Here is a 56,547-nt window from a genome sequence, read left to right as displayed (position 1 = left end):
CTGCGCGCAGCGGACGGGGAGACCGTGGAGGTGCGCATCCCGAAGGGCATCCGCGACGGCCAGAAGGTGCGGGCCCGCGGCAAGGGCTCGCCCGGCACCGCCGGGCGGGGCGACCTGATGGTCACCGTGCAGGTGCGCGAGCACCCGTTCTTCCAGCGCGACGGCGACGACTTGCGGGTGCAGGTGCCGGTCACCTTCGACGAGGCGGCGCTGGGCGCCACCGTGGAGGTCCCCACCCTGGCGGGCCCGGTCAAGGTGAAGGTGCCGGCCGGGTCGCAGTCCGGGCGCGTCCTGCGCCTCAAGGGCCGGGGCGTGGCCTCCGCCAAGCACACCGGCGACCTGCTGGTGGAGCTGCAGGTGGCCGTGCCCGCCGAGCTCTCGGACGAGGCGCGTGCCGCCGTCGAGGCCTACGCGGCCGCCACCGCCGACCTCGACGTGCGGAAGGACCTGGCCCGGAGGGCGCAGTGGTGAGCCCGGCGACCCCGCGCGAGGAGCAGGGGGCGCCCCGCGCCCCCCGCCCGGGCGGCACGGGACGCCACGACCCGGTGTTCGTGATCTCCGTGGCGGCGGAGATGTCCGGCATGCACCCGCAGACCCTGCGCCAGTACGACCGGCTCGGCCTCGTGGTGCCCCAGCGTCAGGGGGGCCGACACCGGCGCTACTCCCGCGCCGACGTCGAGCTGCTCGGCACCGTGCAGGCGCTGAGCCGGGAGGGCGTCTCGCTCGAGGGCATCCGGCGGATCGTGGCGCTGCAGCAGGAGGTCGAACGCCTCCAGGAGACGGTCGTGGAGCTCGCCTCCCAGGTGGACCGGCTGCACCACACCTCCCGGCTGGCCCGCGTGTTCTCCGTGGGCGTGGCCGGGGAGGTCTCCGCACGGTACGACTCCCCGGCCGGTGCCCGCGACCCGGGCGACGACCGCGCGGCGGGGGCCGACTCCTCGGATCGCACCGGAGGCGCAGGCTCCGCCGTCCGCCGCCCCGCCGACCCCGCGCGGCGGGTGCTGCGCGCGCTGCCCCCGGCTCCGGCACGCCACGGCCACGCCTCCGCCTGGCGGGCCCTCACGCGGGGCTGACGCTGTGGGCGGCCCGGCGTCCTGGGGACCCGATCCCCGCGCGGAGCTGCAGGAGCGGCTCCGCACCGACGTCGCCCGCCGTTCCGCGCTCACCCGGCGCCAGGCCCGCGCCCTGGACGGGATCGTGCACGCCCTGCGCCCCGACTCGATGCACGCGGACATCCCGCCGCGCACGCTCGTGGACTACGACCTCGACGCGCCGGACGGCCCCGTGGCCGCGATCGCCGTCGGCGAGCTCGACGCCCCGACCCACATGACCTGGCAGGTGTCCGGCATGGGCATCACCGCCCACACGGCCGCGTGGGGCAGCGCCCGGGAGGCGGGGGACCTGCTGCTCGCCCAGCGCCGCGCCGGCGCCCCCCGGCCGTGCGTCGTCGCCTGGTTGGGATACCTGGCCCCGCCGTGGTGGCGTGTGCTGGGAGACGGCCCCGCCCGGCGCGGCGCCGTACGGCTGCACGCCCAGCTGCAGACGTGGGCCCGCCGTCCCCGGCCTCCGCACGCGGCCGTCGGCCCCGCCGTCCACACCGCGATGGAGGCGCACTCGTACGGGACCCTCGTGGCGGCCCACGCGCTCGCGGGGGAGGCGGCCGGCGCGGCCCCCCGGCCGCGGGTGGACGTGCTGGCCCTCTCCGGCGCGGTGGGCCTGCCGCGGCGGCTGGCACGGACGCTGACGGGGCCGGACCGGGCCGTGGGGACGGTCTTCGAGGCCCGCGCGCCCGGGGACCGGCTCGCGTGGGTCGGACGGGTACTGGCCGGCCGATCCCCGTGGGAGGGGGCCGCGGTGCTGCCGGTCCGCGCCGACGAGACCGCCGGGCTGACGGGCGTCCGAGGGCACAACAGCGCCCGCTGGCGCCCCGAGGTCGGCGGGACCGCGCCGCGCGGGTACCGCGACCCGGGCACGGTCACCCTCACCGCCCTGGGCCGGGTCACCGCCGGACGGGGTCTCGACCCCCGGCCGTGAACGGAGCGGGCGGCCGGGTCACCCGCGGGCGGTGCCGTCCGTAGCGGGAGCGCCGTCGTCCTGCGGGGTCCAGCCGTCCGCCCACGTGCCGGTCTCATAGTCGTAGTCGACGTCCTGGCCGTCCTCGTCCGTGCGGCGGTACCAGTCGGTGACCTGCGGGGCGGTCGAGTCGAACTCGGCCCCGGCACCCCGGCCCGCGGGGGCGCGCCGAACGGCGATCTCGAAGTCGTCGCCGTACTGCTCGATGCCGCGCCGGGCCGCGTTGGACAGCGCGGTGGCCGCGTAGTCCCCGCGGATGGAGGCCGGGTCCGTGGCGAGGTCCTGGAAGAACGCGGCGATCATCAGCAGCAGGACCACCGAGAACGGCAGGGCGATGAGGATGGTGAGGTTCTGCAGCGCCGAGAGGGTGTCCTCGCCGCCGGCCAGCAGCATGACCACCGCGATGCCCATCATCATCACGCCCCAGAAGGCGATCACTGCGCGCCGCGGGGACGGGTCGCCCCGGGAGGACAGGGTGCCCATGACCACCGCGGCCGAGTCCGCGGACGTCACGAAGAAGATCGCCAGGATCACCATGACGATCACCGGGGTGATCCCGGAGAGCGGCATCAGGTCGAACAGGGCGAACAGCTGCGCCTGCGGGGAGAGCGTGCCGTCGAATCCCGGCGTGTCCTGACGGCTGAGCCAGATGGAGGTGCCGCCGAGCACGGTGAAGGCGAGCACGAGGATGGCGGTGGGCACGGCCATCACCACGAACACGAACTCACGCAGGGTCCGGCCGCGGGAGATCCGGGCCAGGAACACGCCCACGAACGGGGTCCAGGCGATCCACCACGCCCAGTAGAAGGCGGTCCACCAGGACTGGAACTCCACGGTGGACGCGCCCCAGGAGAGCGAGCGGCCCATCATGTCCAGGAAGCCGTCCGCGTACGCGAGGACGCCCGAGGGGATGAGGTTGAGCAGGAACAGCGTGGGGCCCGCCACGAACACGAAGAGGACCATGCCCAGGGTCAGCACGATGTTGGTGTTCGAGAGGTACCGAATGCCACGGGACACCCCGGAGACCGCCGAAACGACGAACGCCACCGTCAGCACGGCGATGATCCCGATCAGCAGGGCGTTGGTGACCTCGCCCGCGCCGGTCACGATCTGGATGCCCTGGCCGATCTGGATCGCCGCCAGGCCCAGGGTGGCGGCCGTGCCGAACACCGTGGCCACGATCGCGAACATGTCCACGATCCGCCCGGCCAGGCCGCCGGTGTGGCGCGCCCCGAACAGGGACCGGAACACCGAGGAGATCAGCGTGACCCGGCCGCGCCGGTAGGAGCTGTACGCGATCGCGCCGCCCACCAGCGCGTACATGGCCCACGCGCTCAGGCCCCAGTGGAAGTGGGACTGGGCCATCGCCTGGTGGAGCGCCTCGGGCGTGCCGGCCGGCACGGTGTGTGGCGGCGGGGAGAGGTAGTGGGACAGCGGCTCGGACGGCCCGTAGAAGAAGATGCCCACGCCGATCCCCGCGCCGAACATCATGGCCACCCAGGAGAAGCGGGAGAACTCCGGCCCCTCGTCGTCCCTGCCCAGGCGGATCCGGCCGAACCGGGACAGGCCGATCACCAGCATCGCGACGACGGACAGCCCGGCGACCGCGTTCAGCAGCCACCCGGTGGTGGTCATGGCCCACGAGAACGCGGCGGAGGACGCCGCGCCCACGGAGGCCGGCGAGCTGATGCCCCACACCACGAAGGCGAGGACCAGGACGGCGGTCACCCCGAACACCACGGGGTCCACCCCGAAGCGGTGCCGGTTCTCGTCCACGCCGATGCCGGGCACGAGACCCGGGTGGGTGCCGTGGGGGTAGGCGGGCTCGGGCCCGCCGGCGGGGTCCGCCGCAGGGTGCGGGGTGGCATGCGACACGTCGGTCTCCGTTCGTGGGGTCGTCGCGGTCATCGACGACGATAGGCCAGGTCGAACACCAGGCGACCCGCGCGCAGGGCCTTGCCCTCGAACTGCGTGAGGGGGCGGCCCTCGAAGCGGGGGGCCCAGCCGCCGTCGTGGTCCACGGGGTCCTCGGCGAGGGAGGCCGCCACGGCCTCCCCGAGCCCGGCCCGGTCCGGCAGGGACGAGGCCGGGTCGGTCTCGTCGAAGCCGCGGGGCAGGGGCTGTGCGCCGACCTCGAGCTCACGGCCCTCGCGGCGCACGCGTGTCAGCGGGGACTCCTCGCCCGCGGCGCGGCCGGGGTGCAGGTTCTCGAACTCGGCGTGCGCCGCCATGACCTCGCGCATCTGCACGGCGTAGCCGGACCAGTCCGTGGCCAGGCGGAGGACGCCGCCCGGGGCCAGGACGCGGGCCACCCGGTCCGCGAAGGCCGCGTTCACCAGGCGCCGCTTATGGTGGCGCTTCTTGTGCCACGGGTCCGGGAAGAAGACCCAGACCTCCTGGACGGAGCCCGGGGCGAGCAGGTGGTCCATCAGCTCCGGGGCGTTCGCCTCCACCGCGCGCACGTTCGACAGGCCCCGGTCCTCCACCTGCGCCATCAGCGCGGCCAGGCCGGGGATGTAGACCTCGACGGCGAGCACGTTCCAGTCCGGCCGGTCGGCCGCGCCCTGGGCCGTCGACTCGCCGAGGCCGGAGCCCACGTCCACGAGCAGGGGCGCCTCCCGCCCGAAGGCGGCCGTCCAGTCCAGCTCGGCATCCGGGGCCACCGAGGTGGCGGCCCGGTGCCGGGGCACGTCCACCAGCACGGTGTCCGCGAGCCGGTCCCACACCGCCTGCCGGCCCGCGTTCAGGCGGGCGCCGCGGCGGACGAAGGAGACGGGCTCGCGGCGGTGCAGCTCCGGATCCTTGTCCCGGTTGTGGTCGTGCGGGTGGGCGGGGGCGGGGTGGTGGTCCATCCCGTCGATCCTCCCACGCCCGACCGGGCCGGGATCACGGATGCACGCCGCCGCGCACGGTGGAGCCGGAGGGGACGCCGCCGGTGAGGGTGTCCACCGTCACGAAGGTGTAGCCCTCCGCGCGCAGGTGGCCGATCACGGCCGGCACGGCGTCCACCGAGCTCGAGTGGACGTCGTGCATCAGGACGATCCCGCCTGGGGCGGCCGCCGCCCGGACCGCCGCCAGCGTGCGCGCGGGGCTGCGGTGCTCCCAGTCCCGGGTGTCCACGGTCCACGTGACGGAACCGGAGCCGGGCACGGTGCCGAACGCTGCCAGCACGGCCTCGTTCAGGGCGCCGTAGGGGGCGCGAACGGTGCTCGGCTCCGCACCTGCCGCGCGGATGGCGGCGGCGGTGGAGCGCAGCTCCTCCGTCACCGCCTCCGGGGTGAGCGTGGTGAGGTTGGGGTGCGACCAGGTGTGCCCGCCCACCTGGTGGCCCTCGGCGGCCATGCGCGCGATCAGTGCCGGGTTCAGCTCGGCGCTCCGCCCGATCACGTAGAACGTGGCCGGCACCTCCTCCTCGGAGAGCAGGTCCAGCAGACGGCCGGTGTGGCGGCCGGGGCCGTCGTCGAACGTCAGGGCGATGCACCGCGTCACGCGGCAGTCCACGTCGGGCTCGGCCACGGGGTCGGCGTGCGCCGCCGGAGCCGTGGGGGATGCAGGGGCGGGCGCGGGGGACGTGGCCGCAGCGGAGGCCGACGGGCGGGCCGAGGGCGCCGCGGCGGGGGCGGACGGGGCCGGCTTCGGGGCGGCGGGCGCCTTCGGGGCCGCCTCCGCGGCGGACACCTTCTCGACCACCGGCGGGGCCGTCGAGGCGACCGCCACGGGGGTGTCGGCCGGGGCCACGCCCGCCTTCGAACCGCCGAGGTTTGCGGAGGCGGGGGCCTCCGCCGCGACGGGCGCCGGCCGGGTCGTGCGCGGCGGCGCAGCGGTGCGGGTCGGGGCGGCAGTGGAAGTGGAGGCGGCGCGGGTCGAAGGTGCCGGGGAGGAGGGGCGGCCGGTGTCCTCTGCCCCCTCCCCGGAGCCGCCCGTGGCGGTCCGCTGCGCGGCGCGGGACGAGGTCGGCGCGGGGCCGGAGGTCTCGGCCTCCCCTGCGGCCGTGGCCCGGACGGAGGCCGAGGCCGGGGCGTCGGTCGTGGCCGAGCTGCCGGCGGGCGTCTCACCGGCCCCCACCGCCTCGACCGAGGAGGCGGAGGCCGCGTCGCGTTCGGGGCTCGCGGGGGCCGATGTCGTGGTCCTGGCAGGGCTCGACGGCGTCCTCGGCGCGGGAGCGGTGGACGCCGCCGCCGTGGTCGCGGGGGCGGGCGACGTCGTGGGGGACTCCTCCGGCTCCGCTCCGCCGCAGGCGGTGAGGACGAGCGCCAGGGCGGCGAGGCCGAGCGGCACACGGAGACGGGAGGAGGGGGTCATACGGGCATGCTCCTGGGTGGGGCCGGACGAGGAGGGGGCGCCGCACCTGCGGGCCGCGCCCCATCCTTGCATCCCGGTACCGGCGGATCCGGCCAGGGGAGGTCACGATGCGGGCACGATCGCCGACACCGCCCCCTCCCCGGGACGGCCGGGCTCACCCGCTCGCGCTCGGTTCCAGCGTCGCGGTGGCCGTGGCGGGTGCCGTGGCGGGTGCCGTGGCGGTGGCCGTGGCTTCGGCCGTGGCGGAGGGGTCGGGCGCGGCTGTGGGAGCGGTGCCCGACGGCGGTGGAGCAGGAGTCGACGGGTCCTCGGGCACCGGCACGGGGTCCGGGGCGGGGGTCGTCGTCGGGCCGGGCGGTGAGGACGAGGCGGGTGTCGGAGCGGGCGCCGTCGTGGAGGACGTCGGCGCAGAGGTCGGGGAGTCGCCCGGGACGGTCGGCGTCGGGTCCCCCGTCGGGGCCGAGGGGCTGCTCGGCGCAGGCACCGGTGTGCCGCCGGTCGGGGTCGGGGCCGACGTGGTGGGTCCGCCCGGGGCGCTCGAGGCGCCGGCGGACGAGGGCGGCGCCGACGGGGCGGAGGAGCCGGTCCCGCTCGGGGCGGAGGACGGCGGGGCGGGCGGCGCCGACGGGGCGGAGGAGCCGGTCCCGCTCGGGGCGGAGGACGGCGGGGCGGGCGGCGCCGAGGTGGAGGATCCGACGTCTGTGCGGGAGCCCGAGGAGGACCCCGGAGCCGGGACGGGCTCCGGGTCCGTGGCTGACCCCGGCGTCCCGGAGCCGGGGAGTCCGCCGGGGATGCCGCCGGTCGTCCCGGGCGCGGGGACCGCGCCGCCGGGGACGCCCGTGGGGCTGCCCGGCGAGGTGGCGGGCGTGGAGGAGGCCGGCGCCCGTTCGGGCAGGCGCACGGTGCCGGGCGTGCGCGCGGCGTCCTGCGCCGCCAGGCCGACCTCGGAGAGCCACGGGCGCACGGTGTCCGCGGGGATGCGGGCGGTGAGGATGCCGGCGTCCGCCGGGGCCATGGCGGCCTGGTCCACCTCGAGCAGCGCACTGCCGTCCGGCAGGAACACGAGGGCGTCCCACACCCGGGAGTTCTCGACCCGGTCGGGCTGCTCCACGGCGGAGGTGAGACGGTCCTGCACGATCGCCGGGTCCGTGGCCATGCGTTCCCGCACCTCGTTGCGGAAGTCGTCCCAGCCGCCGTTGGTGAACAGGTCCGGGGTGGCGGCCACCCGGTCCTCGCGGGCTGAGTACCAGACGGTCTGCACGGCGGAGACGGAGCGGTCCCCGCGCTGCTCGGTGGCCAGGAGGCGGGCGGCAGCCGCATCGGGGCCAGCCACCGCCAAGCGTGGCTGGATGTCCAGGACGGGGTCCGCGGCGCGGTCCGTGTCCCGCTCGTAGGCGGCCAGCTGGTCCCGCACGGTGCGGTCCATCGCCGCGGTCCAGGCGGGGGCCCCGGGCACGCTCAGCCAGGCCGCGTGGTACTCGGGGTCCGCGCCCTCGAGCACCGCCAGTGAGGCTCCGGGGACCCTCTCCAGGCCCAGGGAGGGCACGTCCAGGGTGAAGGGTGTCATGTCCATCGAGGGCAGGGCCTCGGTCGCGGTGGCCATCGACGGCGCAGGCACCGGCTCGGCGTCGTCGCGGCCGCAGGCCGTCAGGGCCAGCAGTCCGGCCATGATCAGGCCGGCGCCGGCACGGGTGCGGGTGCTCCGGAGGGGGCGGAGGGTCGTCACGAGGATCACTTCCGGCGGTGGAGGGACTGGATCTCCGCCTCGACGCGGGCGGCGGCGGCGTCCGGGGACTCGTGCTCGCGGGTGGCGTCGTGGGCGCGGGTTCGGTTGCGGCGCAGGCGGAGCACGACCCACACGGCCAGGAATCCGAGGATCAGGACCATGACGAGGGTGGAGAACATGTCTGCGTAGTCGGAGATGAGGTGGAAGTTCTCGCCCAGGGCGTATCCGCCGTAGATGAAGAGCGCGTTCCAGATCAGGGAGCCCAGTGTGGTGAAGACGGTGAACTTCGTCAGGCTCATCCGCTCGATGCCTGCGGGGATGGAGATCAGGGAGCGGAACACGGGCACCATGCGCCCGAAGAACACCGTCCAGTAGCCGTACCGGGCGAACCACTTCTCCGTGTGCTCGACGTCCTCGACGTCGACGAGGGGCATGCGGTCCGCGATCCGGTACAGCCGCCGCCTGCCCAGGGCCGCGCCGATCCCGTACAGGGCCAGCGCGCCGACGACGGCGCCCACCGTGGCCCAGAGCAGGGCGGCATGAGGGCTGAACGCACCGCTGGCGGCCGTGAACCCGGCGAGCGGGAGGATCACCTCCGAGGGGATGGGCGGGAAGATGTTCTCCGCGAACACGGCCAGGCCCACCCCCACGGGGCCGACGGCCTCCATGATCGACACGACGACGTTGCCCAGCCAGCCGTAGTCGGCAGGCTGCGCGGTGGCGGCGGACAGGGCCCAGGGGGCGGAGCTCGACATCATGGCGTCCATTGTCCACCATCACCCCCGGCTGGACGGCGGTTGATAGAGTGGAGGAGCTGACCGCTCGACCGACCGTTCGCGCCACACTCACGCCGTGACGTGCCGCGGGCTCCACTGGAAGGAAGACTCCATGAGCATCATCCAGATTCCGCTGCGCCTGACCTCCGGCGCGTTCATCCTCAACTCCGGCCTCGGCAAGCGCTCGCTGGGCGAGGAGCAGGCCGCGTACCTGCAGGGCATGGCCGTCAAGGGCGTCCCCGCGCTGTCGAAGCTCACCCCGTCCCAGTTCAAGGCCTTCATCGTGGCCTCCGAGGTGGGCACCGGCGCCGCCCTGCTGGCCCCCTTCGTGCCGGGCTGGCTGGCCGGCTCGGCCCTGACCGCCTTCTCCGGCGGCCTGATGTCCATGTACCTCAACACCCCGGAGATGACCGAGAACGACGGCGTGCGCCCGTCCCAGGACGGCACCGCCGTGGCCAAGGACGTCTTCCTGCTCGGCTCCGGCCTGGCCATCGCCGCCGACTCCGTCACCAATCGTCCGGGCAAGCGCCGCAAGGCCGCCAAGAAGCGCGCGAACCGCATCGCCGAGGCCCGCGAGGCCAAGGTGCAGGCCATCCGCGAGGCCAAGGACGAGAAGGTCTCCGCCATCTTCGCTGCGCGCGACGAGCAGACCACGGCGCTGCGCGAGGCACGCGAGGAGCTCGCCAAGCTGCGCAAGAAGGCCTGATCCCCTCCCGCCGCCATGCGAAGGGGCCCCACACCGGTACACCGGTGCGGGGCCCCTTCGCATGTGGGATCCGCGGTCAGATGTCCACCTCGGTGGGGTTGAGGACGCGGCGCAGGAAGTCCTGCGTGCGGGGCTCCTGGGGGTCGGCGATCACGGCGGACGCAGGGCCGGACTCCACCACCACGCCGCCGTCCATGAACACCACGCGGTCCGCCACCTCGCGGGCGAAGCCCATCTCGTGGGTGACCACCAGCATGGTCATGCCCTCCTCGGCCAGGTGGCGCATGATCGAGAGCACGTCGCCCACGGTCTCCGGGTCGAGCGCCGAGGTCGGCTCGTCGAACAGCATCAGCTGCGGGTCCATCGCGAGGGCGCGGGCGATCGCCACGCGCTGCTGCTGGCCGCCGGAGAGCTGGTCCGGGTAGCGGTCCTCGAGCTCGGCGAGGCCCACGCGCGCGAGCTGGCGCGTGGCGACCGCACGGGCCTCGGCGGTGGAGCGCTTGAGGACCTTCGTCTGCGCCACGGTGCAGTTCTCCAGCACCGTCAGGTGCGGGAAGAGGTTGAACTGCTGGAAGACCATGCCCACGTGCTGGCGCAGGGCGTCCAGGTTCACGTCCTCGTCCGTCACGGTGAACTCGCCCACGCGCACGGTCCCCGACTCCGGGGTCTCGAGCAGGTTGACGCAGCGCAGCAGCGTGGACTTGCCGGAGCCCGAGGGCCCGATCAGACACACCACCTCACCGGGTGCGATCTCGAGGTCGATGCCCCGGAGGACGTGGTTCGTGCCGTAGGACTTGTTGAGCCCGGTGATCGTGACACCGGCGGCGTCGACGACGGACGCCGGGGCGGCGGGGGTCTGCTGGGTCGTCATCAGGAGACCTTCCGGGACGAGCGGGCCTCGAAGCGGCGCGCGAGGAGGGACAGGGGGACGGTGATCACCAGGTAGCACAGGCCGGCCACCAGGATCGGGGTCATGCCCGCGTCCAGGGCGGAGATGCCGTCGCGGCCGAACTTGGTGAGCTCGTACTCGTGGGCGGCCAGGCCCAGGACGTAGACCAGCGAGGAGTCCTTGGTGAGCAGGATGACCTCGTTGGTCAGCGGCGGCAGCACGATCCGGAACGCCTGGGGGATCGCGATGGTCACCATCGCGCGCCAGTGCGGCATGCCGAGGGAGCGGGCGGCCTCCATCTGGCCCCTGGGCACGGCCTGCAGGCCGGCGCGCAGCGTCTCCGCGATGTACGCCGCGGACACCATGCCCAGGGCCGTCATCACGACGACGGGGATCGGCCAGGTGACGCCGAACGCGAAGGGCACGCCGTAGCCGAAGGCCAGGAACACCAGCAGGGCGGGGACGCCGCGGAAGAACTCGACGTACGCCGTCGCCAGCCACCGGTAGGGGGCGAACGAGCTCATCCGCATGAGGGCCAGCAGGATGCCGCCCAGCAGGCCCACCACGAAGGAGGTGACCGTGTAGAACAGCGTGTTGCCGAGCCCCACCAGGACGATGTTCGGGAACATCGGGGCCACGGCCGCGAAGTTGAACACGTTCTCGGCGAGGGTCGTCCAGTCGACCACCAAGGCAAGCGCGGCGAGGGCGAGCACGAGGATCGCAGCCTGGACGGCCAGCGATACGGCGCGACGGCGGCGCGCGCGGCCGGGTCGGGGCGCGGCGGCGGTCGGGGTGGGGGTCTGGGTGCTCACCGGTAGTCCTCCTGCACGGTCCCGAACCACTTCTGCTGCAGCTCCGCGAGGGTGCCGTCGTTGCGGAGGCTCTGGAGGGAGCGGTTGATCGCGGATCCGAGCTGCGCCTTCTCCGGGGCCACGGCCATGCCGAGCTGCTCGCCGGTGGGCAGGGCCTCGACCACCTCGAAGCGCGGGTCGTCCTTCAGGGTGTAGAGGATGACCGACTGGTTGCCCAGCAGGGCGTCGACCGTGCCGGCCTGCAGAGCCTGGACCTGCATGCCGCCGTCCTCGAACTGCACGGTGTCCAGGCCGGCCTGCTGGGCGTACTCCTCACCGGTGGTGGCCGCCTGCACGCCCACGCGGGCGCCCCGGGCGGACTCCACGTCGGTGATACCCGACTCCCGGTTCGCCACCAGGACCAGGTCGTCGTCGAGGTAGGGGAGCGTGAAGGCCATGACGCGCTGGCGCGGCTCGGTGATGGAGATGGACGAGGCGTTCAGGTCGCAGCCGGTGAGCGAGGCGCCGGACTCGACGGCCTCGAACGAGGAGTCCACGATCTCCAGGCCGAGGCCGAGATCCTCGGCGAGGGCGCGGACCAGCTCGATGTCGTAGCCGGTGAGCTCCCCGTCCTGCTCGAACTCGAACGGCGGGTAGGGGATGTCCGAGCATACGGTGAGGGTGCCGGGGGCGACGAGACCGAAGGTCTCCGAGAGGTCGCCCTCGGCCGCGATCCCGGCCGACGCCGAGTCGCCGCCGATCACGGCGCAGCTGCTGAGCGTCAGGGCACTCGCGCCGACGGCCAGGGCGCCGAGGGCGCGGGTGGTGAAGCGGGACATGGGTGCCTTCCGAGGCGGCCGGGGTGGGCCGGGTCAGGGGACCGCCGAGGCGGGCCCATGGGGGACAGGGCGCCATCCTAGTGGCCCCGGCCACAGGCCGGGCACGCTGATCCCGTGGGCGTCCGAATGTGTCCTCGGCCGACCGGGGGCAGGTGCCGTGGCGGCGGCGGGCTCGCCGCTCCCGCACCGCCGGGCTCAGCCGCGCTCGGCGGCGAGCGAGGCGAGGGAATGCAGGTGCTGGGCCACGGCCCAGGCCCGCGGCCAGCGGGTGGCCCGGTCCGCCAGGGCGTCCCGGCGCCGCACGGTGCGGCGCACGCGGATCAGGCGCACACGGGTGCCCTCGCCGCTGAGGACCTCATGGCCCGGGTAGTCCACGCGGCGCTCCGGGGCGGGGCCCGAGTCCGGGGTGAGGACGAAGACGTAGGCGCCGGCCAGGGCTCCGGAGTAGTCGCGCGCATCCGGCGCGCGGATGCCGTCCTCGCCCAGCGGGCCCGTGCGGTGCTCGTCGAGCACCTCGACCCACCGGATGCGGTGGGCGCCGTCCGGGCCGGCGGACTCCGCGGGGAAGAGCTGCCGGATGGTGCGGCGGGACCCGCCGCGGCCCGCCTTCTCCCGCACGGAGGTGACCACGCCGAAGGCGTCGTCGACCTCGGCCTCGGCGGGCTGGGCAGTGACCGCGCGGACCTGCTCCGGGTCGCGCAGCAGGCGCACGACGTCCTCTCGGGGGGCGGAGACGAACCACTCGGCGCCGAGCGCGCCCACCCGGCCCGCCCGACCGGCCATGGCGCCGGAGGTGCGGATGCCGTCCGGCGGCGTGAGGGCGTCGGCGGGCGTCAGGCAGCCCTCGGGGGTGACGGCCAGCTCCGCGTCCGGCAGGTGGACGTCCGAGGCGTCCCCGGCGGCCCGCAGGGAGCGTCGCAGGGCGTCCACGTCCACGCCGACGGCGGCCACGAGCGCGGAGACGGTTCCCGCTGGCTCCTGCAGGAGGTCGAGAGCCCAGCCGGTCTCGGAGAGCGGCTGCCTGCGGCCGGGCAGCATCCCCTCGGAGGAGGTGGACAGCGGGATCGTGGATGCCCCGCCCCGGTCGAGCGCGGCCAGCGGGGCACGCGGGATGCGGCCCTCCCGGGCCACGTCCGTCCCGACGGCGCGCAGCTGACGGCCCGCGCGCACGGCAGCGCCGCGACGGGCGGCCTCGAGGGACAGGCCGTGCCGGGAGGCGACGCGAGCGGCAGGGCCGCCGGAGGTCAGGACGCCGAGGAACAGGTGCTCCGGGTCGACTCGTGGGGCCGAGACCCGCAGGGCTTCACGCCACGCGCCGCACAGGAGGACGGCCGCGCGGCGCCAGTCGGCGGTGTCCTGGGCCATGGTGCTCCTTTCACGGGGTGAGGCGGCCGGGGGAGGGGCAGCCCTCTCGGAGAGGGTATCCAGTCCGCGCCTCCGGCCGTGCCGACGAGGACCGGGCCCCGCCTCAGCGCGCGGGGGCCCGGTCCGGGCCTGGACCGCGGTCGTCGGGGCCGGCGTCGGGATCCACGCGGGTTCCCCCCACGCGGGCCTCCTCGCGCTCCGGTGCGGCGTGGAACGGCGTGCCCGAGGTGAGGTCCGCGGGGGAGCGGCGCGGGGCGTCCACGGAGAACAGGCCGCCCTCCTCGGCCAGCAGCGGGGTGCGGCGGGCGGTGAGCGACTCCCCCGAGCGGACGGCCTCCGTGACCAGGCGGCCCAGGCGCCGGTAGCGGTGCTGGGCCCGGTCCAGCTCCTCGAGCATCCGGGTGTGCCGCGTGGCCAGCTGCAGCTCGTCGGCGGCGTCGGCCCCGACCGCCAACTGCCGAGCGCGCAGCATCTCCGCGTCCAGGGCCGCCCCGGCCAGCACGACGATGCACGCCAGCCACACGAGCGCCAGGACGCCGATGGCCGAGTTGATCCGGCCCACGATCTCCAGCTCGCCGAAGCGGTCGGTGATCCAGCCGAGGGCGAGGGTGGCCGCGAACAGCAGCACCACCACGCTCACAGCGCCCAGGGACAGTGGGCGGTAGCGCGGCGGCCGGACGTTGGGGCCGCGGCGGTAGGCCAGGGTCACGGCGAGCATGATCAGCACGAGGATGACGGGCCACTTGGCCAGGTTCCACGTCCGCACGGTCTGCTCCGCCAGGCCTACGGCCTCCCCCAGCCGGGCGGAGAGGTCCCCGCCGAGCACCACCAGGACGACGACCAGGACCAGCCCCAGCATGAGCGCGAGGGTCTCCACGAAGAGCACCAGCCGGAAGCGCAGGAGCGGGCGCCCCTCGCGTGTGTCGTAGATGCGGTGCATCGCCCGGTGGAAGGCGCCCACCGCGCCGGAGGCGGAGAAGACGGCGCCCAGCACGCCCAGGGTGAGGGCGAGCGGTCCCGTGGTGGCCGCGCCGAGGCTGAGGATCCAGTCCCGGACGGCCTCGGAGGACAGGGCCGGCCACACCTCGGACGCCAGGCCCGCCGCCGCGTCCACGGTGGTCTGGCGCAGACCCAGGAGGGAGACCAGGGAGACCAGCGCGATCAGGGTGGGCAGCAGGGAGAGGGTGCCGAAGAACGTCATGGCGGCGGCCACGTCCCACACCTGGATGTCCATGAGCCGGTTCCATGTCCTGCCCAGCACGTACAGCAGAGACGGGCGCGGGCGTTCCCATGTGCGCAGGGGGCTGCGGCGGCCGGGCGGCGGGGGAGCAGCGGTGGACATGCGGCCACGGTAGCGCCCTCGGCCCCGCGGATCCGGACCGGGCCGCGGCCCGGGCCGTGCCCGCGGGGCGCGGCGGTGCCTAGGCTGGGAGGCCAGGGAGCGGCCCGGAGCCCGCGGACGGGCGTCGTCGTCCGACGTCGCCGGCGGCCGGGGCGCCCGACGTCGAGAGACCAGGAGGACCCGTGTCCGAGCCCGCGAAGAACAGCCCGTCCCAGGGGCAGCCGGACCGGACCCGAGGGCCGCAGGCCCCCGCGGGCGCGGACGCGGCGATCGAGGCGGAGGTCAAGTTCGAGCTCGCCGAGGGCGCGGAGACGCCCGACCTCACCGGTCTGCTCACCCCCGGGGAGACGCGCGAGCACCGGCTGCGGGCCGTCTACCTGGACACCCCGGACCTGTTCCTGCTGCGCACCAGGGTGACCCTGCGCCGCCGGGAGGGCGGGGACGACGCCGGCTGGCACCTCAAGCTCCCCACCGGCACCGATCGGCTCGAGGTGCACGCCGGGCTCACCGAGGATGACGGCCGCTGGCGGGTGCCGGCACCGCTGCGGGAGGCGCTCGACCGGCACCTGGGGGAGGCGTGGACCGGGCGCACGGGGGCGGACGCCGGCCTCGTCCCCGCCGCGGTGCTCACCACCCGCCGGGCCGAGACCGACCTGGCCGACGCGGACGGCGAGGTCGTGGCGGTGCTCTGCGATGACGTCGTGCACGCCCTGCCGGCGGACCGGCGCTGGCGCGAGCTCGAGGTGGAGCTGCGTCCCGGGGTGGACGGCGCCCTGCTGGAGCGGGTGGTGGAACACCTGGCGCGACAGGGTGTGGCGGTGGCCGAGAGCCCCTCGAAGCTCGCCCGCGCCCTCGAGGACGACGTCTCCCGGATCGAGCGGGGCAAGGGGCCGCGCCGCACGGGGCCGGCGGCGCGCGTCGTCCTGGCCTATGCCGCGGAGCAGGTGGCCGTGCTGCACGGGCGCGAGGAGGACCTGCGCACGGACGAGCCCGGGGCGGTCCACAAGGCCCGCGTGGCCACCCGGCGGCTGCGCAGCGCGCTGCGCACCTTCCGCGACCTGTTCGACCGGGACGTGACCGATCCCCTGCGCGACGAGCTGCGGTGGTACGCCGGCGTCCTGGGCGGCCCCCGGGACGCCGAGGTGGTCCGTGCGCGTGTGCTCGAGCAGATCGATGCCGTGCCGCGCCGGGACTACGAAGGTCCCGTCAAGCGCAGCGCCACCGCCGAGCTGGACCGCGTGCACGCCGAGGCCCACGCCGCGCTGGTGGAGGCCCTGGACTCGACCCGCTACGCCGCCCTCCTGGACCGGCTCGCCGAGTTCCTCGCCGCCCCGCCGTTGCGCGGGAGGGCGGGCCGCCGCGCCGTGGACGTGCTGCCCCGGCTGGTGGACCGCGCCGCACGGCGGGCGCAGCGGGCGCACGCCGCGGCCCGCGCCGCCGCGGGTGACGAGCGGATGCACCTGCTGCACGAGACCCGCAAGCGCGCGAAGGCCGTGCGCTACGCCCACGAGCTGCTCGCGCCGGCCTTCGGCGAGGGGGCTGCCCGCCAGGCCGGGCTGTGGGAGCAGGTCACCGAGGGTCTGGGCCAGGTGCAGGACATCGACGTGGCGCTCGAGGCGCTGCGCCGTCTGCGCCGGGCGGCCGAGGCCGCGGGGGAGCCCACGTACACGTACGGGTACCTGATTGGGTGGCAGACCGCCCTGCAGGGCCCCGCCGTGGCGGCGGGCGAGCAGGCCCTCGAGGCGGCCCTGGCCGAGGCGCTCGCGGAGGCCTGAGGGGCGGCGGAGGACCCGATCCCGATGGAATAACCCGCCCACCCGGCGAAGTTGAGCTGAACAGACTCAAGACCGACCCCGAAGGAGCACCCACCCATGAACGCCACCCCGCAGTTCACCACCAAGAGCCAGGAGGCGCTCTCGGCCGCGGCCATGAACGCCACCACCGCCTCCAACCCGAGCATCGAGCCCGCCCACCTGCTCAAGGCCCTCATGGACCAGCGGGACTCGGTGGCCGTGGCCGTGCTCAAGGCGGCCGGCGTGGACCCGGACGTGGTGTCCACGGCCGCCTCCACCGCCATCCACGGGCTGCCCAAGGCCTCCGGATCCACCGTGTCCGAGGCGCGGCTGGCCCCGGCCGCGGCCGCCGCGGTCAAGGCCGCCCAGCGCCAGGCGGACTCCCACGGGGACGCCTACGTCTCCACGGAGCACCTGCTGCTGGGCCTGGCCGCGGACGCGGGCGACGCCGGCCGCGCCCTCCGCGACGCCGGCGCCTCCCTCGAGGCGCTCCAGGCGGCCTTCACCCAGGTGCGCGGGGACGCCAGGGTGACCACCCCGGACCCCGAGGCGACCTTCCAGTCCCTCGAGAAGTACGGCACCGACCTCACCGAGGTGGCCCGCTCCGGCAAGCTGGACCCGGTGATCGGCCGCGACGCCGAGATCCGCCGCGTCGTCCAGGTGCTCTCCCGCCGCACCAAGAACAACCCCGTGCTCATCGGCGAGCCGGGCGTCGGCAAGACCGCCGTCGTCGAGGGCCTGGCCCAGCGCATGGTGGCCGGGGACGTCCCCGAGTCCCTGCGCGGCAAGCAGCTGATCAGCCTGGACCTGGGCGCCATGATCGCCGGCGCCAAGTACCGCGGCGAGTTCGAGGAGCGCCTGAAGTCCGTCCTCGAGGAGATCAAGGAGTCGGACGGGCAGATCGTCACGTTCATCGACGAGATCCACACCGTGGTCGGCGCCGGCGCGTCCGAGGGCGCCATGGACGCCGGCAACATGCTCAAGCCCATGCTGGCCCGCGGCGAGCTGCGCCTGATCGGCGCCACCACCCTGGACGAGTACCGCGAGAACATCGAGAAGGACCCGGCGCTGGAGCGCCGCTTCCAGCAGGTCTACGTGGGAGAGCCCTCCGTGGACGACACGATCGCGATCCTGCGTGGCCTGAAGGAGCGGTACGAGGCGCACCACAAGGTGGCGATCGCCGACTCCGCGCTGGTGGCCGCCGCCACCCTCTCCGACCGCTACATCTCCGGCCGCCAGCTGCCGGACAAGGCGATCGACCTGGTGGACGAGGCCGCCTCGCGGCTGCGCATGGAGATCGACTCCGCCCCGGAGGAGATCGACGCGCTGCGCCGCCAGGTGGACCGCCTCACCATGGAGGAGCTCGCGCTCGACGGCGAGACCGACCCGGGCTCCGTCGAGCGCCTGGCGGGCCTGCGCCAGGAGAAGGCGGACAAGGAGGAGGAGCTGCGCGCCCTCACCGCCCGCTGGGAGTCGGAGAAGGCCTCCCTCAACGAGGCCGGCGACCTGCGTGTGAAGGTGGACGAGCTGCGCTCGGCCGCCGAGAAGGCCCAGCGCGACGGCGACCTCGCCGAGGCCTCCCGCCTGCTCTACGGCGAGATCCCCGCGCTGGAGAAGCAGCTCGAGGACGCGGACCGACGGGCCCAGGAGCACGCGGGGGACGACGTCGAGACGATGGTCTCCGAGGACGTCACCGCGGACGACATCGCCGAGGTGATCTCCGCGTGGACCGGCATCCCCGCCGGGCGCATGCTCGCCTCCGAGTCGGAGAAGCTGCTGACGATGGAGGACCACCTGGGCGAGCGGCTGATCGGGCAGAAGGACGCCGTCACCGCCGTCTCGGACGCGGTGCGCCGCTCCCGCGCCGGCATCGCGGACCCGGACCGGCCCACCGGCTCGTTCCTCTTCCTGGGCCCCACGGGCGTGGGCAAGACCGAGCTGGCCAAGGCGCTCGCGGAGTTCCTCTTCGACGACGACCGCGCCATGGTCCGGATCGACATGTCCGAGTACTCCGAGAAGCACGCCGTCTCCCGTCTGGTGGGCGCGCCCCCCGGGTACGTGGGCTACGACGAGGGCGGCCAGCTCACCGAGGCCGTGCGGCGCCGCCCGTACTCGGTGGTGCTGCTGGACGAGGTGGAGAAGGCCCATCCGGAGGTCTTCGACATCCTCCTGCAGGTGCTCGACGACGGCCGCCTCACCGACGGCCAGGGCCGCACGGTGGACTTCCGCAACGTGATCCTGATCCTCACGTCCAATCTGGGCAGCCAGTTCCTGGTGGACCAGTCGATGGAGGAGCAGGCGCGCAAGGACGCCGTCATGAACGTGGTGCGCGGAGCCTTCAAGCCCGAGTTCCTCAACCGCCTCGACGAGGTCGTGATGTTCGACGCGCTCGGCGTGGCCGAGTTGGCCCGGATCGTGGACCTGCAGGTGGACTCGATGGCCGCGCGCCTCACGGGCCGGCGGCTGTCCCTCGAGGTCACCGAGGCCGCGCGGGAGTGGCTGGCCCTCACCGGCTACGACCCCGCCTACGGTGCCCGTCCGCTGCGCCGGCTGGTGCAGCGCGAGATCGGCGACCGCCTGGCCCGTTCCCTCCTGGCCGGTGACGTCCAGGACGGGGACACCGTGGTGGTGGACCGCGCCCAGGGCGAGGACGTCGACGGCCTGACCGTCGCCACGCGCCGGGCCTGACGCGGATCAGGGGGCCGTGGTCAGGACCGCGGCCCCCAGGCCGTGGGCCACGGCGGCGGTGAACCCCGTGGAGAGGACGATCGCCACGACCTGCCACGCCATGACCCGCTGCGGGGAGGCGCCGAAGGAGGCCATCGCGGGGGCGGCCACGTGCCCCGGGATGAAGAACCACGGGCCCAGCAGGCTCAGGCCCCCCCACGCCTCATGCCCCGAACCGGCGCCGCGCACCCCGGAGGCGGCCCAGCGGGCCTGGGAGGCCGGCTGGATCTGACGTGAGGACCGGTTGTGGTGCCTGCGCGACGGCGCCCGTCCCCGGGAAGGGGGCGGGCGCCGTCGTCGTGGCCGCGCCGGGCGGGTCCGGCTGACGACCCGGGTCAGCGGGCGCCGAGGGCGTCGGCGTCCTGCTGCAGGGTGCCGATCGCATGGGCCACCGCGCGGGCCGAGTGGGTCAGCGTGGTGAAGGAGACGTTGTCGATGTCGTCCTGGGGCGTGTGGTAGTTGTCGTCGTGCAGGGAGAGCAGGCCCGTGGAGGGGATGCCCTCGGCCACGAACGAGGCGTAGTCGGAGCGGCCGTTGCTGCCGGCGGCCACCCACTCGTGGCCGTCCCGCTCGAGCTGGGAGGACAGCAGGGTCTCGCCGCCGCCCGACCAGTCGCCGGTCAGCACCCCGAGCGTGTCCTGGTGGTCCAGCGGGGCCACCATGTCCAGGTTGATGTACAGGGAGATGTCCTCGCGCGCCTCGGCCGGGAGGGTCTGCACGTAGTGCTCGGAGCCGAGCAGGCCGATCTCCTCCGCGCCCCACAGGGCGAACCGGACCTTGGACTCGGCCCTGTTGGCCTTGGCCGCCTGGCGGGCGACCTCGAGGACCACGGCGGAGCCGGAGGCGTTGTCGTGGATGCCGGGGCCGGCGGGCACGCCGTCCAGATGGGCGCCCAGCATGACGACGTCGTCCTCGCTGCCCGTGCGGGTCTCCGCGAGCACGTTCCAGGTGGGACGCTGCTCCACGAGCTGCTCGAGGTCGAGGGTGACGGTGGCGCCGCCGGCGCGGGTCTGCGCCAGCAGCTCCTGGCCCAGCTCGCGGGTCACGCCCACCGTGCCCACGTAGTCCTCGGAGGGGGCGCCGAGGGTGCCGCTGAGGTCGCCGTCGGCGTTGTTGTAGATGATCACGGCTTCCGCGCCGGCCGCGGCTGCCGTCAGGGACTTCTGCGCGAACGTGCACTCGCCGCGGGAGACCAGGGCGACCTGGCCCGTCAGGTCGACGCCGGTCCAGGCCGCGGGGGAGCAGCCGGTGGCCGCGCCGGTCGGGGCGGTGAGCGGGGCGTCGGTGACGAGCGCCGAGGGCGAGTATGTGAACACCGTGTGTCCCAGCTCGCGGGAGACCGGGCCGGTCTGCACGAGGGAGTCGCGGAGGGTCTCGGTGTAGGTGATCTCGAACTCCTGGAGCTCGACGTCGTAGCCGGCCTCTTCGAGCTCGTCCACCGCGTAGTCGACGGAGGCGCGGTAGCCCGCGGTGCCCGCGGCCCGATTGCCGTGCTCGTCCGCGATCGCCTGGAACGCCTCGATGTCCGCGCGCAGATTCTGCTCGCTGATGGAGCGCACGAGCTTCTCCGGGGAGTTCGGGTTGCCGCCCGCACGGCTGAGACCGGGGCCCAGGCCGGCGTTCCCGGCGTGGGCGGGCGGACCGGCGAGGGCGGCTGGCGGGGCCGCCAGGGTGGCGGCCAGTGCTCCGGCGGCGAGCAGGGCGGACGTGCGACGCATGGTTTCTCCTGGGGTGCGGGGTGGGGGTGTGTCCGGACGCGGCGGGCGTCCGGTGGGACGGGCCGTCCGGGATGGATGTGATGCAGGCAACATAGCGGACGGTGCTGCCGGTGCACAGGGCTCTGTCATGTGGGGGTCACGCCGGGACCGCCGGGTCGGGGTGGGGGCCCCGGCGTCGTCGTCGCGACGGAGGGCGGCGGCGGTCGGGGAGGGGGAGGCGGGGCGGCCCCGAGCGCCTGGTCACCGTGCGTTCATGTACCCTGGTGCGCACGAACCATATTGACCAGTGACACCCGGCGGGCCTCTGTGTGCCCGGATCCCGGGAGACGAGAGATGCGAAGGGGGTCACGCTCATGGGGCGCGGCCGTCAGAAGGCGAAGGCCACGAAGCAGGCACGGGAGATCAAGTACATGTCTCTCGGAACGGACCTCTCGGCACTGGAGCGCGAGCTCACGGGGGGACGCACCCGCGTCCCGGCCCCGGAGCCGGAGGTCGAGCGGGAGCCCGAGTACGAGGACCCCTACGCGGACCTCTACTCGGACGAGGACGAGGACGACGTGCCGGGCCGATGACGCCCGCCACGCATCCCGCACTGGACGGGCACCGGGCCGCGTTGCGGTCCATCGCCCGCGTGGTGGGGGAGAGCGCACCGCTGCAGGACCCCGAGACCGCGTCTCGGGGTCTTCTGCGTGTCCTGGGCGAGGGCCGTCCCCTGGTGATCACGGGCGCCGGCGTCTCCACCGACTCCGGGATCCCCGACTACCGGGGGCCGAACGGCTCGCTGCACCGGCATCGGCCCATGACGTACCAGGAGTTCCGGGACGACCCCGCCGCACGCCACCGGTACTGGGCGCGGTCGTTCGTGGGCTGGCGCCGCATGGACCAGGCCCGTCCCAACGCTGCGCATCGGATCCTGGCGAGGTGGGCCGCCGAGGGCACGGTGGCCGGGATCCTCACGCAGAACGTGGACGGACTGCACGCCGAGGCCGGACGGGAGGCCGGCATGGACCCCGGCCGGCTCATCGAGCTGCACGGCGACCTCGCCCGCGTGGCGTGCCTGCGGTGCGGTCACCGGGAGGACCGCCGAAGGCTGGACGCCCGGCTCGAGGCGGCGAACCCGGGGTACCTCGAGCGGGTGGAGGTCGACCCGGACGCCGTGAACCCGGACGGGGACGTCACGCTCACCACCCGGTGGGTGGAGGAGTTCCGCATGGTCGGGTGCCTCGTGTGCGGGTCCGTGGAGCTGAAGCCGGACGTCGTGTACTTCGGTGAGAGCGTGCCGGTCGAGCGCCGGGACGCGGCCCGCGGAATGGCCGCCGACGCCGACGGGATCGTGGCCGTGGGCACGTCCCTGGCCGTGATGAGCGGGTTCCGGTTCGTGCTCGACGCCGAGCGCGCCGGCAAGCCCGTGGCGCTCGTGAACCTGGGCCCCACGCGGGCCGACCCCAAGGCACAGTGGCGCTGGCGGGCCCCCGTGTCCGAGGCGCTGGCCTGGCTCGACGCCCGCCTCTGACCCCCCGCAGCGCTTTCGCTGACGCAACACGCGCGCGCCGGGTGTTGTCGTCGTCGTGAACCCTCCGTGGTCCCCGGAGGGGCGGCTGCCGCCCCGGAGCACGCCCGCGGCGCTGCGGGCCGCCCTGGACCGGGCGGGCCGCTTCAAGGGCGTGCGGGCGGCGCGGGCGGGTCTCGACCTGATCCGGGTCGGCGCGGATTCGCCGCAGGAGACGGCACGGCGCCTGGCGCTGCTCCATGCGGGCCTTCCGGAGCCGGCGCTGCAGCTGGTGCTCCATCCGGATCGGGAGCGCTCGCCGGACGCCGACCGCGGATGGCGGTCCCTGCGGCTGGTGATCCATGACGACGGCGAGTCCCACCTCGACCCGGCGCAACGCGCGGTGGCCGCCTGGTGGAACGATGGCTGGGACCGTGCCGGCTGGGGCAGATCCGGGCGACCGTCGACGACGCCCGGGACGACTTCCGGAGGGTCGTCGCCGAGGCTCGGGCGCACCGGGCTGGTCTGGGCGGCTGGCGGTACGCCGTCGACTGAGCGCGGCGTCAGCGACAACGCTTGGGCCGCGCGTGTTGCGTCAGCGAAAACGCAACCGGTGCGCGTGTTGCGTCAGCAAAAACGCGGCTCAGGAGGCGTAAGCGCCCGTCATGAGGACGGCGCCGCCGTCGACGCCCTTGGCGCCCTGCACGTAGTCCTCGCCGGCGGCCTCGGCGTCCGCGGAGACCTCCCCGATCGATCCCATGGTCCACGCGGGGATCCCGGCGGCCTCGATCGCGGCGACGGCCCGGTCCGCGGCGTCGGCCGAGACCACGGCCACCATGCCCACGCCGAGGTTCAGCGTCCGCTCGAGGTCGGCCTGCGGCACGCGGCCGAGCTGCCCCACGAGCTGGAACACGGGCGGCAGCGCCCACGTGCCGCGGTCCACGGTGGCCATGAGCCCCTGCGGGAGCACGCGCGCGAGGTTCGCGGCGAGGCCGCCGCCGGTCACGTGGGAGAACCCGCGCAGCGGCAGGTCCTCGCCGCCGTCGGTCCCGTTGAGGGCGTCCATCAGGTCCAGACAGGCCCGCGTGTAGATGCGGGTGGGCTCCAGGAGCTCCTCGCCGAGGGTGCGGCCGAGCTCGTCCACCTCGCGGTCGAAGCTCCAGCCGGCGGCGTTCACCACGCGGCGCACCAGGGAGTAGCCGTTGGAGTGGATGCCCGAGGAGGCCATGCCGACCACCACGTCGCCGGAGCGCACCCGCTCGGCGCCGAGCACGCGGTCCGCCTCCACCACGCCGGTGGCGGCGCCGGCGACGTCGTACTCGTCCACGCCCAGCAGGCCCGGATGCTCGGCGGTCTCGCCGCCCACCAGGGCGGTCCCGGCGAGGCGGCAGCCCTCGGCCACGCCTCGCACGATGTCCGCGATCCGCTCGGGGACCACCTTGCCGCACGCGATGTAGTCGGTCATGAAGAGGGGCTTCGCGCCGACCACCACGATGTCGTCCACGACCATGCCGACCAGGTCCTGGCCGATGGTGTCGTGCTTGTCCATGGCCTGCGCGATCGCGACCTTGGTCCCCACGCCGTCCGTGGAGGTGGCCAGCAGCGGCCTCCGGTACCCGGTGAGCGCGGAGGCGTCCCACATGCCGGCGAAGCCCCCGACGCCGCCCAGCACCTCGGCGGTGTGCGTCGCCTTCACGGCGTCCTTCATGAGCTCGACGGCGCGGTCGCCCGCCTCCACGTCCACGCCGGCGGCGGCGTAGGTCATGGGGGCGCCGCCCGGGGCGGCCTCGGCGGGCTGGGCGGTGTTCTGGGCGTCGGTCACAGCGGGGTCCTGTCCGTCTCGGTGAGCAGCTTCTCGTCCTCGGCGTCCGGGCCGGGCTCGCAGCCGGTGGACGTCACGGTGGTCACGGTCCCGTCCTCGCCCACCACGGGGGTGGCGGCGGCGGTGGGGGAGCCGGTCTCGAGCACGGCCTTGCCGCGCTCCTTCTCGTCGGCGAGCTCGATGGGGTAGCGGCCGGTGAAGCAGGCCGTGCAGAGGCGTTCGCGCGGCTGTTCGGTGGCCGCGATCATGCCCTCCTCGCTGATGTACGCCAGCGAGTCCGCTCCGATCGAGGAGGCGATCTCCTCGACGCCGGCGCCGTTGGCGATCAGCTCGGCGCGCGTGGCGAAGTCGATGCCGTAGAAGCAGGGCCACTTCACGGGCGGGGAGGAGATCTTCACGTGCACCTCGGCGGCGCCGGCCTCCTTGAGCATGCGCACGATGGCGCGCTGCGTGTTGCCGCGCACGATCGAGTCGTCCACGACGACGACGCGCTTGCCCGCCACCACGGTGGGCTGCACGTTGAGCTTGAGCCGGATGCCGAGCTGGCGCAGGGTCTGCGAGGGCTGGATGAAGGTGCGGCCCACGTACGCGTTCTTCACGAAGCCCTGGCGGAAGGGCAGTCCCGAGGCCTCGGCGTAGCCCACGGCGGCGGGCGTGCCGGACTCCGGGACGGGGATCACCACGTCGGCGTCCACCGGGTGCTCCTGAGCCAGGCGGCGGCCCATCTCCACGCGGGACTCGTACACGGAGCGGCCGTTGATCGCGGCGTCCGGGCGGGCGAGGTACACGTACTCGAACACGCAGCCCGCCGGCTGGGGCTCAGCGAAGCGCGTGGAGCGGATGCCGTCCTCGTCGATCGCGATCATCTCGCCGGGCTCGACCTCGCGGATGAAGGAGGCGCCCACGGTGGCCAGGGCGGCCTGCTCGGAGGCCACCACCCAGCCGCGCTCGAGGCGGCCGAGGACCAGCGGGCGCACCCCGTGCGGGTCGCGGGCGGCGTAGAGGGTGTGCTCGGTCATGAACACGAAGCAGTAGGCGCCGCGGACCTGCGGGAGCAGCTCGAGGGCGGTCTCCTCGACGGAGACGCCCGGCTCGCCATGCAGCAGCGCCGTCACCAGAGCTGTGTCCGTGGTGTTGCCCTGCTTGATCTCGCCCTCGCGGTGGGCGCCCTCCTTGCCCTCCACCCTGCGCAGCAGCTCGGCGGAGTTCACGAGGTTGCCGTTGTGCGCCAGCGCGACCGTGCCGCCGTCGGCGGTGGCGCCGAGCGTGGGCTGGGCGTTGGCCCACTTGTTCACACCGGTGGTGGAGTAGCGGCAGTGGCCCACGGCCATGTGGCCGGTCAGCGCGGACAGCGTGGGCTCGTCGAAGACCTGGGACACCAGGCCCATGTCCTTGTACACGGCGATCCGCCTGCCGTCCGAGGCGGCGATGCCCGCGGACTCCTGGCCGCGGTGCTGCAGGGCGTAGAGGCCGTAGTAGGTCAGCTTGGCGACGTCCTCGCCCGGCGCCCACACGCCGAAGACGCCGCACTCGTCCTGCGGGCCGGCGTCCTGGGGGTCGAGGGCGGCGGTGAGGCGGCCGTCGCCGCGGCGGGTGCGAGCGGAGATCACGGCTCGGTGGTCCTTCCATCGGAGGGGTCCGCCCCGCGGCGGGGACGCAGGGCCTCCGCCTCGGCGCGGTGCAGGGTGACGTCCGCCTCGGCGGGGTCGTCGGTGCGACGCAGGGTCACGGTGCGTTGGGTGCGGCGCGAGCGGCGGTCCAGCAGGAGCCATACGAGCAGTCCCACCAGCACGCACGCGGTCACGGCGGCCACCAGCATGGTGCCGAACGTGGAGCCGAAGCTCAGCGGGGCGCCGGAGTAGGGGTCCACGAGCGGCGCGGGCCCGGAGTGCGCGAGGGTGGTGCCGACCAGGGCGAGGAGGACGCCGGCCAGCGAGGAGACCACCACCACCGCGGAGAGCCGGGGCGCGCGCCGCAGCGTGTACTCCTGCTCGTCAGGGGCCGGGGTGGTGCTGCTCTCGGGGCCGGAGGTCATGGGGGCCAGTCTATCGGGGGTCGGGACGCGTCAGCGCCGGGGCCGGGCAGGCCCGCGCCCCGGTCGTCGGCCTCACCCCCGCAGGGCGTCGGCGGGCCGTCGGCGGCTGGCCACCCAGGCCGGGTAGAGCGCGCTCACGACGCCGGAGACGAGTCCGAGGCCCAACGCCAGGGGGATCGACGAGGCGGGAAGGACCGGCGTCCACCCGCGCAGGTGCGAGACGACCACCACCGCCGCCGTGCTGACGGCGGCCCCCAGGGCTCCACCGGCCAGGCCGACCGCCGCCCCCTCGACGAGGAACAGCCGGGCGATCAGGCCACGACCGGATCCGATGGCCCGCCGGAGGGCGATCGCGGCCGTCCACGCCTGCACGGACAGGTACATGGCCGTGGACGCGCTGATGACGGCCAGCACCAGCAGGACGCCGGAGAGCACTCCCACGAACGCGCTGAGGTCGTCGGACACGCCGGCCCGCAGCTGGCGCAGGTCGGCCACGGTCTGCACGCGCACCGAGCCGGGCGACTCGGGGGCGATCATCAGCGGGGCCGCCTGGGACACGGGATAGGGGAAGCCCTCCTCGGTGCGCAGGACGAGGTCGAGCTGCGCCTGGGGCCGCTCTGCGATCACGGGTGCGGTGACGAAGGCGGCGGCGGGAGTGAGCCACGCGAGTCGGTCGGTGCGCACATCCGCGGGCGCGACCTGGGCGAGGTGACCGGCGTCGTCGACGTGGGGCGGCGCGGGCGCTGTTCCGGGGGAGAGCTCGGTGAGCACGCCGTCACGGATCTCGATCCGCCGGTCCGCCTGGACGGCGATCTCCGGGTCGTGGGTGTTGATCAGCACGGTGGTGCCGCGCCGGTGCAGCTCCCGCAGGTGGTCCATGACCACGGTGCTGTTGACGGTGTCCAGGGTCCGCCGTTCCGCTGTGGCCCACACGTCGATCGGCGCGGAGACCGCGACCGGGTCCGGTCCGCTCTGCCCGGGGTACAGGCGCCCGCCACGAAGGCGCCCGCCAGCAGGGCCAGGATCAGGACCCCGACGACGACGAGCCGCCCGGGGTGCGCGATGCGCCGCACTCGTGGCGCGGTCGTGGCGCCCGTCACTGGCGGGTCGCCAGGGAGGCGCGGGCGGCGTCGACGTGCTTCGCGGTCTCGGCCTTGACGTCCTGGAGCGCCGCCTCGTCCTGCGTGATCAAGGGCGCCTGGTAGCTGGCCTCGATGCTGGTGACGCGGATCTCCTCCTTCTTGCGGGCAGGGTCGGCCGGAGCGTCCTCACTGGCCTCGAGGACCTGCTGGGCCAGTCCCTTGTGCCCCCGGCGGTTGAGGCACTCCCGGAGCACGCTCTGGCTGGCGCGTTGCGTGATGTTGAGCTCATCGACCGGGCCTGGTACTCCTCCAGCGGGAGTACGACCTGCCCCGTGCTCCGGTCGAGCCTGCCTTGACCGTCGTGTCCGGGGCGGGATCTCCAGAACTGCATCCGGCGATCAGCAGCGTGACGGCGGCAAGGCTGGATGCGATGGTGCTCAGCTTCTTCACAGTGGATTCCAGCAGATTCGAGTCTTCGCGGCCAGGGCGAGGCGGTCACGCGAGGGTGCAGGTGCGCTCCCAGGATCCCCCGCCCTGACGTCCACCAGGGGACGTACTCAGAGTCTGGCGCGTGTGTTGAGGGCTGTCGACCGATAGTGAGACAAAGGGCGGGCGAGCTTTCGTCCACCCGGCTTGGTGGTCGCTCCTCCTACGCTCTGATGAGCGGCAGATGCGCCGAGACGTCCGCGCGCGTGCCGGAGGCGGACACCCGCCCGGCGGCCCGCGCATCCGCCCACGAGAGCAGCCCGGTGGCGAGCGACAGCCACGTGACCGGGTCCATCTCCACCACGTTGGGCGGCGTGCCGCGCGTGTGGCGCGGTCCGGGGAGGCACTGGGCGACGCCGAAGGGCGGCACCCGCACTTCCACCGAGTTCCCGGGGGCACGGGTGGCCAGCTCCTCGAGGGCGAAGCGCACCGCGGTGGCGCGCATGGCGCGGGGCAGGGCCGCCGCCGCGTCAGGGTCCTCGGCCTGCGTGCGCGCCCACGTCAGCAGGGCGGCGTGGCCCTCGGTGACGGGCACGCGCCGCTTGGGGACGGAGCCGGTGGTCATGCGTCCACCACCGCGCGGACGGGTGCGGCCAGCTCCACGGAGCCCACCGGCTCGCCGCGGCCCAGGATCTTCGGGCGCACCTGCTCCACCACGGACGCCCACCGTTCCCGGTCCACGTGCTCCGGCGCGAACCGGGCCATCAGCGACAGCGCCACGAGGTTGCCGGCGCGCGTGCCGCCGTCGAGGGCCTTGACAGCCACGGCCGTGCCGTCCGGGGCGGCCATCACCATGACGCCGTCCGCGCCGAGCTTGGCGAGCAGGCCCAGCTCGCGCATCACCACGGTGTTGGAGCTCGTCTCACCCTGCACGGCCCACGGGTGGGCGAGCATCGCCTCGGCGACGGCGGCCGCGTGCGGCTCCGCGTCCGGGCGGGAGGGGGCACCGGCCACGCGGCCGATGCCCCGGGCCAGCCCGCTCAGGGACACGACCGCCGCCGGCGCGCCGCAGCCGTCCACACCCGTCTGCGTCACGGGCTCGCCGCAGTACTCCTCGATCACGGCCTCCACCTCCCGCTGGACCGGGTGCTGCGGGTCCAGGTAGGTGCCGACGTCGTGTCCCGAGGCCGTGCACGCGGCGAGGAAGCCGGCGTGCTTGCCCGAGCAGTTGTAGGCCAGCGGCGTCCGCCGGGCCTCCGGGCCGGCCTCGGCCGCGTACCGGGCGAGCTCGTCCGCGTCGGCCGGCCAGTCCGGGGGGCACTGCAGGGCGGAGGGGTCCAGGCCGGCGTCCGCGAGCATGCGCGCGGCGAGCTCCTGGTGACGCACCGTGCCGCGGTGGGAGCCGCACGCGATGGCCAGGGCCTCGCTCTCCAGCCGCGCCCCGTGGCGCAGCGAGGCGATCGCCTGGAACGGCTTGAGCGTGGAGCGCGGGTAGATCGGTGCCTCGGCCGGGCCGAGGGCCACCAGGACGGCGCCGTCCGGTCCGGTGACCACCGCCGCGCCCGCCGTGCGGGACTCCACGAACCCGTTGCGGGCCACGTGGACGAGCTCGACGGCGTCGGCGAGGGCGAAGGTCTGGCCGGCGGAGGAGGTGGAGAGGGCGATGGGCATGGGGACAGGGTAGTCAGGCACGCCGGTGGGGCGTGCCGGCCTCACGCGCCGCTGAGCCGCCCGTCCACCATCGTCAACGTCCGGTCCACGGCGGCGAGGAACTCCACGTCGTGGGTCACCATGAGCGTGGCTGCACCCTCCTCCCGCGTCAGCGTGCCGAGCAGCTCGATGACGGCCGCCGAGCGCTCGCGGTCCAGCGCCGACGTGGGCTCGTCCACCAGCAGCACGGAGGGGGAGCTCATCAGCGCACGGACGATGTTCACGCGCTGGCGCTGACCGCCGGAGAGCTGGTGCGGGCGCTTGTCCGCGTGGGCGGCCAGGTCCACGCGCTCGAGCAGGTTGAGGGCGCGGGCGCCGGAGGCCCTGCGGTCCGCGCGGGAGGCGTCGCGGTCCAGGTGCGCGGTCAGCTCGAGCTGCTCACGCGCGGTCAGGGAGGGCAGCAGGTTGGGCTGCTGGAACACGACACCGATCCGGTCCCCGCGCAGGCGGGTGCGCTCGGCGCGGGGGAGGGCGGTCAGCTCCGTCCCCGCCACATGGACGGTGCCGGAGGTGGGGGACACGAGCCCCGCGGCCACCGCCAGGAGGGAGGACTTGCCTGAGCCGGAGGGGCCCGTGAGCGCGGTGAACGTGCCGGCGGCCAGGTCCAGGCTCACCTCGTCCAGGGCGCGCAGGGTCCGGCCCTCGCCGTCGGGGTACTCGAGCACGAGGTCGCGCACGGACAGGGCGGGGGAGCCGCCCGTGCCCTCGGCGCCGGCCGGGCCCGCGGCCGCGGTGCGGTCGGCGTCGTGGTGGGGGCGGCGGTAGACGGACAGGTCGGGGGTGCGGTCGATGGCGGTCATGTCAGTTGCCTCCGAGGGCGATCAGGGGGTCGATGCGGGTGACGCGGGCGACGGCCAGCGCCGAGCCGGCCAGGCCGAGCGCGAGGACGCCGAGCGCGGGGAGCACGGTGGTGCCGAGGTCGAGGACGAAGGGCACGGCGCCGGCGGCGAGGGCGCCCGCGCCCACAGCAACGGCCGTGCCGACGGTCACGCCCAGGGCCAGGACGATCCCGCCCTGCAGCAGCGCGTCCCGCAGCACCCAGCCCGTGGAGGCGCCGAGGGCCTTGAGCGTGGCGATCTCGCGGGTGCGCTGGATGGTCCAGATGGACAGGAACGCGACGACCACGAGGGCGGAGATCCCGTAGAGGAAGCCCTGCATCATCGTCAGCGAGCCGTTCTCCGAGGAGTAGGCCGGCAGCGCGTCGTATGAGTCGGGGACATTCATGGCCAGGGTGCCCGCGGCGGCGTCGCCGGCCGCGGAGACGGCCCAGGCGTCGGCCCCGTCGGCCACGCCCACGAGGGCCGCGGTGCCGAGGACCTCGTCGTCGGCGACGTGCGTCAGCGCCGTCCAGTCCTCCCGACTGGTCCACGCCACCGGCGTGTGGGAGTACCAGGAGTCCGCAACGACGCCCGCCACGGTGAGGACGAACCCGGACGAGGCCACCTGGTCGCCGGCGGCCACCCCGGCCTCCTCGGCGAGGGACTCGGAGAGGACGATCTCGCCGTCGCCCAGGCCCGCGGGGGCGTGGACCGCGCCCGGCTCCACGCCGACGAACGCCGCGGTGGCGACGCCGCCCACGTCCGCACCGGAGGTGTCGGCGCGGCCCTCGGCGTCCGGGGTGACGTCCGAGGCCAGGCCCACCAGGCGGCCCTGGCTCAGGCCCACCGGGTCCACGGCGGCCACGCCGTCCACCCCCGCCCACGCGTCACGCTGGGCGGCGGTGATCTCGGACTGGGTGAAGGAGGCGGTGGGCTTCTGGCCGGCCGTGCCGCCGAACACCACGAGGTCCGCGCCGGCGGCCTCGGCATCGTCCAGGACGGCGGTGTTCTGGTGCCCCAGACCGGCGGTCAGGCCGGAGAGCATCACCAGCAGGACGGTGATGAGGGCGACGACGGCGCCCATGAGGCTGAAGCGACCGGTGGCGAACCGCAGGTCGCGCAGGGCGAGGAACATGGGGGTGGATCCTTCGTGTCGGGGGTCTCGGACTCTGTGCCTCCACCCTCCCGCCGGTCCGCCGCGCGCGGATCGCCCGCCGCGGACGGTCCTCGATCAACCGATCGGTTGATCCGGCCCCTGCCGGCCCCCGCCCCGCCCCCCGCCCCGCCCCCCGCTTTCGAGCGTGGAATAGGGCCTATTCCGCGCTCGACAGCGCCCATTCGCCCGATTCCGCCCACGAAGACGAGGGCCACGGCGGGGCAGCGCGCTGCCTACGCTGGCGTCATGCATGCCGCACCCCCGCCGGTCCCCGCCCCACGGCCCGAGCACCCCACGGACGGGCTCGGCGAGGCGCCCGGGGTCACGGTCGGCACGAAGCTCGGCCTCCCGACGCCGGCCCTGCTCGTCGTCCTGCGGATCGTCCTCCACACCTCCTTCGCCGGGCTCCTCTCCCTCGGGCTGGTGCGCGCGCTGGCCGGGGGCGTCGGCGGGCCGGCCGCGCGGGGCGCGACGGGCGTGATGCTCGTGGTCCTCACCGCGGTGCTGGCCGCCGTGTACCTGGCCGGCACCGTCCACGAGCGCGGCTTCCGTAAGGCCGGACGGAGTCCCGCGGGCGGCCCCGCGCTCGGCTGGCTCGCCGCCGTGCTGGCGGTCTGGGCCCTCTTGGTGCTCCATCACCCGGACTTCACCTGGCTTGCGTTCCCCCTCTTCTTCGTGTGCCTGCACGTGATGGATGTGCTGCTGCGCCGCCCCGTGGCCGCGGTGACGCTCGTGGCGGCGGTGACCGGCGTCGTCGTGCTGGCTGGCGCGCTGCGGGCCGGGGAGCTGTCCCCGGGGGCGGTGCTGGGACCCGCGATCGGCGCGGGGGCGGCCGTGGTGATGCACCTGGCGTACCGCGTGCTGCTCACCGAGGCGGAGCACCAGCGCGTGGTCGCGGAGGAGCTGCGGGCCACGCGCGCCGAGCTCGCCGCGTCCGAGCGCCACGCGGGGATCCTGACCGAACGCGAGCGGCTCTCCCGCGAGATCCACGACACCCTCACGCAGGGGCTGGCCTCGATCGTCCTGGTCTCCCGCGCGGCCCAGGACGCCGTGCGCGCAGGGGACGCGGCCCTCGCGGACGAGCGCCTGGAGACCGTGCGGGCGACGGCCGCGGAGAACCTGGCCGAGTCCCGGGCGTTCGTGCGCGGGCTGCGCGCGGCGGGGCCGGCCGAGGACGCCGTGGTGTCCGCGGCCGGGGCGCGGGACCCGCTCGCCGCAGCCCTGGCGCAGGCGGTGCGCGGCCTGCGGGCGCGCCAGCAGGCGCTCGGCCGGCCCGTGGACGCCGAGCTCACCCTGGTGGGCGAGCCCGTGGCCGTGGGGGAGGCCGTGGAGACCGTGCTCATCCGGGCGGCGCAGGCGTCCCTGGCCAACGTGGCCCAGCACGCCGACGCCCGCCGCTGCCGCGTCACCCTGACGTGGCTGGACGGGGAGGTCGCCCTCGACGTCGCCGACGACGGCGTCGGGTTCGACCCGGATCACGGGGCGGACGGCACCGGTGCGACGGCGGGCACGGGCGTCGGGCTGGCCGGCCTGCGGGAGCGGGCGGCCGGCGTCGGCGGCCAGGCGACGGTGGAGAGCGCCCCGGGGGAGGGCACCGTGGTGGCGCTGCGGATCCCGATCCCGCGGGCGGCGGACGAGCAGAGGAGGACCACGTGAGCGTGAGAGTGATGCTGGTGGACGACCACCCGGTGGTGCGGGCCGGGGTCCGGGCGGTCCTCGAGGCCGACCCGGGGATCCAGGTGGTGGCCGAGGCCGGTGAGGGGGCCGCAGCGCTCGCGGCCCTGGAGCACGGGGCCGACGGCGTGGACGTCGTCCTCATGGACCTGCAGATGGGCGCGGGCATGGACGGCGTGACCGCCACCCGCCGCGTGCGGGCGGAGCACCCGCGGCTGCCCGTGCTGGTCCTCACGACGTTCGACACCGAGGCCGACATCCTCGCCGCCCTCGACGCCGGCGCCGCGGGCTACCTGCTCAAGGACGCCCCGCCGGAGGAGATTGCCGGGGCGGTGCACCGCATGGCCGCCGGGCGGCCCGCGCTCGGCGCCGAGGTGGCCGAGCGCCTGCTTACGCGCACCACGGGCCCCGGCGCCGCGTCGGCCCTGAGCGCTCGGGAGATCGAGCTGCTCGAGCTGATCGCGCGCGGGGACACCAACCGCGAGGCGGCGCGCGCGCTGTTCCTCTCCGAGGCCACCGTCAAGACGCACCTGGTGCACATCTTCCAGAAGCTCGGCGTGGCCACGCGCACCGAGGCCGTGCACGCGGCGCGGGAGCGGCGGATCATCCGCTGAGGAGGTCGGCGCCGGCCCCGGGGGTGCGCCGGGGGCGGCTCAGCGCCGCCCGACGGCCCTGGTGACCACCGCGGCCACGACGCCGGCGCCCGCCACGATCGCCAGCGCCCACCCCAGGGAGAGATCGCCGCGGCCGATGCCGACCAGTCGCAGGGTCCAGAATCCGATCAGTGCGCACGCGAAGGTGACGCCCACGAACGTGGAGGCGGTCCGCAGGCCGTTCCCGGGCCCGCCCGCCCCGCCGCGACCGGGGCGGAGGCGGGGGTCGTCGTCGTTCCGGCCGTGATGCAGGGGAGGCAGGGTCATGACATCCAGCCTAGGGCGTCCGGGCGCGCCGTAGGCTGGGGGCGTGAAGATCCTCGTGCTCGGCAACGGCGGCCGCGAACACGCTCTGTTGCGCGCCCTCTCCCGTGATCCCCAGGTCAGCGAGCTGCACGCGGCTCCCGGCAACGCCGGCATGGCGGACGCGGCGACCCTCCACCCGGTGGTCGCCACGGATGCCGACGCCGTCGTGGCCCTGGCCGGCCGGCTCGCCGTGGAGCTCGTGGTGGTGGGTCCCGAGGCCCCGCTGGCCGCCGGCGTGGCCGACGCGCTGCGCGACGCCGGGATCGCCGTGTTCGGCCCGTCCCGCGCCGCCGCCCAGCTGGAGGCGTCCAAGTCCTTCGCCAAGGAGGTCATGGCCGCCGCGGGCGTGCCCACCGCGGGCGCGCGCGTGTGCCGCACGGAGGCGGAGGCGGAGGCCGCGTTCGCCGAGTTCGGTGCCCCGCACGTGGTGAAGGACGACGGCCTCGCCGCCGGCAAGGGCGTGGTGGTCACCGCGGACCGCGCCGAGGCGCTGGCGCACGCGACGGCGTGCTTCGCCGCCGGCGGCGCCGTGGTGGTCGAGGACTTCCTCGACGGACCCGAAATCTCCCTGTTCGTGCTCTGCGACGGTGCGGACGCCGTGCCGCTGACCCCGGCGCAGGACTTCAAGCGCATCCACGACGGCGACGCCGGCCCCAACACCGGCGGCATGGGCGCCTACACGCCCCTGGAGTGGCTGCCGGAGGACTTCGTGGCGGAGGTCATGGACCGCGTGGCCCGGCCCGTGCTCGCCGAGATGGGCCGCCGTGGGACGCCGTTCACGGGCGTGCTGTTCATCGGCCTGGCCGTCACCGCGAAGGGCCCCGAGGTCATCGAGTTCAACGTGCGCTTCGGGGATCCCGAGACGCAGGCCGTCCTCGCCCGGCTGGAGACCCCGCTCGGCGGGCTCCTGGCCGACGCCGCCGCCGGACGCCTCGGCGCGGACCGTGAGCTCGCCTGGAGCGACGACGTCGCGGTGGACGTGGTGCTGGCCTCGGCCGGGTATCCGGCGACGTCCTCGTCCGGCGACGTGATCACCGGCGTCGAGGACGCACTGGCCCTCGAGGGCGTGGACGTGCTGCACGCCGGCACCGCGCGCACCGGGGACGGGGACCTGGTGACGACCGGCGGGCGCGTACTCGCCGTCGTCGGGCGGGGGAAGGACCTGGCGCGGGCGCGGGCGCGGGCCTACGCGGGGGTCGAGCACATCCGGTTCGACGGCGCCCAGCACCGCACGGACATCGCGCTGAAGGCCGAGCGCGGGGAGATCACGGTGCCCGCGCGGTCGGGCGGGACCGCCGGGGGCGACGCGGCGACGACGCGCGCCGGCCTTCTCAGCACCGGGTTCGCCGGCGCGGAGGCGCTCGACCTGCCCGGCTGGCGCCACGTGTACTCCGGCAAGGTGCGGGACCTGTACGAGCCGGCCGACGCGGCGCCCGGCGAGTCGGAGACGCTGCTGGTGGTGGCCTCTGACCGGATCAGCGCCTACGACCACGTGCTGGAGCCGCCGATCCCGGACAAGGGCACCGTGCTGACCCAGCTGAGCCTGTGGTGGTTCGAGCGGCTCGCCGAGGGCGAGGACGCCGTCGCCAACCATGTGGTGTCCATGGACGTGCCGGAGGCGGTGGCCGGGCGCGCCATGGTGGTGAAGCGGCTGGCCATGCACCCCATCGAGTGCATCGCGCGCGGCTACCTGACCGGCTCCGGGCTGGCCGAGTACCGGGAGCACGGGACCGTGACAGGCATCCCGCTGCCGGAGGGGCTCGTGGACGGGTCCCGGCTGGAGCCGGCGATCTTCACCCCCTCGGCCAAGGCGGAGGTCGGCGAGCACGACGAGAACATCACGTACGAGCAGACCGTCGAGCGGGTGGGCGAGGACGTGGCGGGTGCGCTGCGGGAGGCGACCCTGGCCGTGTACACCCGCGCCGAGGCGATCGCGCGCGAGGCCGGGATCATCCTGGCTGACACCAAGGTGGAGTTCGGGGAGGACCCGCGGACGGGGGAGCTGGTGCTCGGCGACGAGGTGCTGACGCCCGACTCCTCCCGCTTCTGGGACGCCGAGGACTATGAGCCCGGCCGCGCCCAGGCCAGCTTCGACAAGCAGTTCGTGCGCGACTGGCTGACCTCCCCGGCCTCCGGGTGGGACAGGGCTTCGGGCGAGGCGCCGCCGTCGTTGCCGGCCGACGTCGTGGAGCGGACGCGCACGCGGTACGTCGAGGCGTACGAACGCCTGACGGGCCGGACCTTCGGGGCCCCGGAGGCCTGAGGCCGGCTGCTGGCCCCTGTACCGGCGCCCGCGCCGCGCCCCAGCGCTTTCGAACGTGGAATAGGGCCTATTCCACGTTCGAAAGCGGCAATTCGCCCGATTCCACGTTCGAAAACGAGGGGCGGGTGGCGGCGTGGTGGGCCGGACCGGTCCTGCACAGCGGGATCGACCCCGGCGTGTCGTCCCCGTACACGGCCCCTCGGCCCGCTGCCCGCCGATCCTGCCTGCAGGCTGGGCCCATGCCCCGCGCCGCCTCGCCCCTGCCCTCCGCCCTCGCTGGATCCGTCTTCACCTGCGCGGAGGCACGATCCGCCGGTGTCGGGTCTGAACGGCTGCGGTCGACGGCGGTCCGCCGGGTCACCCAGGGTGCCTACCGTGCCGTCGCCGATGTACCCGGGACGTGGGCCGATCTCGGCCTGGGCGAGCCGGTCGCCGGGCTGCCGCCCGAGGAGGCCGCGGTCGTCGTCGCCGCGACGCGCGGGGTGGCCAGCCACGTCACGGCGCTGCGTCTGCACGGGATGGTCCTCCCACCGTGGCTCGCGGAGGACCGGCGGCTCCACGTGAGTCGTCCCCACGGCAGGGGCCGCAGCGGACGGGCGGGCGTCGTCACCCACGCCCGGGACGTGCCGGCGGCCGATGTCACCGAGGTGCACGGGATCCGGGTGACGACACCGGAACGCGCCTGGGTGGACCTGTCTTCGCTCCTGCGACCGGGCCAGATCAAGCCCGCTGTGGTGGCCGGGGACGCGCTCGTGCGCCACCCCTGGGTGGACGGCGTCCGCATGGCGCCACTGACCACGCCGCAACGGCTGCGCGAAGCCCTGAAGCGGGCCGGGCGCTTCAAGGGCGTCCGCGCGGCGCGGGCGGCACTCGAGCTGGTGCGGGTCGGGGCGGACTCCCCGCCTGAGACGGAGCTGCGCCTCGCGCTGCTCGACGCCGGCCTTCCGGAGCCGCGGCTGCAGGTGCGGCTGGTCACGAGCGCGGGTGAGCAGACGGACGCGGACCTCGCGATCGACGAGGCTCGCGTGGTCCTCCACTACGACGGCGGCCACCACCGCACTCCCGATCAACAGGCCCGCGACGCCAGGCGGGACCGGCTGTGGCAGGAGGCGGGGCGACTCTCCCTCTCCGTGTCGGTGCTGGATCGGCGAGACGGCTACCGCGGCGTCGTCCGCACGGTGCTGCGTCGCTGGGCGCAGGTGCGCGCCGACGTCGTCTGAGGCCCTTCGGTCTGCACCCCCCCGTTTTCGGACGCGGAATCGGGCGAATGCGCGCTGTCGAACGTCGAATAGGGCCGATTCCGCGTTCGAAAGCGCAGGGGGCGGGGGCGGGGGAGAGGGGTCCCGCTCAGGCCCCGCCCGTGACCAGGGAGTCCTCCCACGCCCGGTGCAGCGCCGCGAACCGGCCGCCCGCGGCCACGAGCTCGGCGGGAGAGCCGTCCTCCACGATGCGTCCGCCGTGCACCACGAGCACGCGGTCCGCGATCGCCACCGTGCTCAGCCGGTGGGCGATGATCAGGGCCGTGCGGTCCCCGAGCAGCCGCTCAAGCCCGGCCTGCACCAGCCGCTCGCTCGGCAGGTCCAGGGAACTCGTCGCCTCGTCCAGGATCAGCACGGCCGGGTCCGCCAGGAACGCCCTCGCGAAGCTGATCAGCTGCCGCTGACCCGCGGACAGGCGCCCGCCGCGCTGGTTCACGTCCGTGTCGTAGCCCTCGGGGAGCTCCCGGATGAACGTATCCGCGCCCACGGCCCGCGCCGCGGCCTCCACCTCGTCCCGTCGCGCCCCCGGCCGGCCGAGCGCGATGTTCTCGGCCACGGACCCGGAGAACAGGAACGCCTCCTGCGTGACCATCACCACGTTCCGGCGCAGGTCCTTCTGTGACAGCTCGCGCAGCTCCACCCCGTCCAGCGTGAGCGAGCCGGAGGTCAGGTCGTAGAACCGTGCGATCAGCTTCACCAGCGTGGACTTGCCCGCGCCGGTCTGGCCCACCACCGCCACGGTCTGCCCGGCGGGCACGGTGAGGTCGAACTCGGGCAGCACGACCTTCCCCGGACCATAGCCGAACACGGCGTCGCGGAACTCGATCCGCCCGCTCGCCTCCCCCTCGCCGACGGGCGCCGGCCCGCTCCCGTCCGGGCGGGGCAGGGGCGTGGGGTGCGCGGCCTCGACGACGCCGGGCTCCTCCTCCAGCAGACCCGACACCTTCTCGAGGGCGGCTGTCGCGGACTGCAGCGAGGAGTAGAACATCGCCACCATCTCCATCGGCTGGAACACGCGCCGGCCCGCGAGCAGCAGGGCCACGAGCACGCCCACCTCCAGGTCCCCGGACAGCACCCGCAGACCGCCGGTCACCAGCAGGGCGGCCACCGTCAGGTTGCCCACCGCGATCAGGGTGGGCTGCAGCACGCCGAACAGGTTCAGGGACTCCACCATGTCGTCCCGGTAGCGGGTGGCCAGCTCGCGGTAGCGCCGCTCGTTGGCGCGCTCACGCCGGAAGGCCTGTACGGCACGGATGCCGGTCATGGTCTCCACGAAGTGGACGATCGACCGTGCCGAGGACACCCGCGACCGCCGGTACACGTCCTCGGAGCGCACGCGGTACCAGTGCACCACCGCCGCCACGGGCACGGCGGCCCCCAGCAGCACCAGGAAGGACGGCGGGTCCAGGATCAGGATGGAGAGGGCCGTGAACGTCATGAACATCAGGCCAGAGACCAGCGCGGACACGCCCTGGTCCAACAGTTCGCGCAGCGCCTCGAGATCCGAGGTCTGACGCGAGATCACGCGTCCCGAGGTGTACCGCTCGTGGAACCCCAGGCTGAGGCGCTGGGTGTGCCGGAACACACGCAGTCGCAGGTCCAGGAGCATCGCCTGGCTGGCCTTGGCGGTGAGCCACGTGTAGACGCCCAGCAGGAGGCCGGAGGCCAGCGCGGTGAGCACGTACGCACCGCCGACCAGGGTGAGCACGCCCGTCACGGGCTCGCCGGCGCGCATGCCGGCCATCAGCTGCGGCAGGCCCCAGTCGATCGCCCATGCGATGAGCAGCGGGGCCGCCGCGCGGGCCGCGTTGGACACCACGACGAGCACCGCCGTCAGCAGCAGCATCCCCCGCACCGGGCGGCCGAGCTCGGCCAGCAGCCGCCAGGAGCGGCGCCGGACGTGGCGGCGCTCAGCGGGCGTGTAGTCGTCGGCCTCCTCCGCGCCGACGCCGGTGACGCGGGTGACGTCCGCGGTGCTCATGCCTGCTCCTCGGGTCGGCTGGAGATGATGTCGCGGTAGGCGGCGCTGCGGCGCAGCAGCTCGGCGTGCGTGCCGACGTCGGCCACGCGCCCGTCCTCGAGGACCGCCACGCGGTCGGCCAGGGCCACGGTGGAGGGCCGGTGCGCCACGATCAGGGTGGTGGTCCCGGCGAGCACCTCGCGCAGCCGCGCGGTGACGGCCTCCTCGGTGCGCACGTCGAGGGCGGAGAGCGGGTCGTCGAGCACGAGGATGTCCGGTCGGGCCGCGATCGCGCGGGCGAGGGCCACGCGCTGGCGCTGGCCGCCGGAGAGGCTCAGCCCCTCCTCGCCGATCTCCGCGTCGACGCCGTCGGGCAGGTCCGCCACGAAGTCGGCCTGCGCGGTGTCCAGGGCGAGGTCCAGCAGCGCGCGGGCGGCGGGGGAGTCGAGGCCGTCGGCGAGCACGTCCGCCGGGGCGCCGAGCAGGACGTTCGCGCGCACCGTGTCCGAGAACAGGGTGGCGTCCTCGAACGCGATGGACACCCGCCGCCGCAGCTCCTGCAGCGGGTAGTCCCGCACGTCCACGGCGTCCACGAGTACCGCGCCGCCCGTGACGTCGTAGAGCCGGGGGACGAGCTGGACCAGCGTGGACTTGCCCGAGCCGGTGACGCCCACGAGGGCGAGTGTCTCGCCCGGGACGAGAGTGAGGTCCACGCCGCGCAGCAGCTCGTCCGCCTCCCCGTCGCCGGCGTCCGGGAATCGGAAGCGCACGTCCCGGAACTCGAGGGTCCCGCGGGAGGGCGGCAGCGCGACGCCGGTCCGCTCCCCGTCCTGGGTCCGCTCCCCGTCCCCGGTCTGCGCGCCGGTCTCGGCTGCCCGGGACCGGGCGGTGCGCGCGGGGCGCCCCGCCGCCTCCGCGCGCCCGGCGCGGGCCGCGGCGGCGGCGCGGCCGGCGTCGAGCGCCTCCTCCTCGTCCATGTCCGCTCCGGCGGGCGAGGTCACGGTGGCGGGGGAGGAGAGGACGTCCAGGTGCCGGTCGATGGCGGTCTTGGCGGCGAGGCTCATGCCCATGAGCTGGCCGATCGACTCCACAGGGCCGGAGAGCACGGCGGCCGTGGCGAAGTACGCTGCCAGCGCGCCCACCGTCAGATCGCCCTGGGCCACGAGCCACACGCCCAGCGCCAGGCCCACCCCGAGCACCGCCTCCGGCAGCGCGACGATCAGAGCGATGAATCCGGAGAGCACGGACGCCTTGCGGACCTCGGTGCCCCGCAGCGTCTCGGCGCGGCCGCGGAAGCCCTCGAGCGCGTGCCCACCGCGCCCGAACGCCTTCAGGACTCGGATGCCGTGCACGGACTCCTCCACGGTGGTGGCGAGGTCTCCGGCCTGGTCCTGGGAGAGGCGGGAGGCGGAGCGGAAGTCGTTGCGGAACCCGAAGGAGCGCCACATGATCGGCACCGCGGCCGCCAGATACAGCAGCGCGAGCTGCCAGGACAGCCCGAAGAGCAGGGCCATGCCCACCAGGATGGTCACGGCGTTGACCACCAGCATCACGGAGCCGAACGCGATCCACCGCCGCAGCAGGGACAGGTCGGCCTGGGCGCGGGAGAGCAGCTGACCGGAGGGCCACGCGTCGTGGAAGGCCGCGGGCATGCGCTGCAGCCGGCGGTAGAGGGTGACCCTGGCCCGGTTCTCCACGTCGGCGGCGGGCGGCAGGATGAAGAAGCGTCGCAGGTACACGAAGAGCGCCTCGGCCAGGCCCAGGCCGGCCAGCAGGGCGGCGGCCCACCAGACCTCCGCGCGGGCGGCATCCGTGGGCGGGGCGTCCTGCACCACGTCCGCGAACACCGAGTTCACGAGCACCTGGATCACCTGGGGGATCGCCAGGGCCACCAGACCGGCGAGCATGGCGCTGACCAGGCCTGCGGCCCACCGGACGCCCACGCCGTCCAGGTACGGGGCGATCCCGCGCAGGGCGGCGCGCAGGGGCAGGGCGGTGGAGGAGGGACGGGGCACGGGGGGACTCTACCGGGTGAGCCCCCTCACGTCCGCCCAGGCCCAGGTCAGGCGCGGGGGAGCAGGTCCAGCACCACGGCCTCGGGCCGGCAGAAGGTGCGCACGGGAGCCGACGGAGCCGTGCCGATCCCCGCGGACACCTCGAGCGGCACCGTCCGCCCCGCTGCCGTCCACGTGGACACGCCCGAGGCCTGGGAGCGGGGCAGGTCGCAGTTGGTCACCAGGGCGCCCACGAACGGCAGGCACACCTGGCCACCGTGGGTGTGACCGGCCAGCAGCAGGTCCGCGCCGTCGGCCGTCATCGCGTCCAGCACCCGCCGGTAGGGGGCATGGGTGACGCCCAGGCGGAGGGCGGGGGCGGCGTCGTCGTCCGTGCCGAACCCAGGCCAGTGGTCCAGCCCCAGGTGGGGGTCGTCCGTGCCGGCGGCGCGCACGTGGACCGCGTCCTCCCCCGCGCCGAGCACGACGTCGGCGCTCCGGTCCGTCAGGTCCGCCCAGCCCGCGGCGCGGAAGGCGGAGAACAGCTCCTCGGTGGGCAGCCGCGAGCGCGACGCCTCGAGCTCGGAGGGGCCCCGGAGGTACCTCAGCGGGTTGGCCGGCTTGGGGGTGTAGTAGTCGTTCGAGCCGGGCACGAACACGCCCGGTCGTTCCAGGAGGGGGCCCAGGGCGTCGAGCAGCAGGGGGATGGAGGCGGCATGGGAGATGTTGTCCCCGGTGTCCACCACGAGGTCCGGCTCGAGGTCAGCGAGCCCGCGCAGCCAGTCCAGCCGACGCCGGTGCCGGGGGAGGAGGTGGATGTCGGACAGGTGCAGCACACGCATGGGCCGGGTGCCGGGGGCCAGCACGCGCAGGGGGTGCGTGCGCACCGTGCGCGCCTCGGCCTCCGTCAGACCCCACGCGAGGCTGAGGGCACCGAGGCCCGCCACGCCGATGGCGGCGCGGGCGCCGGAGCGCGCGAGCCGCCGCGCGGACGGCCGGGGGTGGGCGGTCACCGGATGCCCTGGGAGGCCTCGTACTCGGCGCGCTTCTCGGCGCTGGAGAACGGGGTCTCGCCCGCGTCCGGTCCCAGCGTGGACGCGGGGCCGTCCGCGCCGCGGTCGATGTCCTCCGGCCGGAAGAACGTGCCGTCCGGATGGTCGCCCTCGGCGCCCGGGTCCAGGGACTGCGGCCCGTCGTAGGTGGGCAGGCGGCCGGGTTCGAACGTGCGCTTGGCCAGGTCGTTGAACTCGAGCCAGGTGCCGCCGTTCACGGTGGCGCCGTAGAAGTCCTCCTGGACCTCGCCGTTGATGGTCTCGCCGCGCATCGTCTTCTGGCTGGTGTAGCGGCCCGCCCACACGGCGGTGGCCAGCTCCGTGGTGTACCCCACGAACCAGGTGGAGGACATGTTGTTGTTCGTGCCGGTCTTGCCCGCGAACTCGTAGCCGGTGCCGTCCGAGGCGATGTTCCACGTGGCGATGTGCCGCAGCACCGGCGTCAGCTCGGCCACGTGCTCCGGGTCCAGGACCTGGCGGCACTGCGGGCCGTCCACCTCGTACTGGTTGCCCGCCGTGTCGGTCACCTCGGTGATGGCCCGGGGCTCGCAGTAGAGGCCGTCTGCGGCCAGGGCCGCGTAGGCGCCGGCCAGCGAGGTGGGGGCCACGCTGTCCTTGCCGAGCAGGAAGGACGGCTCGGCCGGGTTCAGGGGGGTGCCGTCCCGGCCGTTCACGATGCCCAGCTGGGTCATGGTGTTCGCGACGTCGCAGAGGTCCATCTGGTAGGCCAGCGCCACGGTGGGGGTGTTGACGGACCAGTAGAGGCCCTCGTCCACGCGGTCCCGCTTCTTCATGCCGTCCGCCACGTTGTTGATCTCCCAGCCCCTCGATCCGCCGCCCGCAGTGGTGAAGCCGCCGGGCAGGCAGGACGCCGCGAAGCGGGACGTGGAGGGGTAGACGTCCTTGGAGCCGTCCACGGAGTCGATCAGGCTGTTGCCGTAGCGCAGCCAGGTCAGGGCCACGAAGGGCTTGAGCGTGGAGCCGGCGGAGAAGCCCTCGCCACCGCCCCATTCGCCGTCCACGTTGAGGTTCAGGGAGGTCTTGCCGAGCGAGTCGGCCATCGAGTACTCGGTGTTCTGCGCCATCGCGACGACGTCGCCCGTGCCCGGACGCAGGGACAGCAGGGAGTGGCCCGCGCCGAGGGACTCGTCGTTGGGGATGACGCGGCGGGTGACCTCCTCCGCCTTCCGCTGCAGCTCGGAGTCGATCGTCGTCGTGATGGTGAGGCCACCGCGGTCCAGGAGGGCCTGGCGGGCGGCGACGTCGGGGCCGAAGGTGGGGTCGGCCAGGATCTGACGCTCCACGTAGTCGCAGAAGTAGGCGCCGAAGGCGGCGTTCAGGCAGCCGGTGGGCTCGCCCCGCATGACCACCTCGAGCGGCTGCGCCTTGGCGGCCTCGGCCTCCTCGGCGGTGAGGTAGCCGTTCTTCTCCATGGCGTTGAGCACGAGGTTGCGGCGCTTGACCGTGCCCTCCGGGTTGCGGGCCGGGTTGAAGCGCGTGGGGGACTGCACCATGCCGGCCAGGGTGGCGGCCTCCCAGCTCTCCAGGTCCGCGGCGGGCTTGCCGAAGACGTACTGGGAGGCGGCCTCCACGCCGTACGCACGGCCCTGGAAGAGCACCAGGTTCAGGTAGCCCTGGAGGATCTCCTCCTTGGACATCTGGTTCTCCACCGCGACGGCGAGCTTGATCTCCTTGACCTTGTCCGACGCCTCCTTGGTGCCGGAGAGGGTCAGGCGGGAGTCGCCGCGCACCTGCTGCGAGTTGATCAGCATGTTGTTGACGAACTGCTGGGTCAGGGTGGAGGCGCCCTGCGTCGAGGGCGAGGTGAGGTTGTTGACCGCCGCGCGGATCAGGCCCTTGGCGTCCACGCCCTCGTGCTCGAAGAACCGCTCGTCCTCGATGGCCACGATCGCGTGCTCCATGTGGTCCGAGATCTGGTCCAGGGTGACCGGCTTGCGGTTCTCCTCGTAGAACGTGGCGATCAGCTCCCCGTCCGCCGAGTAGATCTTCGAGGGCATCGAGACCGGCTCCGCCGGCAGCTGGTCCGGGAGCTGGTCCAGCATGTCCCTGCCGGAGGCGAACACCGCGCGCCCGGCGCCCATGGCCGGCAGCGTCAGCCCCGCCACCAGGAGCCCTGCCAGCGCGGCCAGCCCGAGGAAGGTCAGCAGGCGGCCCAGGACGGAGGAGCGGGCGGCCGGATGGGCGGCGCGGGAGGAGCGTGCGGCGCGGGAGGACATGCGGGAAGTGTAGCGGCCCGCCCTGGATGTGGACCGGGCTCCGGACGGCCTCGCTACGCTGGTCCCATGACTACACAGACCCGGTGGGAGTACGCCACCATCCCCCTGCTCATCCACGCCACGAAGCAGATCCTCGACCAGTGGGGCGAGGACGGGTGGGAGCTCGTCGCGGTCGTGCCCGGCCCGGACGGCCCCAACCCCGTGGCCTACCTCAAGCGCCCGAAGGCGGCGTGAGCGTGGCCGATCACGCGTCCGCCCCCTCGTGGGGCGACGGCGCGGCGGCCGCCCGCCTGGCTCAGCTGGGCTTCGCCCGCCCCGCCGTGGCGGCCCCGGTGGGCTCCTACGTCCCCGCGGTGCGGGACGGCGACCTCGTCCTCACCTCGGGCCAGCTGCCCTTCGTCGAGGGCGTCCTGCCGCTGACCGGCAAGGTCGGCGCCGAGGTCACGCTCGAGCAGGCACAGGACCTGGCCCGCACCGCCGCCGTGAACGCGGTGGCCGCCGTGCACGAGCTCGTGGGGGACCTCGACGCCGTGCTCCGCGTGGTGAAGGTGGTCGGCTTCGTGGCCTCGGACCCCGCGTTCACCGCCCAGCCGGCGGTGGTCAACGGAGCCTCGGACGTGCTCGCCGAGATCTTCGGCGAGGCCGGGCGCCACGCCCGCTCCGCCGTCGGCGTGGCCGTCCTGCCCCTGGACGCCCCCGTCGAGGTGGAGATCACCGTCCGTGTCCGCTGACGCGGGGGGCCGCGTCCCCGTCCCCTCCCATGAGGAGGAGCTGACCCGGCAGTGGCTCGCCCAGAAACATCGGCAGGTGCGTCCCGCACGGCCGGCCTCCGCCGTCGTGCTGGTGCGGGACGGCGAGGACGGTGTCGAGGTGCTGCTGCGGCACCGGACCGGCCGGACCCCGCTGGGGCGGGTCGGGTTCCCCGGGGGCTCGCTCGTCGAGGCGGACGCGCACCCGTGCCCGTGGTTCGGGCCGAGCCCGGGGGAGTGGGCACGCACCCTCGGCCTGGCGGACCGCCGCCGGGTGCGTCAGCACGTGGTGGCGGCCGTGCGCGAGCTGTTCGAGGAGTGCGGCGTGCTCCTGGCGGGCGCCTCGGACATGGAGGTCGTGCAGGACGCGCGGGGCGAGACCTGGGGCGCTCGCCGATCCTCGCTCGAACACGGCGACGCCGGCCTCCCCGAGCTGTTGGAGGAGCGCGGCCTCGGCCTGCGCACGGACCTGCTGCGGGCCCTCGGGCGCTGGCAGTCCGCTCCGCACAGTCCGCGCCGCTTCGACACCGTGGTCTTCACGGCGGCCCTGCCCCCGCAGCAGGAGCACGTGCCGCGGCCGGAGGGCCCCGATCTGCAGGGCTGGCTGCCCGCCGCGCGGGCACTGGCCGGGCCGACGCCCCTGCCGGGCCCCGACGGCTGGCTCGGCGAGGCGGGCCGCATCGCCCTGGCGGAGGTGTCCACGCCCCTGACCCAGCTCGTGCTCAGAGACGTGGCGCGGCACCGGACGGCGGCCGGCTTCCTCCTGTCCCTGGGCCACGGCCGGGACGCCGTCCCCCACGTCCGCCTGCGCACCGAGGCGGAGCGCGACGACGTCGCCACAGGTGCCCTGCACACCGTCGCCGAGGCGGTCGTGGGGGACTGAGCGTCCCCGAAGACGCACCGAGGGGCCCGCACCGTCCGGTGCGGGCCCCTCGGCTGTGCCGGGTCAGCGGGAGCGCTGACGCAGGCGCTGCAGGTCCAGGACGACCACGGCGCGGTTCTCGAGGCGGATCCAGCCGCGCTGGACGAACTCCGCCAGGGCCTTGTTGACGGTCTCACGGGAGGCACCGACCAGCTGGGCCAGCTCCTCCTGGGTGAGGTCGTGGGCCACGAGGAGGCCGTCGGCGGCCGGGCGGCCGAAGCGGTCCGCCAGGTCCAGGAGGGCCTTGGCCACGCGGCCGGGGACGTCGGAGAACACGAGGTCGGCGAGGGACTCGTTGGTCTTGGACAGGCGCTGGGCCAGGGCCTGCAGCAGCTGCAGGGACACCTCCGGGGACGAGGCGATGGCGCGGCGCAGGTTCTCGTGGCGCAGGCCGGCCAGGCGGGTGGCGGAGACCGCGGTGGCCGTGGCCGAGCGCGGGGCCGGGTTGAACAGGGCCATCTCGCCGAAGATCTCGCCGGGGCCGAGCACGGCCACGAGGTTCTCCCGGCCGTCGGACGCGGTGCGGCCCAGCTTGATCTTGCCGGACATGATCACGTACAGCTGGTCGCCCTGATCGCCCTCGTGGAACGCAGAGGCACCACGGGAGAGGTCTACCTCGGTCAACTCGGAGGTGAGGATGACGAACACCTCGTCGTCCAGGTTGGTGAAGAGCGGAGCCTTCCGCAGAACCTCGAGATCCATGTGTGCGTGTCCCTTCCGACGGTCGTACGGCGTTCCGCGGCGAAGACGCCCGGACTGTTGCCAGCCATTGTGCCCCATCGTCCCCGGGGGTGCCGATACCCTGGTGCCCCGCTCACCCCGGGCGTCACAGGAACAGCGGCACAGATCGGAGGACGGCCATGGACGCGTCCCTGACATGGGTCGACGCCGTCCTGGCGATCGCGCTGGTCGCGGCCGCCGCCGCGGGCGCCCGTCGGGGGGCCAGTGGGGTGGCCGGTGCCCTGCTGGGCGCGGCCCTCGGCCTGGCGGCCTGCGCGTGGGTGCTGCCGCGCATGGCGGCCCTCGTCCCGGACCCCGTGTGGGCTCCTGTGGCCACCGTGGTGGCCGGCCTCCTGCTGCTGGTCCTCGGCGAGGGCATGGGACTGCGGGTGGGCGCGGCCCTGCGACGCGGGCTGGACGGCGGGACGGTCCGCCGGCTGGACGGCCTGGCCGGGGCCGCGCTGGCGGCCGCAGTCTGCCTCGTGCTCCTCGGCGTCCTCGCGCCACGGATGGCTCCCGTCCTGCCCTCCGGGGTGGTGGCGGAGACGGGCCGGTCCCGGGTGCTGGCCGTCGCCGAGCGGGCCGTGCCCGAGCCCGTGGACCGGGCCGCGGACGACCTCCAGGCCGCCGTCGGCGAGGTGGTCTCCGGCCTGCCGCCGCTGCGTGCCCCCGTGCCCCCGGACCGGACGGACGTCGTGCGGGCCTGAGCGCCTCCGCCGGCCCGGCGTGTCCACGATGCGGACACGCGGGAAGAGCTGTGTCCGGTCGTCGGGCCCTGCAGTACCGTGTGCTCACTCACACCCGCAGCCCTGCCGCGGCGGGGCCGAGGATCGGCCCGATCCGCGTCGCGGAACCACCCGGAGGTCATCCCCCATGTCCACGTCCGCATCCGCGACGGCGCCCGCGCCGACGCGCACCCGCGAGGAGTTCACCGGCCGGTGGGCGTTCATCCTCGCCGCCATCGGCTCCGCCGTCGGCCTCGGCAACATCTGGCGCTTCCCCTACGTCGCCTATGAGAACGGCGGCGGCGCGTTCGTCATCCCCTACCTGATCGCGCTGCTCACCGCGGGCATCCCGCTGCTGTTCTTCGACTACGCGATCGGCCACCGCTTCCGCGGCTCCGCGCCGCTGGCGTTCCGGCGCCTGTCCCGGTGGACCGAGACCGTCGGCTGGTGGCAGGTGCTCATCTGCGTCGTCATCGGGATCTACTACGCCGCGATCATCGGCTGGGCGATCATGTACACCTGGTTCTCCGTGGACCAGCGGTGGGGCGACGACCCGGAGACCTTCCTCATGGGCGACTACCTGCAGGTCGCCGAGGACCCGTCCCCGTCCTTCGACTTCGTCTCGGGCGTCTTCTGGCCCATGCTCGCCGTCTGGGTGATCACGCTGCTCATCATGGGCTTCGGCGTGCGCCGGGGCGTGGCCCTGGCCTCGATGGTCGGCATCCCGCTGCTCATCGTGATGTTCCTGGTCCTCGTCGGCATCGCCCTCACCCTGCCGGGCGCCGCCCAGGGCCTGGACGCCCTGTTCACGCCGAACTGGGCCGCGCTCGCGGACCCGGGCGTCTGGATCGCCGCCTACGGTCAGATCTTCTTCTCGCTGTCCGTCGGCTTCGGCATCATGATCACCTACGCCTCCTACCTCAACCGCCGCACGAACCTCACCGGCTCCGGCCTGGTGGTCGGCTTCTCCAACTCGGGCTTCGAGATCCTGGCCGGCATCGGCGTGTTCTCCGCCCTGGGCTTCATGGCGCAGGCCTCCGGCGTGTCCGTGGCCGAGGTGGCGGGCAGCGGCATCGGCCTGGCGTTCATCGCCTTCCCCACCCTGATCTCGCAGGCACCGCTCGGCGCCCTGATCGGCGTGCTGTTCTTCGGCTCGCTCGTGGTCGCCGGCTTCACCTCGCTGATCTCGATCCTCGAGGTCGTCATCTCCGCCGTGAAGGACAAGCTCGGCTGGGGCCGCTGGACGGCGACGATCGTCGTGATCGGCCTGTCCGGGGTGGTCTCCCTCACCCTGTTCTCCACCACCACGGGCCTGCAGATGCTGGACACCATGGACGCGTTCGCCAACAACTTCGGCATCGTGGGCGCGGCGCTCCTCTCGGTGCTCCTGGTCACCGGCGCGCTGGGCTCGGCCCGTCGCATCACGGCGCACCTCAACGCCGTCTCGTCCTTCAAGGTCGGCCGCGGGTACGTGCTGCTGATCGGCGTGCTCATGCCGATCGTGCTCGCCTACATCTGGCTCTCCTGGATCATGAAGGTGATCGCGGAGGGCTATGAGGGCTACCCGGGCGACTTCCTCGGCGTCTTCGGCTGGGGCATCGCGCTCGGCTCCGTCGCCCTGGCGATCCTGCTCTCCCTCATCCCGTGGTCCCGCAAGTCCAACCTCTACGCCGAGGACCTGGACAGCGAGATCCACGGCGACCTCATCCCGCACAACGCCGTGCCCGAGGGCACCGTCCCCACCGGCGCCCTGCCGGTGGTGCCCGCGGCCGCCACCCGGAAGGAGCTCTGACCGATGAGCACCGCAGCGATCGTCATGATGTCCCTGGCCATTCTCCTGGTGTGGGGCGGCCTCGCGGTCTCCGCCGTCCACCTGCTCCGCCACCCGGACGACTCCTCGGGCGATCTCGCCATCGAGGACGAACTGGCCCCCGTCGTGTGGGAGCGCGAGGATGGCCGTCTCGACGCACGGCACCGGTGAGTCGATGAGGGCCCCCAGTCTGACCTCAGCGGCCCCGTCCGCGGCCTCGGTCGCCGACGGGGCCGCGGGCGTGGTCTCCGCCTCACTGCCGGTCGTGGCGGTGGACGGGAGCCTGCCGGCCCCGCCCTACCGGCAGATCGTGGACGCGGTCCTGGCCGGCGTCGCCTCCGGATCCCTCGCCCGCGGGGACCGACTGCCGCCCGTGCGCGCGCTCGGCGTGGCGCCGGGCACCGTGGCCCGGGCCTACAAGGAGCTCGAGGCGCACGGCACCATCCGCACCCGGCGCCGCGCAGGCACGTTCGTGGCCGCCTCGGCGGACGCCCGCGCCGACGCCGCGCACCAGGCCGGGCGCCGCTGTCTGGACACCCTGCTCGAGCGCCTCGGCTACACGCCCGAGGAGGCCGTGGAGCTGGTCCGCCGGGACGCGGCCGCCCGCGCCTGAGCCGGGCCCGCCCACCGACGACGCCGCCCCGGTCCGCACGCTGCGTGCGGACCGGGGCGGCGTCGTCGTGCCGGCTCAGGCCTTTGGGGCCAGCGTCTCGGTGATGCGCTGCATCACCGTGGGGTCCGCCAGCGTGGTGGCGTCGCCCGGGTCGCGGCCCTCGGCCACGTCCTTGAGCAGGCGGCGCATGATCTTGCCGGAGCGGGTCTTGGGCAGCTCCGGGACCACGAGCACGCGCTTCGGCTTGGCGATCGGGCCGATGTCCTTGCCCACGTGCTGGCGCAGCTCCTCCTGCACGGCCTCGACGTCCTCGCCCGCCGCGGCGGCCTCCTCCGTCAGCAGCACGAACGCGACGACGGCCTCGCCCGTGGTCTCGTCCGCGGCGCCGACCACGGCCGACTCCGCGACCTTCGGGTGCGCCACCAGCGAGGACTCGATCTCCGTGGTGGACAGGCGGTGGCCGGAGACGTTCATGACGTCGTCCACGCGGCCGAGCAGCCAGATGTCCCCGTCCTCGTCGTACCGGGCGCCGTCGCCGGCGAAGTACATGCCGGGGAACCGGTTCCAGTAGGTCTCCTTGAACCGCTCCGGGTTGCCCCAGATGCCGCGCAGCATCGACGGCCACGGTTCGCGGGCCACGAGGAAGCCGGGCGCGGTGCTGCCGGTCATCGGCTCGCCGAGCTCGTCCACCACCTCGAGGGAGACGCCGGGCACCGGCCGCTGGGCGGAGCCGGGCTTGAGCTCGGTGACGCCGGGCAGCGGGGTGAGCATGTGGCCGCCGGTCTCGGTCTGCCACCAGGTGTCCACGATCGGGCAGCGGGAGCCGCCGATGACCTCGTGGAACCAGCGCCAGGCCTCCGGGTTGATGGCCTCGCCCACGGTGCCCAGCACGCGCAGGCTGGAGAGGTCGTAGCCGTCCGGGATCTGCCGACCCCACTTCATGAACGTGCGGATGGCGGTGGGGGCTGTGTAGAGGATCGTCACGCCGTACTTCTGCACGATCTCCCACCAGCGGCCCTGGTGCGGGGAGTCCGGGGTGCCCTCGTAGATCACCTGGGTGGCGCCGTTGACCAGAGGCGCGTAGGCGACGTAGGAGTGGCCGGTGACCCAGCCGACGTCGGCGGTGCACCAGTACACGTCCGTGTCCGGATGGAGGTCGAAGGTGTCGTGGTGCGTGGCGGCGGTCTGCACCAGGTAGCCGCCCGTGGTGTGCAGGATGCCCTTGGGCTTCCCGGTGGTGCCGGAGGTGTAGAGGATGAACAGCGGGTGCTCGGCCTCGTGCCAGACCAGCTCGTGCTCGTCGGACTGGGCGGGGACCGTCTCGTGCCACCAGAGGTCGCGGCCCTCGGTCCACTCGACGTCGGCCTCGTTGCGCTTGACCACCAGCACGTGCTGGACGGTGTGGCCCTCGGCGGCCAGGGCCTGGTCCACGGCGGGCTTGAGCATGGAGGGCTTGCCGCGGCGGAAGGAGCCGTCGGCGGTGACCACGAGCGTCGCCTCGGCGTCGTCCACGCGGGAGCGCAGCGCGTCCGCGGAGAAGCCGCCGAAGACCACGGAGTGCACCGCGCCGATGCGCGCGCAGGCCAGCATGGTGATGACGGCCTCCGGGATCATCGGCAGGTACACGGCCACCCGGTCGCCCTTGGTCACGCCGAGGGACTCGAAGGCGTTGGCGGCGCGCCGGACCTCGGCGGCCAGCTCGGCGTAGGTCCACGTGCGGGTGTCGCCGGGCTCGCCCTCGAAGTGCAGGGCCACGCGGTCCCCGTTCCCGGCCTCGACGTGCCGGTCCAGGGCGTTGTAGGCGGCGTTCGTGGTGCCGTCCGGGAACCACTTCGCGAACGGGGCGTCCGACCAGTCCAGGACCTCGGTGAAGTCCTGCTCCCAGTGCAGGTGCTGGCGGGCGCGGCGGGCCCAGTACGCGAGGCGGTCCTCGGCGGCCTCGTCGTAGAGGCCGGCGCCGGCCACGGCCTGGGCGGCGAACTCCTCGGACGGCGGGTACGTGCGGGTGGTCTCCTCCACGAGGGTCTCCTCTGGATCTCGACGGCGGGGGCGCGCCGCGAGGTGTGATGCGCGGCACACGGATGTCCTGCCACACCCTAGGGGACACGGGGGCCGGAGCCGCATCTCTGCGAGACTGTGTGACTCATCACGGCCCCCGGCTCCCTAGGATGGAGCGGCACCGAGGACGGGAGGCGGCCCCATGGCCGAGGACGGCACGACGACGGCGGCGGCGTCGACCCCCACGGGGGAGACCCCGCTGGCATTGACCCGGCGGGCGCGGCGGATCGACCGGGTCCTGGCCGAGGCCTACCCGTACGCCGTGGCGGAGCTGGACTTCGAGACGCCGTTCGAGCTGCTCGTGGCCACGGTGCTCTCCGCGCAGACCACGGACGTCCGGGTGAACTCCGTGACCCCGGCCCTGTTCGCCCGCTTCCCGGACGCGGCCGCGATGGCCGCGGCCTCCGAGGTGGAGCTGCAGGAGCTCGTGCGGCCCACCGGGTTCTACAAGAACAAGGCGTCGGCGGTGCTGCGGCTCTCTCAGGAGCTCGTGGCCCGCTTCGGCGGGGAGGTCCCCGGCCGGCTCGAGGACCTCGTGAGCCTGCCCGGTGTGGGGCGCAAGACGGCCTTCGTGGTGCTCGGCAACGCCTTCGGCCGCCCGGGCATCACGGTGGACACGCACTTCGGCCGCCTCGCCCGGCGCCTCGGGTGGACGGAGGAGACGGACCCCGTGAAGGTGGAGCACGCCGTCGCCGCCCTGTTCCCGCCGAAGGACTGGACGATGCTCTCCCACCACCTGATCTTCCACGGCCGGCGCGTGTGCCACGCCCGCCGGCCCGCGTGCGGGGCGTGCCCGGTGGCTCGCTGGTGCCCGTCCTACGGGGAGGGGGAGACCGAGCCGGAGGCGGCGCGGGCCCTCCTCTCCTACGAGCTGAAGCCGGGCCGCGAGGAGCTGCTCGCCGCGATGCGGGCCGGGAAGACCCGGCGGCAGCTGGGGGACGAGGGGTGGTCGCTGGAGGCGTGAGGGGCGAGGCGTAAGGCGACGGCACGTGGATCCCTGTTCGCAGGACGGGCGGGTAGCGAGCTGGCTAACCGCCCGTCCTGCGGGGGCTCCGAAGGGTGAAAGCCGGGGTTCAAGGCAGCCGAGCGAGCTTCGACTCGGCGGCAATCTTGCTCCTATTGAGCCACCACCAGGTAAGTGAATGCCGGACCTGGAGAGATCCGAGCTCCTGGAGTGAAGGAAGGCCGCGCTCTGCAAGTTCGCGTGCGATGGCTTCCTTTTCGGCTCCGGCGTTCGCCGTGATGACGGCGTGGGCATCCTTCACGGCAGTCGATCCCAAAGGATGTTCGGCAATACGAGCGTCAAGGCTCCGGAGTTTGGCCTCGAGTCGGGGCCGTGCAGAGGTGGAATGGAACATGGGTGGTCACTTTCCACGGAGGCAGGCGAGGGCGGCCCATCCGCCGGCTGCCCAGAACGCCTCCGGGGTTCCCTTCGTCATGATACGGGTGATCTGCGGGCCGTTCAGTCCGCGCCCCATGAGGCAGCGGGCGACCACCCAGGGCAGTGCGTCGGTGTGAGCGACGTCGGAATACCCCTTGTCCTTCTCGATCACCGTGGAGGTGAACTCTTCCTCGTCTGCGGACGGGGTGGAGGGGGTGGAGGCGGACGTGCTGATGCTGGTGTGCGAGACATTCGGTGCGCCGACGCGCGCGGGTTCGACAGCCCACGCTGATGTGCCAAGGGAGGTTGCGAGCAGGGTGCCTGCAAGGGAAATGGCGGCGCCCGAACGTGCGATGCGAGTCAGGGGGGAGGTCATCGTGTTCCGTTTCTGTGGATGACATGGACAATCACAGAGTCTATGAGATACATATAGCGAGGGTAAGTGTTACCTACGGCGTCAACGGATTTCTTCGTGATCGCTAGGTTTTGCTACGACGCTCACTGGCGCCGTCATCCAGCAGAGTGTGACACGTCGCACAATCCCTCAAGGGACTTGTCGCCTTACGGTGAGGGGCGCGAGCTACTCGCCCGTCACTGCGAGTGGCAGCGGTGCAAGCGCACTGAGTGGTCCCTTGGGGCTTGAGGCGACGTCGGCCGCTCGGCACACGCTACCGTCGGGCCCATGTGGACCCTCGCCCTGGCCGGGCTGATCACGGGCCTCGCCCTCATCGTGGCGATCGGCGCCCAGAACGCGTTCGTGCTGCGCCAGGGCGTGCGGCGTGAGCACGTGGGGCTCGTCGTCGCGGTGTGCATGCTCTCCGACGCGGTGTTGATCTTCGGCGGCACCGCGGGTGTCGGCGCGGTGGTGGGCGCCGCCCCCTGGCTGCTGGAGGTGCTCCGCTGGGGTGGGGCGCTGTACCTGCTCTGGTTCGCGGTCACCTCGTTCCGCTCCGCGCTGCAGCCCACCGCGCTCACCCTGGAGCAGGCACCGCGCTCGGCCGGGTCGGTGCTCGGCACCACGCTCGCCCTGACCTGGCTGAACCCCCACGTGTACCTGGACACCGTGGTGTTCCTGGGCAGCCTGGCCAACCAGCACGGCCCCGACGGCCGCTGGGTGTTCGCCGCCGGCGCCGTCCTGGGCTCCGTCCTCTGGTTCACCGCCCTCGGCTACGGCGCGCGGCTGCTCTCCGGGCCCCTGGGGGATCCGAAGGCCTGGCGCGTGCTGGACCTGGTGATCGGCGTCGTGATGGTGGCGCTGGCCGCGAAGCTCGCCCTGGGCTGACCGGCCGCGCGGCTACGGTGGGGCGCATGAGCCAGCCCGCCCCCGCCCCGGAGCCCCGCCCCGCCCTCGCCGACGCCGAGGCCGCCCTCCGCGCCCTCGTGCGGGAGCACGGGGTGGCGCCCGACCGCGTCCCCGGCCGCGCCGACCCGGCGAGCCTGACGCGGATCCCGGCCGAGTCCGCCGCGGTGTGGGGTCTGGACTGGCCCGTCCCCGAGCGCGCGCGGCCCTCGGCCGTGCTGATCCTCGTCGGCGCGCTCGACGACGTCCCCGCCGACCGGCGCGCCGGGGCCGTGCACCCGGACGTGGACGTGCTGCTCACCCAGCGCGCGGCCACCCTGCGTCAGCACGCCGGACAGGTGGCGTTCCCCGGCGGCCGGGTGGACCCCGAGGACGAGGACGTGGTGGTCACGGCCCTGCGGGAGGCCCACGAGGAGACCGGGCTGGACCCGGCCGGCGTGAACGTGCTGGGCGTCCTCCCGCCCGTGCCCGTGAGCGTGTCCGGGCACGTGGTGCATCCGGTGGTCGGGTGGTGGCGGCGGTCCTCGGACGTCGGCGTGGTGGACCACGGCGAGGCCGCCGCGGTGTTCCGGGTGCCGGTCGCCGACCTCGTGGACCCCGCCCACCGCGTGCGCGTGGCCCGCCCCGGCGGCCGGCGCGGGATCACCCCCGGGTTCCTGACGGGCGACCGCCTGGTGTGGGGGTTCACCGCCGCGCTGCTGGACCGCGTGCTCCACCTGCTCGCGTGGGACGAGCCGTGGGACGCGGGCCGCGTGGTGGACGCGGCCACGCACCTCCCGGTGCGTCGCTGACCGCCCACACACGGGAGCGATGGGGACGCTGAGCCGGCCGGCGCGCGGCGACCACTCCTGCACAGCCGTCGCCGGGGTGGTGACGGTCCCCAGTCGAGTCGCCCGCGCCGCCGGCGTCGGCCTAGGCGGGATGGACTGGCGGGGCCCGACCCCGACCCCGCCGAGGAGGCACCATGCGCGCCTGGGTGCCCGCCGACCCGTCCCTGCCCGTCACCCGACCGCGGGCACGGCCCCGGCTGCCCGGTCTGCGCCTCCGCGGTCGCCGGCCGCCGGGTCCTCCCGGCACCGCGCCCGGCGAGGCCGTCCCCGACCCGATGGCGCCCGTGCGGCGCGCCGCCGCCGAACGGCTCGCCCGGGCCCCGCTCGGGGCCGAGCCCTCCGTCCTGGACGCGGTGCGGGAGGCCCTCGAGGCGCCCCCGCCCGAGGCCGACGCCCGCGCCGCGCCCGGCCCCGGTGGGCCGGCCGCCGGAGCCGAGGGGGCCGGCGTCGTGAGAT

Annotated in this window: 51 protein-coding genes and 1 pseudogene (1 of these 52 only partly in view); 23 read left to right on the top strand and 29 right to left on the bottom strand. The window is 74.4% G+C overall.

The window, feature by feature from the left end:
* The 3 genes in view from MA879_RS06695 to MA879_RS06685 are tightly spaced (at most 4 nt apart) and all read left to right on the top strand, a layout consistent with a single transcriptional unit that may run on beyond the window.
* On the top strand, positions 1-471 hold the 3' end of the coding sequence (locus MA879_RS06695) for a DnaJ C-terminal domain-containing protein (protein WP_248124323.1). 540 nt of this gene lie to the left of the window's left edge; 471 of the gene's 1,011 nt are visible here — the last part of the coding sequence; its start codon lies off the left edge, out of view; the stop codon is at positions 469-471.
* On the top strand, positions 468-1,073 hold the full coding sequence (locus tag MA879_RS06690) for a heat shock protein transcriptional repressor HspR (RefSeq protein ID WP_295017777.1): 606 nt from the start codon (positions 468-470) through the stop codon (positions 1,071-1,073). Before MA879_RS06695 ends, MA879_RS06690 begins: the two co-directional genes overlap by 4 nt.
* 4 nt (positions 1,074-1,077) lie before the next feature.
* Complete coding sequence (locus tag MA879_RS06685; protein WP_248124321.1) at positions 1,078-2,034, top strand: alpha/beta hydrolase; 957 nt, start codon at positions 1,078-1,080, stop codon at positions 2,032-2,034.
* Positions 2,035-2,052: 18 nt separating this feature from the next.
* Here the strand turns inward: MA879_RS06685 and MA879_RS06680 are convergent, their stop codons facing one another.
* The 5 genes from MA879_RS06680 to MA879_RS06660 form a co-directional block, all read right to left on the bottom strand.
* The gene (locus MA879_RS06680) at positions 2,053-3,948 is read right to left on the bottom strand and encodes a BCCT family transporter (RefSeq protein ID WP_248124320.1); all 1,896 of its coding nucleotides are present in this window, start codon (positions 3,946-3,948) and stop codon (positions 2,053-2,055) included.
* Between the two features lie 29 nt (positions 3,949-3,977).
* The gene (trmB, locus tag MA879_RS06675; RefSeq protein ID WP_248124318.1) at positions 3,978-4,925 is read right to left on the bottom strand and encodes a tRNA (guanosine(46)-N7)-methyltransferase TrmB; all 948 of its coding nucleotides are present in this window, start codon (positions 4,923-4,925) and stop codon (positions 3,978-3,980) included.
* A 34-nt stretch (positions 4,926-4,959) separates the two neighbouring features.
* A complete protein-coding gene (locus tag MA879_RS06670) occupies positions 4,960-6,375 on the bottom strand; it encodes a polysaccharide deacetylase family protein (protein ID WP_248124316.1) in 1,416 nt (471 codons plus the stop codon).
* Between the two features lie 154 nt (positions 6,376-6,529).
* Positions 6,530-8,101 carry a hypothetical protein gene (locus MA879_RS06665; RefSeq protein WP_248124314.1) on the bottom strand — a complete coding sequence of 524 codons (1,572 nt, stop codon included), beginning with the start codon at positions 8,099-8,101 and terminating at the stop codon, positions 6,530-6,532.
* Positions 8,102-8,106: 5 nt separating this feature from the next.
* Positions 8,107-8,868, bottom strand: a complete 762-nt coding sequence (locus MA879_RS06660) for a DedA family protein (RefSeq protein ID WP_418001225.1) — start codon at positions 8,866-8,868, stop codon at positions 8,107-8,109.
* 121 nt (positions 8,869-8,989) lie between these two features.
* On the opposite strand from MA879_RS06660, the gene MA879_RS06655 reads away from it, so the two are divergent.
* Positions 8,990-9,583 (top strand): hypothetical protein, encoded by a 594-nt coding sequence (locus tag MA879_RS06655; protein ID WP_248124312.1) that lies wholly within the window; start codon positions 8,990-8,992, stop codon positions 9,581-9,583.
* A gap of 76 nt (positions 9,584-9,659) precedes the next feature.
* Here MA879_RS06655 and MA879_RS06650 read toward each other — a convergent pair whose 3' ends face one another.
* The 5 genes from MA879_RS06650 to MA879_RS06630 form a co-directional block, all read right to left on the bottom strand.
* Positions 9,660-10,454 carry an amino acid ABC transporter ATP-binding protein gene (locus MA879_RS06650; RefSeq protein ID WP_248124310.1) on the bottom strand — a complete coding sequence of 265 codons (795 nt, stop codon included), beginning with the start codon at positions 10,452-10,454 and terminating at the stop codon, positions 9,660-9,662.
* Positions 10,454-11,284, bottom strand: a complete 831-nt coding sequence (locus MA879_RS06645; RefSeq protein WP_248124308.1) for an amino acid ABC transporter permease — start codon at positions 11,282-11,284, stop codon at positions 10,454-10,456. Before MA879_RS06645 ends, MA879_RS06650 begins: the two co-directional genes overlap by 1 nt.
* Positions 11,281-12,102 (bottom strand): ABC transporter substrate-binding protein, encoded by an 822-nt coding sequence (locus MA879_RS06640; RefSeq protein ID WP_248124306.1) that lies wholly within the window; start codon positions 12,100-12,102, stop codon positions 11,281-11,283. The genes MA879_RS06645 and MA879_RS06640 overlap by 4 nt, the downstream gene beginning before the upstream one ends.
* A gap of 195 nt (positions 12,103-12,297) precedes the next feature.
* Positions 12,298-13,467, bottom strand: coding sequence for a Clp protease N-terminal domain-containing protein (locus MA879_RS06635; RefSeq protein WP_248124304.1), 1,170 nt, complete (start codon positions 13,465-13,467; stop codon positions 12,298-12,300).
* A gap of 103 nt (positions 13,468-13,570) precedes the next feature.
* Complete coding sequence (locus tag MA879_RS06630; protein WP_248124302.1) at positions 13,571-14,809, bottom strand: YihY/virulence factor BrkB family protein; 1,239 nt, start codon at positions 14,807-14,809, stop codon at positions 13,571-13,573.
* 182 nt (positions 14,810-14,991) lie between these two features.
* On the opposite strand from MA879_RS06630, the gene MA879_RS12535 reads away from it, so the two are divergent.
* Together MA879_RS12535 and clpB are read left to right on the top strand one after the other, a co-directional pair.
* Complete coding sequence (locus MA879_RS12535) at positions 14,992-16,584, top strand: CYTH and CHAD domain-containing protein (RefSeq protein ID WP_248124301.1); 1,593 nt, start codon at positions 14,992-14,994, stop codon at positions 16,582-16,584.
* A 96-nt stretch (positions 16,585-16,680) separates the two neighbouring features.
* The gene (clpB, locus tag MA879_RS06620; RefSeq protein ID WP_248124300.1) at positions 16,681-19,290 is read left to right on the top strand and encodes an ATP-dependent chaperone ClpB; all 2,610 of its coding nucleotides are present in this window, start codon (positions 16,681-16,683) and stop codon (positions 19,288-19,290) included.
* A 6-nt stretch (positions 19,291-19,296) separates the two neighbouring features.
* Here clpB and MA879_RS06615 read toward each other — a convergent pair whose 3' ends face one another.
* The gene (locus tag MA879_RS06615; RefSeq protein WP_248124299.1) at positions 19,297-19,440 is read right to left on the bottom strand and encodes a hypothetical protein; all 144 of its coding nucleotides are present in this window, start codon (positions 19,438-19,440) and stop codon (positions 19,297-19,299) included.
* A gap of 224 nt (positions 19,441-19,664) precedes the next feature.
* The gene (locus MA879_RS06610; RefSeq protein ID WP_248124298.1) at positions 19,665-21,047 is read right to left on the bottom strand and encodes a M20/M25/M40 family metallo-hydrolase; all 1,383 of its coding nucleotides are present in this window, start codon (positions 21,045-21,047) and stop codon (positions 19,665-19,667) included.
* Between the two features lie 353 nt (positions 21,048-21,400).
* Between MA879_RS06610 and MA879_RS06605 the strand changes: the two genes are divergently transcribed.
* Entirely contained in the window at positions 21,401-21,619 is a 219-nt protein-coding gene (locus MA879_RS06605; RefSeq protein ID WP_248124294.1) for a DUF3073 domain-containing protein, read from the top strand.
* Positions 21,616-22,560, top strand: coding sequence for a Sir2 family NAD-dependent protein deacetylase (locus tag MA879_RS06600; protein WP_248124293.1), 945 nt, complete (start codon positions 21,616-21,618; stop codon positions 22,558-22,560). The genes MA879_RS06605 and MA879_RS06600 overlap by 4 nt, the downstream gene beginning before the upstream one ends.
* A 619-nt stretch (positions 22,561-23,179) precedes the next feature.
* Here MA879_RS06600 and purM read toward each other — a convergent pair.
* The 9 genes from purM to MA879_RS06555 all read right to left on the bottom strand — a co-directional run bounded on the left by purM (position 23,180) and on the right by MA879_RS06555 (position 31,564).
* Positions 23,180-24,301 carry a phosphoribosylformylglycinamidine cyclo-ligase gene (purM, locus tag MA879_RS06595; RefSeq protein ID WP_248124432.1) on the bottom strand — a complete coding sequence of 374 codons (1,122 nt, stop codon included), beginning with the start codon at positions 24,299-24,301 and terminating at the stop codon, positions 23,180-23,182.
* Between the two features lie 53 nt (positions 24,302-24,354).
* Positions 24,355-25,968, bottom strand: a complete 1,614-nt coding sequence (gene purF / locus MA879_RS06590; protein WP_248124292.1) for an amidophosphoribosyltransferase — start codon at positions 25,966-25,968, stop codon at positions 24,355-24,357.
* On the bottom strand, positions 25,965-26,393 hold the full coding sequence (locus MA879_RS06585; RefSeq protein ID WP_248124291.1) for a hypothetical protein: 429 nt from the start codon (positions 26,391-26,393) through the stop codon (positions 25,965-25,967). The genes purF and MA879_RS06585 overlap by 4 nt, the downstream gene beginning before the upstream one ends.
* 72 nt (positions 26,394-26,465) lie before the next feature.
* Positions 26,466-27,326, bottom strand: a complete 861-nt coding sequence (locus tag MA879_RS06580; RefSeq protein WP_248124290.1) for an ABC transporter permease — start codon at positions 27,324-27,326, stop codon at positions 26,466-26,468.
* A gap of 163 nt (positions 27,327-27,489) precedes the next feature.
* Complete coding sequence (locus MA879_RS06575; RefSeq protein WP_248124289.1) at positions 27,490-27,729, bottom strand: hypothetical protein; 240 nt, start codon at positions 27,727-27,729, stop codon at positions 27,490-27,492.
* A 395-nt stretch (positions 27,730-28,124) separates the two neighbouring features.
* Positions 28,125-28,526: a sterol carrier family protein gene (locus MA879_RS06570; protein WP_248124288.1), complete on the bottom strand. Its 402-nt coding sequence runs from the start codon at positions 28,524-28,526 to the stop codon at positions 28,125-28,127.
* Positions 28,523-29,572 carry an asparaginase gene (locus tag MA879_RS06565; protein ID WP_248124286.1) on the bottom strand — a complete coding sequence of 350 codons (1,050 nt, stop codon included), beginning with the start codon at positions 29,570-29,572 and terminating at the stop codon, positions 28,523-28,525. Before MA879_RS06565 ends, MA879_RS06570 begins: the two co-directional genes overlap by 4 nt.
* A 41-nt stretch (positions 29,573-29,613) precedes the next feature.
* The gene (locus tag MA879_RS06560) at positions 29,614-30,411 is read right to left on the bottom strand and encodes an ABC transporter ATP-binding protein (RefSeq protein WP_248124284.1); all 798 of its coding nucleotides are present in this window, start codon (positions 30,409-30,411) and stop codon (positions 29,614-29,616) included.
* Position 30,412: 1 nt separating this feature from the next.
* Complete coding sequence (locus MA879_RS06555; RefSeq protein ID WP_248124282.1) at positions 30,413-31,564, bottom strand: ABC transporter permease; 1,152 nt, start codon at positions 31,562-31,564, stop codon at positions 30,413-30,415.
* Between the two features lie 267 nt (positions 31,565-31,831).
* On the opposite strand from MA879_RS06555, the gene MA879_RS06550 reads away from it, so the two are divergent.
* Positions 31,832-33,241, top strand: coding sequence for a sensor histidine kinase (locus MA879_RS06550; RefSeq protein ID WP_248124280.1), 1,410 nt, complete (start codon positions 31,832-31,834; stop codon positions 33,239-33,241).
* Positions 33,238-33,873 (top strand): response regulator transcription factor, encoded by a 636-nt coding sequence (locus tag MA879_RS06545; protein ID WP_335342040.1) that lies wholly within the window; start codon positions 33,238-33,240, stop codon positions 33,871-33,873. Before MA879_RS06550 ends, MA879_RS06545 begins: the two co-directional genes overlap by 4 nt.
* 39 nt (positions 33,874-33,912) lie before the next feature.
* Here MA879_RS06545 and MA879_RS06540 read toward each other — a convergent pair whose 3' ends face one another.
* The gene (locus tag MA879_RS06540) at positions 33,913-34,179 is read right to left on the bottom strand and encodes a hypothetical protein (RefSeq protein ID WP_248124278.1); all 267 of its coding nucleotides are present in this window, start codon (positions 34,177-34,179) and stop codon (positions 33,913-33,915) included.
* Positions 34,180-34,222: 43 nt separating this feature from the next.
* On the opposite strand from MA879_RS06540, the gene purD reads away from it, so the two are divergent.
* A complete protein-coding gene (gene purD / locus MA879_RS12530; RefSeq protein ID WP_248124276.1) occupies positions 34,223-36,481 on the top strand; it encodes a phosphoribosylamine--glycine ligase in 2,259 nt (752 codons plus the stop codon).
* A gap of 239 nt (positions 36,482-36,720) precedes the next feature.
* A complete protein-coding gene (locus MA879_RS06530; RefSeq protein ID WP_248124274.1) occupies positions 36,721-37,701 on the top strand; it encodes an endonuclease domain-containing protein in 981 nt (326 codons plus the stop codon).
* Positions 37,702-37,828: 127 nt separating this feature from the next.
* Here MA879_RS06530 and MA879_RS06525 read toward each other — a convergent pair whose 3' ends face one another.
* Genes MA879_RS06525 through MA879_RS06510 form a run of 4 tightly spaced genes read right to left on the bottom strand, consistent with a single transcriptional unit; the run spans position 37,829 to position 44,983 of the window.
* Positions 37,829-39,721: an ABC transporter ATP-binding protein gene (locus MA879_RS06525; RefSeq protein ID WP_248124272.1), complete on the bottom strand. Its 1,893-nt coding sequence runs from the start codon at positions 39,719-39,721 to the stop codon at positions 37,829-37,831.
* Positions 39,718-41,715 (bottom strand): ABC transporter ATP-binding protein, encoded by a 1,998-nt coding sequence (locus MA879_RS06520; RefSeq protein WP_248124269.1) that lies wholly within the window; start codon positions 41,713-41,715, stop codon positions 39,718-39,720. Before MA879_RS06520 ends, MA879_RS06525 begins: the two co-directional genes overlap by 4 nt.
* Positions 41,716-41,762: 47 nt before the next feature.
* Positions 41,763-42,707, bottom strand: a complete 945-nt coding sequence (locus MA879_RS06515) for a metallophosphoesterase (RefSeq protein WP_248124267.1) — start codon at positions 42,705-42,707, stop codon at positions 41,763-41,765.
* Positions 42,704-44,983 (bottom strand): transglycosylase domain-containing protein, encoded by a 2,280-nt coding sequence (locus tag MA879_RS06510; protein WP_248124265.1) that lies wholly within the window; start codon positions 44,981-44,983, stop codon positions 42,704-42,706. The genes MA879_RS06515 and MA879_RS06510 overlap by 4 nt, the downstream gene beginning before the upstream one ends.
* Before the next feature lie 66 nt (positions 44,984-45,049).
* Between MA879_RS06510 and MA879_RS06505 the strand changes: the two genes are divergently transcribed.
* The 3 genes from MA879_RS06505 to MA879_RS06495 are packed head-to-tail and all read left to right on the top strand — an operon-like array spanning position 45,050 to position 46,615.
* Complete coding sequence (locus tag MA879_RS06505; RefSeq protein ID WP_248124263.1) at positions 45,050-45,217, top strand: DUF4177 domain-containing protein; 168 nt, start codon at positions 45,050-45,052, stop codon at positions 45,215-45,217.
* Positions 45,218-45,219: 2 nt separating this feature from the next.
* A complete protein-coding gene (locus MA879_RS06500; protein ID WP_418001224.1) occupies positions 45,220-45,714 on the top strand; it encodes a RidA family protein in 495 nt (164 codons plus the stop codon).
* Positions 45,704-46,615: an NUDIX hydrolase gene (locus MA879_RS06495; protein ID WP_248124258.1), complete on the top strand. Its 912-nt coding sequence runs from the start codon at positions 45,704-45,706 to the stop codon at positions 46,613-46,615. The genes MA879_RS06500 and MA879_RS06495 overlap by 11 nt, the downstream gene beginning before the upstream one ends.
* A gap of 63 nt (positions 46,616-46,678) precedes the next feature.
* Here the strand turns inward: MA879_RS06495 and MA879_RS06490 are convergent, their stop codons facing one another.
* Positions 46,679-47,356, bottom strand: a complete 678-nt coding sequence (locus MA879_RS06490; RefSeq protein ID WP_248124256.1) for a Crp/Fnr family transcriptional regulator — start codon at positions 47,354-47,356, stop codon at positions 46,679-46,681.
* Positions 47,357-47,514: 158 nt separating this feature from the next.
* Between MA879_RS06490 and MA879_RS06485 the strand changes: the two genes are divergently transcribed.
* The 4 genes from MA879_RS06485 to MA879_RS06470 all read left to right on the top strand — a co-directional run bounded on the left by MA879_RS06485 (position 47,515) and on the right by MA879_RS06470 (position 50,522).
* Positions 47,515-48,081 (top strand): CvpA family protein, encoded by a 567-nt coding sequence (locus MA879_RS06485; protein ID WP_248124254.1) that lies wholly within the window; start codon positions 47,515-47,517, stop codon positions 48,079-48,081.
* A 166-nt stretch (positions 48,082-48,247) separates the two neighbouring features.
* Entirely contained in the window at positions 48,248-49,891 is a 1,644-nt protein-coding gene (locus MA879_RS06480) for a sodium-dependent transporter (protein ID WP_248124252.1), read from the top strand.
* 3 nt (positions 49,892-49,894) lie between these two features.
* Positions 49,895-50,080 (top strand): methionine/alanine import family NSS transporter small subunit, encoded by a 186-nt coding sequence (locus tag MA879_RS06475; RefSeq protein ID WP_248124250.1) that lies wholly within the window; start codon positions 49,895-49,897, stop codon positions 50,078-50,080.
* 4 nt (positions 50,081-50,084) lie between these two features.
* Positions 50,085-50,522 (top strand): GntR family transcriptional regulator, encoded by a 438-nt coding sequence (locus MA879_RS06470; RefSeq protein WP_248124248.1) that lies wholly within the window; start codon positions 50,085-50,087, stop codon positions 50,520-50,522.
* 75 nt (positions 50,523-50,597) lie between these two features.
* Here MA879_RS06470 and acs read toward each other — a convergent pair whose 3' ends face one another.
* The gene (gene acs / locus MA879_RS06465) at positions 50,598-52,646 is read right to left on the bottom strand and encodes an acetate--CoA ligase (RefSeq protein WP_418001223.1); all 2,049 of its coding nucleotides are present in this window, start codon (positions 52,644-52,646) and stop codon (positions 50,598-50,600) included.
* Between the two features lie 76 nt (positions 52,647-52,722).
* Here acs and nth point away from each other — a divergent pair, with 76 nt between their 5' ends.
* Positions 52,723-53,544: an endonuclease III gene (gene nth / locus MA879_RS06460; RefSeq protein WP_248124244.1), complete on the top strand. Its 822-nt coding sequence runs from the start codon at positions 52,723-52,725 to the stop codon at positions 53,542-53,544.
* 400 nt (positions 53,545-53,944) lie between these two features.
* Here the strand turns inward: nth and MA879_RS06455 are convergent, their stop codons facing one another.
* A complete protein-coding gene (locus tag MA879_RS06455; protein WP_248124243.1) occupies positions 53,945-54,337 on the bottom strand; it encodes a hypothetical protein in 393 nt (130 codons plus the stop codon).
* A gap of 306 nt (positions 54,338-54,643) precedes the next feature.
* Here MA879_RS06455 and MA879_RS06450 point away from each other — a divergent pair, with 306 nt between their 5' ends.
* The 3 genes and pseudogenes from MA879_RS06450 to MA879_RS06440 all read left to right on the top strand — a co-directional run.
* Positions 54,644-55,243: a LysE/ArgO family amino acid transporter gene (locus MA879_RS06450; protein WP_248124242.1), complete on the top strand. Its 600-nt coding sequence runs from the start codon at positions 54,644-54,646 to the stop codon at positions 55,241-55,243.
* Between the two features lie 26 nt (positions 55,244-55,269).
* Positions 55,270-56,052, top strand: a complete 783-nt coding sequence (locus tag MA879_RS06445; RefSeq protein ID WP_248124240.1) for an NUDIX hydrolase — start codon at positions 55,270-55,272, stop codon at positions 56,050-56,052.
* Positions 56,053-56,225: 173 nt separating this feature from the next.
* Positions 56,226-56,547 (top strand): annotated as a pseudogene (locus tag MA879_RS06440) (hypothetical protein); the annotation flags it as partial.

Origin of the sequence: Micrococcus lacusdianchii (assembly GCF_023155805.1) — a bacterium.
Lineage (GTDB): Bacteria > Actinomycetota > Actinomycetes > Actinomycetales > Micrococcaceae > Micrococcus > Micrococcus lacusdianchii.
Note: the sequence above shows the minus strand (reverse complement) of the source record. Positions and strands in the feature narration are given on the sequence as shown.

Coding starts and splice junctions, on each gene's coding strand:
- MA879_RS06505 (WP_248124263.1), top strand. CDS start 45,050: ATGACTACACAGACCCGGTGGGAGTACGCCACCATCCCCCTGCTCATC.
- MA879_RS06555 (WP_248124282.1), bottom strand. CDS start 31,564: ATGTTCCTCGCCCTGCGCGACCTGCGGTTCGCCACCGGTCGCTTCAGC.
- MA879_RS06510 (WP_248124265.1), bottom strand. CDS start 44,983: ATGTCCTCCCGCGCCGCACGCTCCTCCCGCGCCGCCCATCCGGCCGCC.
- MA879_RS06485 (WP_248124254.1), top strand. CDS start 47,515: ATGGACGCGTCCCTGACATGGGTCGACGCCGTCCTGGCGATCGCGCTG.
- MA879_RS06570 (WP_248124288.1), bottom strand. CDS start 28,526: ATGACCACCGGCTCCGTCCCCAAGCGGCGCGTGCCCGTCACCGAGGGC.
- MA879_RS06525 (WP_248124272.1), bottom strand. CDS start 39,721: ATGAGCACCGCGGACGTCACCCGCGTCACCGGCGTCGGCGCGGAGGAG.
- MA879_RS06470 (WP_248124248.1), top strand. CDS start 50,085: ATGAGGGCCCCCAGTCTGACCTCAGCGGCCCCGTCCGCGGCCTCGGTC.
- MA879_RS06630 (WP_248124302.1), bottom strand. CDS start 14,809: ATGTCCACCGCTGCTCCCCCGCCGCCCGGCCGCCGCAGCCCCCTGCGC.
- MA879_RS06550 (WP_248124280.1), top strand. CDS start 31,832: ATGCATGCCGCACCCCCGCCGGTCCCCGCCCCACGGCCCGAGCACCCC.
- MA879_RS06670 (WP_248124316.1), bottom strand. CDS start 6,375: ATGACCCCCTCCTCCCGTCTCCGTGTGCCGCTCGGCCTCGCCGCCCTG.
- MA879_RS06450 (WP_248124242.1), top strand. CDS start 54,644: ATGTGGACCCTCGCCCTGGCCGGGCTGATCACGGGCCTCGCCCTCATC.
- MA879_RS06605 (WP_248124294.1), top strand. CDS start 21,401: ATGGGGCGCGGCCGTCAGAAGGCGAAGGCCACGAAGCAGGCACGGGAG.
- MA879_RS06530 (WP_248124274.1), top strand. CDS start 36,721: ATGCCCCGCGCCGCCTCGCCCCTGCCCTCCGCCCTCGCTGGATCCGTC.
- MA879_RS06560 (WP_248124284.1), bottom strand. CDS start 30,411: ATGACCGCCATCGACCGCACCCCCGACCTGTCCGTCTACCGCCGCCCC.
- MA879_RS06565 (WP_248124286.1), bottom strand. CDS start 29,572: ATGCCCATCGCCCTCTCCACCTCCTCCGCCGGCCAGACCTTCGCCCTC.
- trmB (WP_248124318.1), bottom strand. CDS start 4,925: ATGGACCACCACCCCGCCCCCGCCCACCCGCACGACCACAACCGGGAC.
- MA879_RS06540 (WP_248124278.1), bottom strand. CDS start 34,179: ATGACCCTGCCTCCCCTGCATCACGGCCGGAACGACGACGACCCCCGC.
- MA879_RS06490 (WP_248124256.1), bottom strand. CDS start 47,356: ATGGATCTCGAGGTTCTGCGGAAGGCTCCGCTCTTCACCAACCTGGAC.
- MA879_RS06475 (WP_248124250.1), top strand. CDS start 49,895: ATGAGCACCGCAGCGATCGTCATGATGTCCCTGGCCATTCTCCTGGTG.
- MA879_RS06480 (WP_248124252.1), top strand. CDS start 48,248: ATGTCCACGTCCGCATCCGCGACGGCGCCCGCGCCGACGCGCACCCGC.
- MA879_RS06635 (WP_248124304.1), bottom strand. CDS start 13,467: ATGGCCCAGGACACCGCCGACTGGCGCCGCGCGGCCGTCCTCCTGTGC.
- MA879_RS06660 (WP_418001225.1), bottom strand. CDS start 8,868: ATGGACGCCATGATGTCGAGCTCCGCCCCCTGGGCCCTGTCCGCCGCC.
- purM (WP_248124432.1), bottom strand. CDS start 24,301: ATGACCTACGCCGCCGCCGGCGTGGACGTGGAGGCGGGCGACCGCGCC.
- MA879_RS06610 (WP_248124298.1), bottom strand. CDS start 21,047: ATGCGTCGCACGTCCGCCCTGCTCGCCGCCGGAGCACTGGCCGCCACC.
- MA879_RS06655 (WP_248124312.1), top strand. CDS start 8,990: ATGAGCATCATCCAGATTCCGCTGCGCCTGACCTCCGGCGCGTTCATC.
- acs (WP_418001223.1), bottom strand. CDS start 52,646: ATGCGGCTCCGGCCCCCGTGTCCCCTAGGGTGTGGCAGGACATCCGTG.
- clpB (WP_248124300.1), top strand. CDS start 16,681: ATGAACGCCACCCCGCAGTTCACCACCAAGAGCCAGGAGGCGCTCTCG.
- MA879_RS06455 (WP_248124243.1), bottom strand. CDS start 54,337: ATGACCTCCCCCCTGACTCGCATCGCACGTTCGGGCGCCGCCATTTCC.
- MA879_RS06650 (WP_248124310.1), bottom strand. CDS start 10,454: ATGACGACCCAGCAGACCCCCGCCGCCCCGGCGTCCGTCGTCGACGCC.
- nth (WP_248124244.1), top strand. CDS start 52,723: ATGGCCGAGGACGGCACGACGACGGCGGCGGCGTCGACCCCCACGGGG.
- MA879_RS06445 (WP_248124240.1), top strand. CDS start 55,270: ATGAGCCAGCCCGCCCCCGCCCCGGAGCCCCGCCCCGCCCTCGCCGAC.
- MA879_RS06600 (WP_248124293.1), top strand. CDS start 21,616: ATGACGCCCGCCACGCATCCCGCACTGGACGGGCACCGGGCCGCGTTG.
- MA879_RS06585 (WP_248124291.1), bottom strand. CDS start 26,393: ATGACCTCCGGCCCCGAGAGCAGCACCACCCCGGCCCCTGACGAGCAG.
- MA879_RS06640 (WP_248124306.1), bottom strand. CDS start 12,102: ATGTCCCGCTTCACCACCCGCGCCCTCGGCGCCCTGGCCGTCGGCGCG.